Source organism: Stenotrophomonas sp. RG-453 (genome assembly GCF_033843685.1).
Taxonomy (GTDB): Bacteria; Pseudomonadota; Gammaproteobacteria; order Xanthomonadales; family Xanthomonadaceae; genus Stenotrophomonas; species Stenotrophomonas bentonitica_A.
On the sequence record NZ_JAMYED010000004.1, the window covers coordinates 1 to 55,527 of the forward strand.

Below are 55,527 nucleotides of genomic sequence, written 5' to 3' on the forward strand. Positions count from 1 at the left end.
AAATTCGGTTTAACGCGTCCCCATCGTCTAGAGGCCTAGGACATCACCCTTTCACGGTGGCGACCGGGGTTCGAATCCCCGTGGGGACGCCAGCTTCAAACAAACAGCCCTGACCTCGGTCGGGGCTTTTTGTTTGACGACCCTCTTCCCATTCGGCAAGACCGCCGCTATGATAGGCGGCTCGCAGCACAACTGTGGGGCCATAGCTCAGCTGGGAGAGCGCCTGCATGGCATGCAGGAGGTCGGCGGTTCGATCCCGCCTGGCTCCACCACTTCTCCGGACACAGGCCGTCCGATAGAAGCCAAAATTCGGTTTAACGCGTCCCCATCGTCTAGAGGCCTAGGACATCACCCTTTCACGGTGGCGACCGGGGTTCGAATCCCCGTGGGGACGCCAGCTTCAAACAAACAGCCCTGACCTCGGTCGGGGCTGTTTGTTTATGGGGCCTACGCCACCATCCTCGCCATGCCCACCGAGCGCGGCGCGGTCACGGTGAAACCGAACTGCGCATACAGCCGGTGCGCCTGGCCATCGGCGATCAGGCTCACATACGCACCTTGCGCATTCGCGTGCAGCCAGGCATCGAGCTCGGCCATCACCGCCTTGCCCAGGCCCTGCCCCTGGCGGTCCGGGACCACGGCGATATCCACCACCTGCAGGAAGCAGCCGCCGTCGCCGATGAGCCGGCCCATCGCCAGCAACCGGTCATCCTCGCGCAGGCTCACACCGAAGACCGTGTTGGGCAGGCCACGCGCCGCCGCCTCGGCCGTTTTCGGGCTCAGGCCGGCCAGCACCCGCAGCGCGCGGTATTCCTCCACGCTGGGCGCCAGGGGGATGCAATGAACACCAGCAGGCAGCGACATGAGACGGGTCCGGCAATGAATGGACGCTCAGCATGCCCGAACGTATTCGCAGCATGTGCGACCCACCGGCCTATCCTGTCCCCCTGCCCACCCTGTTCCGTCGCCATGTGCTATTCCGCCCAGATCCGCGCCGATTACACCAAGCTGGTCCGTGAGTACGGGGCCATGCTGTCCCTGGACGAGTTCGCCCAGCTGTATGCCCACGACGCCGGCAAGCAACGCCCGAAAACGCCCAAGGCGATGGACGATGGCTTCGCCGGCGCGCGCACCGCGCAGGGCCAGGAGATCGTGGCGCGAATACAGCAATGGCATGCCGAGGAGATGCAGGCGCTGGATGAGGAGGTGCGCCTGCAGAGCGCCCGGCGGAAGGCGGCCGAAGAACACCTGGCCGCACGTCCCACGCAGAAGGCGCGCAATGAACTACGCGTGGCGGGCAACCGGATTGAACGTGCGCAGACGCGCCTGTCCGATCTGCAGCGCGCCGGCCTGGTGCCGCGCGACAGCCGCATTTTCCCCGGCGTCTATGCGCCGGTGATCGTGTCCGAGCAGGGCCAGCGCGTGATCAAGCCGATGCGCTACCAATGCCGGCTGCCGGACAAGCCCGCGCGCAACGACGTGTTGTATCCCGGCACCTACAACGCGCGCCGCGACAGCCTGGAGGCGTACTGGAGATCCGCGTTCGGCCATCGGCATGGCGTGGTGGTGGTGCAGTCGTTCTACGAACACGTGCCGCGTCACGCACTGGAGCAGCGCCCGCTGTCGCCGGGCGAGAAAGCCGAGAACGTCGTGCTCCAATTCAGCCCGCAGCCGCCGCGCGATCTGCTGATCGCCTGCCTGTGGTCGGAATGGGAAGGCCCGGAAGGCCGGCTGTTGTCGTTCGCCGCGATCACCGACGAGCCGCCCACGGAGGTGGCGCGCACCGGCCATGACCGCTGTATCGTGCCGATCCGGCGCGAACATCTCGATGCCTGGTTGAACCCCGACCCGGCAGACCTGGCCGCGCTGTACCGGATCCTGGACGACCGCGAACCGGTATCACTGGCGCACGCCGAAGCGGCGTGACGCCCACTCAGCCGGTAACCGAGTCCCCTGCCCGTGCGCGCCCCAGCGCGGCGTTCAATTCGGCCGTCAGGTAGGGCTTGGTCAGAATGATGCCCGAGCGGAAGGCCTCGGGCAGATGCTCGGTGGCCATGCCGGTGGCCAGCACGAAGGGGATCTGGCGGACCGCCAGGGCCGCAGCCACCGCCTCACTGGTCTCGTTGTTGGCCAGGCGGTAATCCAGCAGCACCACCTGGGGCCGGGTCTCGCCGAGCAGGCGCAGTGCCTCCGGCACCGACGCGGCCAACCCCACCACCACGGCGCCGGACTGTGCCAGCTGCATCTGCAGCAGCGCCGCACTCATTTCGTCGTTCTCGACCACCAGCACCCGAAGATCCTGCAGCGCGCTCATGACGACTCCCTGTATGGTTCAGCGCGATGAGTATAGCGTCCTGTGTAGGTGAAACCCTGACGCCGACTTAAGCATTCAGGTCTGCACAAACCTCCACATCTTGTATACACTACGCGGCCAGCCAGCCGAAGTGGCGGAATCGGTAGACGCAGCGGACTCAAAATCCGCCGCCCTTAAAAGCGTGTGGGTTCGAGTCCCACCTTCGGCACCATGGAAAACCAGAACGCCCCGGATCGACGGATCCGGGGCGTTTTTCGTTGTGCGTCAGACCAGACGCAGTGCGGGCTGGCCAGCAGTGGGATTGAGGTGCGCCGCGCGAGGCGCACCTGCCCCCGCCACCCGGAACGCCGCCACCGTCTGCAGCAGCCGGGTGGACTGCTCTTCCATGCTGCGGGCAGCCGCCGACGCCTCCTCCACCAGCGCGGCGTTTTGCTGCGTGCTCTCGTCGATGTGCTCGACCACCTGGTTGATCTGCTCGATGCCCTCGCTCTGCTGCTGGGCGGCGGTACTGATATCGGCCATCAGATCGCTCACGCGCTTCACGCTGACCACGATCTCGTCCATGGTGCGCCCCGCGCTCTCGACCTGGCGCGTGCCCGCCCCGACCTTCTCGACCGAGTCGCCGATCAGTTGCTTGATCTCCTTGGCGGCCTCGGCCGAACGCTGCGACAGCGAGCGGATTTCCGAGGCGACCACCGCAAAGCCGCGCCCATGCTCGCCGGCACGGGCCGCTTCCACTGCGGCATTGAGGGCCAGGATATTCGTCTGGAACGCGATGCTGTCGATCACGCCGATGATATCGACGATGCGCCGCGAGGAGTCGTTGATCAGCGACATGGTGGAGACCACCTCATGCACCACATGGCCACCCTGCGCCGCCACCTCGACCGCACCACCGGCCAACTCATTGGCCTGGCGGGCGTTGTCCGCGGTGCGCCGCACGGTCGCGGTCAGCCCCTTCATCGAGACGGCGGTCTCCTCCAGCGAAGCGGCCTGCTGCTCGGTGCGCACGGACAGGTCGCTGTTGCCTTCGGCGATCTCGCTGGCACCCACGGCAATGGTGTCCGCCGCCAGCTTGATCTGGGTGATGATGCCGGCCATCGCTTCGACCAGCGCATTGATGCCCTCGCACAACTCGGCGATCGGGCCGGTCTTGTCCTGGGTGGCGATATGGCCGGTCAGATCGCCGGCCTGCGCTGCGGCCACCACTTCGCGTGTCTGCGCGACGGCCTGCTGCAGCGCCAGGGTGTCACGCACTTGCGCGGTGATATCGGTGGCGTACTTGACCACTTTGAACGGGCGTCCGTTCATGTCATAGATCGGGTTGTACGAGGCCTGGATCCAGACCTCGCGCCCGCCTTTGCCCAGGCGCTTGTACTGGCCGGCATCGTACTCGCCACGGCCCAGTTTCGCCCAGAACGCGCGGTACTCCGCGCTCTGGCGATGCTCGGGTTCGGCGAACATCGAATGATGCTGCCCGCGCACCTCCTCCAATGCGTAGCCCATGGCAGCGAGGAAGTTCTCGTTGGCGGCCAGGATGCGACCTTCAAGGTCGAACTCGATCACCGCCTGTGATTTGTTGATGGCCGCCAGTTGCCCGGCGAAGTCGGCCGCCTGGAATTTCTGCGCGGTGATGTCGGTCGCGAACTTGACCACCTTGTACGGCCGCCCGTTGCTGTCGAACACCGGGTTGTAGGACGCCTGGATCCAGATCTCGCGGCCACCCTTGCCGATCCGCCGGTACTGGCCCGCATCGAACTCGCCGCGACGCAGGTTGGCCCAGAAGTCGCGGTACTCCCGGCTCTGCGCGTACTCGGCATCGACGAACATCGCGTGATGCTTGCCCTGGATCTCCTCCAGGGTGTAGCCCAGCGTCTGCAGGAAGTTGTCGTTGGCATGGACGATGGTGCCATCGAGATGGAACTCGATCACCGCCTGGACCCGATGCAGGGCCTTGACCTGGTCCTCCAGCTCGGCCTGCCGTTGCAGGGCGGCCGATGCCGCGGCGCCATGGGCGGCGCGTCGGGAAACGAACAATGCCGTGAGCGAACGCCACAACGTGCCGGCGTCGGCGTCGTTGCCACGACCTGGCACATGCGTGTGCAAGCCTGAAGTAATCATCTCTAGACCTCGGTGTCCTGTTAGCGAATAGGTCAGCGCCGGGCGGTGGCCCGGTGGCGGTATTCCGTTGGCTGGGACTCACGAAGACCGCCAGTGGGGATGACGTTGCTTCGATGGACTTCAAACACCGGGCAAGCCGGTGAACATGAACCATGAAAAAGGTGTACGGCCAGATATCCACGTGAGCAGACAGGCAGCAACTGCGAGTCATATAACGGCGCGTGTTCTGAAAGCTTTAGGGCCAGCATCCCCGCCCTGTGATGCAGACTGGTCCGGCGCCTACTCGCCGCTTTCGCTGGCATCGAGGGCGTCCAGCGGGTCGACCGCGCCCAGCCCCAGGGCTTCGACCTGCACGTTGTCGCGCCCCATCGCCTTGGCCCGGTAGCACTGGGCGTCGGCGGCGGCCACGGCATCATCCACGCTCATGCCCCCGAACAGCGGGGCGATCCCGATGCTGGCCCCCACGCTCAACCGGCGCTGATCCCAGGGGATGGACAACCCGCGCATCGCCTCGAGCAGGTCGCTGGCGATGCGCCGGGCACGCTTGAGCGAACAGCCGGCCAGGATCACCGCGAACTCGTCGCCGCCCAGCCGCGCCACGATGTCCGAATCGCGCACGCCGTGCCGCAGCACGCTGGCCACCGCCCACAGCACGGCATCGCCGGCCAGATGGCCGTGGGTATCGTTGACCGGCTTGAAGTGGTCCAGGTCGATGTACATCAACGAGGCCGACTGCCCGGTCCGCGCGACCCGGGTGATGGCCTGTTGCAGGTGCGCCTCGAAACCGCGCCGGTTGCTCAGTTCGGTCAGCGGGTCGATCTCGGCCAGATGCCGGGCTTCGCGCTGGCGGGCGCGCTGCTGGGTGACATCACGGATCACCCAGACCGCGCCGCTGACCTGCCCCTGCTCATCGCGCAGCCAGGCACGGGTAAGGTCGACCGGCAGCAGGTGGGCACCGACCGACAGCAACAGGTCCGAATGCAGATCGACCGCGTTGCTGTCCGGGTCGAGCAGCACGGCCACATCCAGCGGTGAGCGCGGCGCGTACTCGGTGGTGAGTTCCATCACCTCCTGCAGCTGGCTGCCGGCCAGGGCCTCGGCGCCCTCCCCGGCCAGCGCGCGCGTGGCCGCGGAATTGGCGTACTGGATGCCCCCGTGCAGATCCAGGGTGAGTACCATGTCGGCCACCGCATCCAGGGTGACGCGGGTGCGCTGCTCGGATTCGCGCAGCTGCTGGCCGCTGAGCCGCTGCGCGGTCACGTCCTGGATCTGCGAAACGAAATGCAGCGGCTCGCCATTCTCGGTGCGGACCAGCGAGACCGACAGCCGCCCCCAGACCAGGTTGCCGGCCTTGCCCAGATAGCGCTTCTCCATGTGGTAGTGCTCGCGACGGCCGGCCAGCAGGTCACCGAGCAGGGCCAGGTCGGTGTGCAGGTCATCCGGATGCGTCAGTGTCTGGAAGTCGATCTGCAGCAGTTCGGCACGGGTGTAACCGAGGATGCCGCACAGCGAATCGTTGACGTCCAGCCAACGCCCTTCCAGCGAGACCAGGGCCATGCCCAGCGCCGCCGAAGAGAACGCCCCGGCAAACTTCTCGGCCGCGACGAAGGCCTGCTCGCGCACCTGCAGCAGCGGGGTGAGATCGACCGCCATGCCGACATAGCCGATCCGGCTGCCCCCCGCGCCGTCCAGTGGGCTGATCGACAACCGCACCTGGCGCCGCTCGCCGTCCTTGCGCAGGAAGGTCCATTGGTGCGACCACGTGCCTTGGGCAGCGTGCGCGGTCAGTGCCTCGAAAATGGTCGGCATCCGCCCCTCCGCATCCATCTGGGGCTGCAGGTAGGCACGCATCTCGTCCGGATCATGGAACAGACCGGGGTTGACCCGCCCGATCACCTCCTCGGGCCGGTAGCCCAGCAGCTTCTGGGCGCCGGTATTGAACAGGTTCACCACCCCATTGATGTCGGTGGCGATCACCGCAACCTCATCGGAGGCATCCACCACCGCCTGCAGGCGCTGGCGCATGTTGGCCGCGTCCTGCCGGGCCTGCTGCAGATCGGTGACGTCGGCATGGGCACCGGCCATCCACAGCGGGCGGCCCTGCGCATCGCGCTCGTAGACGCGGCCACGGTCCTGCACCCAGATCCAGTGGCCCTGCTTGTGGCGCATCCGGCACAGGCTGTCGTAGTGCGGCGAGCGTCCCTCCAGATGCGCGCTGAGCAGCGCGTTGGATTGGGCCAGATCGTCGGGATGCACCAGCCGGAAGAAGGTGTCGGGCGTGATCGGGGCGAGTTCCTCGCGGGTGTAGCCCACGATCTCTGCCCAGCGCTCGTTGACCCGCATCTGCCCGCCCGGGATGTTCCAGTCCCAGGTGCCGGCCGCGGTGCCTTCGATGATCATTTCCAGCCGATGGCGCTGCTCGGCCATCTCACGCAGCGCTTCGGCCGCTTCGGCAGCGTCGGAGGCGCCGGTCGGTGACTGGCTCATGGGCGCCCTCCGCGCCGGCAGGCCGCGCACAGCCCTGCCGCCGCGCGGTGATCGGCGCTGCGGCCCGCCCGGTTGCCCGGTCCTGCCTGGTCGTCTGTCATCTGGGCTCCCCGCCGTCCACCCACCCTACGGGCATTCAACGGGAAGTGTGCGTAAACATGCGTCAAACCAGAAGTGCCCACGGCCACCCAGACCCCCGAAAACGCCAAAGGCCGCCCGAAGGCGGCCCCTGGCAGGCAACGGCAGCAGGCTCAGCCGCCGCGCTTGGCCCGGGCGAAGGCATCGGCCAGCGCATTGTTGGCCGGCGGTGCCGCGCTGCCCGGACGGGGGCCGGACGGGCCGCCGCGGTTGCCGTTGCGCGGGCCATTGCCCGCCCCACCGTCACGGCGGCCGCCACCGGCCGGGCGCGCGTCGCGCTCGCCCGGGGCCTTGGCCGGGGCCGGGGTGTCATCCAGGCGGCGGGTCAGCGCGATGCGCTTGCGCGCCACGTCGACCTCCAGCACCTTCACCTTGACGATGTCACCGGCCTTGACCACGTCACGCGGGTCCTTGACGTAGGTGTCCGACAGCGCGGAGATGTGGATCAGCCCATCCTGGTGCACGCCGATGTCCACGAAGGCACCGAACGCAGCCACGTTGCTGACCACGCCTTCCAGGACCATGCCGACCTTGAGGTCCTTCAGTTCCTCGACACCGTCGGCGAAGCGGGCCGCCTTGAACTCCGGACGTGGATCGCGGCCGGGCTTCTCCAGCTCTTTCAGGATGTCGCGCACGGTCGGCACACCGAAGGTCTCGTCGGTGAACTGCTCGGCCTTGAGCCCGCGCAGGAAGCTGCCGTCGCCGATCAGGGCCTTGATCGGGCGTGCGGTGGCCGCCACGATGCGCTCCACCACCGGGTAGGCTTCCGGGTGCACCGAAGACGCATCCAGTGGCTGGTCGCCATCGGCGATGCGCAGGAAGCCGGCGCACTGCTCGAAGGTCTTCTCGCCCAGGCGCGGCACTTTCAGCAGGTCCTTGCGGCGCTTGAACGGACCGTTGTCGTCGCGATGCCGCACGATGTTCTCGGCCACGGTGGATGACAGCCCGGACACGCGCGACAGCAGCGCGGCCGAGGCGGTATTGACGTGCACGCCGACCGCGTTGACGCAGTCCTCCACGCGCGCATCCAGCGCGCGCGCCAGGCGGTACTGGTCCACGTCGTGCTGGTACTGGCCGACGCCGATCGCCTTGGGTTCGATCTTCACCAGCTCGGCCAGCGGATCCTGCAGGCGGCGGGCGATCGACACCGCACCGCGGATGGACACGTCCAGGTTCGGGAATTCCCTGGCCGCGAACTCCGAGGCCGAGTACACCGAGGCACCGGCCTCGCTGACCACGATCTTCTGCAGTTTGGTATCGCCCAGCGCCTTGATCACCTCACCGGCCAGCTTGTCGGTCTCACGGCTGGCCGTGCCGTTGCCGATCGCGATCAGTTCCACGTTGTGCTGCACGCACAGCTGCTTGATCGTGTGCAGCGACTGGTCCCACTGGCGGCGCGGCTCGTGCGGATAGATGGTGTCGGTGGCGACCAGCTTGCCGGTGGCATCGACCACGGCGATCTTGCAGCCAGTGCGGATGCCCGGGTCGAGGCCGAGCACGGCCTTCGGGCCGGCCGGGGCGGACAGCAGCAGGTCCTTGAGGTTGTCACCGAACACCGAGATCGCCTCGGCCTCGGCTTTTTCGCGGGCCTGGTTGAACAGGTCCAGCAGCAGGTGCATGTGCAGCTTGGCGCGCCAGGTCAGGCGGCAGGCGTCCAGCAGCCAACGGTCGCCCGGGCGGCCGGCATCGCGGATGCCCGCGTTGTGCGCGACGCGGCCCTCGGCGTACAGATTGCCGGCCTCGGCATCGCTGCCCGGGTCCAGCTCCAGGAACAGGATTTCCTCGCGGCGTGCGCGGAACAGCGCCAGCAGGCGGTGCGACGGGATCTTCGCCAGCGATTCGGAATGTTCGAAGTAGTCTCGGTACTTGGCGCCCTGCTCTTCCTTGCCCTCGGCGACACGCGCGCGGATCACGCCGTTCTCGCCCAGCCAGGTGCGCAGCTCGCCAACCAGCGCGGCATCCTCGCCCCAGCGCTCCATCAGGATCGCGCGGGCGCCTTCCAGCGCGGCCTTGACGTCGGCCACGCCCTTGTCGGTATCGACGAAGGTCGCGCCGAAGACCTGCGGATCCAGACCCGGATCCGCCAGCAGGCCGTCGGCCAGGGGCTCCAGGCCGGCCTCACGCGCGATCTGGGCACGGGTGCGGCGCTTGGGCTTGTACGGCAGGTAGAGATCTTCCAGGCGCGACTTGGTGTCCGCGCCGAGGATCTCGTTGCGCAGCTCATCGGTGAGCTTGCCCTGTTCGTTGATGCTGGACAGCACCGCGGCGCGGCGGTCTTCCAGTTCACGCAGGTAGGTCAGGCGCGTTTCGAGATTGCGCAGCTGCGTGTCGTCCAGGCCGCCAGTGACTTCCTTTCGGTAGCGGGCGATGAACGGAACGCTGGCGCCTTCGTCCAACAGGGCGATGGCGGCCAGGGCCTGGGCGGTCTGGGCACCGATCTCATCGGCGATGGTCTGGGCGATCTGCTGCGCGAGCTTGATGTCAGGCATTGCTTCCGGCCGGAGCCGCTTTGCGGAAAGAACCCATTCTGGCGATGCCGGGCGGCCGGGGAAAGCCGTTGACAGTCCGGTGCGAACCTGTCGCCCCGTGGCGGTGACCACACGAGGGGTCCCGCGTTCACGCCGGCATCCTTGCGTGGGGCCGGGATGCCGGCGCGGGCGCCCTTGATCAACGGGCGCCTTGGCGGTGCTGCGGGTTACCGGTAATGCACGGCAGCGCGTTGATGGACGATCTCATCGCGCATCGACTCCAGCGCCATCACCCGCACCTTGCCTACGCCCTGCAGTTCCATGAACCGCTCGGTGTAGATCTCAGGGCCCTGCTCGGTATCGGCCTGGGATTTGCTGAAGCCATGCGGCACCAGGCCCTTGTCGCCATCCTTGCTACCACCGACATAAAGAACGATTGCCATGTGATGTGTTCCTCCAGAAAAACGGTTGCTCATACAACGCTGCAAGCTTACCCCGGTAAACCTGACTGGTTCGTCATGCAGGCTAATAACGTTTTTTTGCATGCAGATGACGTCGCGTTGCCGACGTTTTTCTTACACGGATTTAACGCGGAAATAACGCCACCGTGGCCACCACCCGCGGCCCTGCAGCGCGTACACATCGGCCGCGCGCTCGAACGGGTTGCGTGCACTGACCCCGCCGCACAGCAGGTACACCGGCAGATACAGCGGCCCGAGCACCAGGTACTGGTAGACGTGTGCGCGCTCGTGGTCGTGCAGGCCGATCACCGGCTCGGTGGCGTGACCGGCCTGGTGCGCGTAGGTCCGGCACGGCACGTCGAGCACCGGGCCGGTATGCAGGATCACGTTGCCCAGCGTGATCGCCCCGCCCGGCCCCCAGGGGAATTCACGGAACACGACCGCGCAGTCGCGCCCGTTCCAGGACGGACGCGCGCCAGCCAGCATCGCCGTGGTGCCCGCGGCGAGACCGATCAGGGTATTGGGCGAGGTCCACACCGCGCCCAGCATCTGCAGTACCCGCAGCAGCACCGGCGACAGGCTCAATCGGCCTCGTTGGGGATCAGCAGCCACAGGATCAGATAGACCAGGATGCCCGGAAACGCGGCCGAACCGATCGAGATCAGCACGAACAGCACCCGGACCAGGGTGACGTTCCAGCCGAAACGATGTGCAATGCCGCCCATGACGCCGGCAATCATGCGGTCGTTGAGCGAGCGGGACAGCGGGCGCGGCGGTGTGTTCATGCACGGGGTCTCGAGCCGGTAGATGCCGACTCTAGCGCGAACCATGTCTACGGGGTGCGTTGGCGCAGGGCCGCCAACCGCGCCGTGAACCAGACCGCCGCGGTCTGCTCCGGCTGGCCCGGGCAGGCGATCCGGTACGGCTTGCCGCTCATGCTGCTCTGGCTGGCGGCGCGCTCGATGAACTGCTCGGCGGTGTCCACCTTGTCCTTCCTGAGCAGGTAGTCGTACTTGCGCTGCAGATGGGCGCGCGCCTCGGCGGCGTCGTGCCAGCTGCCGTTGCGCTGGAAGCGGCAGCTGGAGCCATCCAGTGCGCCGATCAGACCGGCGATCTCGCGGCGGGCGGCCTCGCCCGGCGCCGCCTGGGCCGCGCCGCCCAGCAGCAGGGCGACCAGCCCGATCAGGATGCCGGGGACCACGGACGTGCGTTTTCGCGATTGTTGCATGGTGCCTCCTGAGTGCAGGCCACTAATGTAGCGTCCTCGCCTTCGTGCACGGGAACCTTTCATGCCATACCCGGTCCTGCCCAGCCTGCTGCTCCTGTTTGCACAGGCGTCCACCGTGCCGGCCTGCCCGGGCGCCTCCGAGCAGGCGAGGCAGTTGGCCGAGCGCACCTGGATCACCACTGCCGTGTATGAAGGCGATGATCGCAGCCGCAACCAGGTCGCACGCTATCCCGGCGTGGTCGGCATCTCGCTCTGGGACGCGTGCAGTAATCGCTTCGAGTACTTCGATCCGGCCACCGGCCGCTCGCGCGCCGAACACGGCGGTGCAGGATGGTTTTTCTTCACCGGCGACCGTCGCCATCAGCACACCGTGCCCGATGCCGGCACGCCGTTACGCCGTCGTGTGGAGGTTCTGACCGCGTCGGAATTCACCTATTCCCGACAGTTGCCGCACGGCATGCGTGAGGGCGCGCCCTGGGTCACGGTACATGTCGTGCACACCCCTTACGCAGGCCCGTGGCAGGTCCGGGCCACTGCATCAGCCGCCTCACCGTGAGGTTCAGCTGCGCTGCTGCAACCAGTCTGTAATCGTGCCGGGCACCTCGCGCTGGGCGCGGCCGGACACGTAGATGCCGATATGGCCACCACGGAAACTGCTTTCGGTGTAGTCGGCGCTGCCGATCCGGCCGCGCAGCGCGCGTGATGCGTCCGGTGGCACCAGATGGTCCTGTTCGGCGTAGATGTTCAGTACCGGCAACGTCACCTGCTGGAGGTCGACATGTTCCTCGCCGATGCGTACGCCATCGTGCATGAGCCCGTTGCCCTGGTAGAACTGCTTGATGAAATCACGGAACGCTTCGCCCGCCAGATCCGGCGAATCGAAGATCCACTTTTCCATGCGCAGGAAATCCTCCAACGCATCCTTGTCATCGAGGATGTCGAGCAGGCCGACGTACTTCTGCACGTTGAGCCGGAACGGCTTGAGCATCAGGTAACTGGCGTTCATCAGATCGGCCGGGATGTTGCCCAGCGTGTCCACCAGCAGATCCACGTCCACCTGCCGTGCCCAGTGCGAGAGCATGTTGTCCGGGGTGTGGAAATCGACCGGGGTGACCATCGTGATCAGGTTGGCCAGCTTGGCCTGGCGCAGCGCGGCGTAGCACAGCGCGAACACGCCGCCCTGGCAGATGCCGAGCATGTTGATCGGCTCACCGCCATTGTGGGCCTGCAGGTGGTCCACCGCGCCATCGACGAACCGCAGCAGGTAATCCTCCAGCGTCTGGTAGCGCTCGGAGCGGTCCGGATAGCCCCAATCCAGTACATACACATCATGGCCGAGCGCCAGCAGTTTCTGCACCAGCGAGCGGTCTGTCTGCAGGTCGACCATGTACGGCCGGTTGACCAGCGCATAGACGATCAGCAGCGGCGTCCGCCGTACCGGCGCCTGGCCGCCGACAAACCGGTACAGGGCGACCTTGCCATCGCGCCACACCTCCTCGCGGGTGGTGACGCCGTACTCGACATCCTCCACCGAGGGCAGCAGCGTCAGGCCATCCATCAGCTTGCGCTGCATGGCCAGGGTTTCCTGCAGCAGGTCTTCGGCGTTGAAGCCCAGGGGACCTTTCATGCGCTGCGTTTCCGGGGTTTGGCGGCGGCCTTCACCGGTTGGGTGGCTGTAGCGGCTTTCGTGGTTTTCGCGGCTTTAGCCGCTTCCGCCGTCTTGGGTGCCTTGCTCTGTTCTGGTGCCGCCTTCTTCGGGGCTGCCTGCTTCGCGGCTGCCTGCGTCGGAGCGGACTTCTTCGGAGCGGACTTCTCCGGAGCTGCCTTATTCGGAGCTGCCTTATTCGGAGCTGCTTTCTCCGGAGCTGCCTTCGTCGGAGCTGCCTTCTTCGAGGCGGCCGGCCGGGTGGCGGGCCTGCCATCGCCTGCGCCGCCGGCCATGCGCCGCACCAGCCGCTCCAACTCGGCGATGCGGCGGTGTGCCGCATCCATTTCCGTGCGCGTCGGCAGCCCGAAGCTCTCGGTCAGCCGTTCGATCTCCTGCTGGGTGGCCGCGCGCAGCCGCATCTGGGCATTGCCCAGCGAGGCGTACACCGCCTGGAACGGCTCGGACAGCGCGACCTTCGCATACGCCTCCTCGGCCGCATCGATCCAGAGATCGAACATCGCCCGCGCGCTGGTCAGCTGGTTGCCCGGCTGTTCGTGCTCGGCCAGGCGCTGCTCGAACAGGGTGAATGCATCCTCCAGCGCCTGCTTGATCTGATCCACGTAATCGCGCGAGTGCGCCTGGTAGTCCTGCTGGGCCCGCAACAGCGCCTGCCAGCGGGCCTGGTGCTCACGGCCGGGACCAAATGCCGGGCTTTGCAGCCACGGACCGAGCTGGCGCTGCAGGGTTTCCAACAGCTGCAGCAGATCCGGCTCCTCGGCCTGGGTATGTCCGCGGGCGCCCTGCAGCATCCACTGCAGCAGCCCGTCGCCCTGCCCCAGCACCGCCGTGCGCCACGCCTGCGCGACGTCGGCGCTGGTGGTATCGCGGTCAGCAAACTGCGCGGCCACCTGCTGCATGGTGCCGTACCAGCCACCGGCCTGTTCACGGAAGCGGTGCACGGCCTCGTCGGCCGGGCTGCTGGCTGCGTTGGGCATCATCTGTGCCCACCAGTCGATCGCCTGCTGCCAGTTGCCTTGCGCCTCGGGGCCGGCGGTGTGGCCAGGCGGTGCCGCAGCGTGCCGCAGGGCATCGCCCCAGGCACTGAAATACTGCCGCGCCAGGGCTTCCACATCGCCTGCGCCGCTGCCGCTGCCCGCCGTGGTCATGACCGTCCTCCCGTCTCGGGAAACGATGATAGCAATGCCGCGCTGCCGTGCCTCACGGCTTGGGGATGCGCAGGGTCTTGCTGATCATCAGCGAGCCGGACAGCGCGAACAGCAGCACCAGCGGGTGCAGCTGCCACGGGCCCAACTGCCACTGGCCCAGCCACAGGTCCGCGCCGGTGGCCCCGACGCTCGCCGCCACGGCCAGCACCACCACCAGCGCCAGGCTGGTCGGGATCGGGGTGCCTTCGAAGTACGGCACCTTGTCGCCCTCGCCAGCCAGTGCTTCGGCGGTCACGTTGTAGCGGGCCAGGCGGCTGACGCCGCAGCAGACGAAGTAGCTCAGCACCAGCCAGTCCCAGCCGCCCTGCATGCCGCAGGCGTAGGCCAGTGCGGCCGGGGCGACACCGAAGGAAATGATGTCCGACAGCGAATCCAGCTCACGGCCCAGCGTGGAGCTGGACTTGCGCCAGCGCGCGATGCGCCCGTCCAGCGCATCAAAAATGAAGGCCAAGGGGATCAGGGCCATGCCGAACAGCAGATAGCTGCGTTCGCCATCCTGCAGATAGCGCATGGCGGCAAAGACCGCCCCGGTGCCACAGAACGCGTTGGCCAGGGTGAACCAGTCGGCCAGGTGGAACTCGCGCAACATCGAGAAGTGACGTTTCATGAAGGATCAGGTGGCGGCAATCGCAAGAGAGTACCGCGAGCGGCCCGCGCCGGGACAGCGTTCCCTACGCCACCGTACTCCAGCCTTGCCGCGCCGTTCACGCCAGCACGACCTGCGGTGAATTTTTGGCCACCCATCTTGACAGCGAGTACCGGCGGGGGCCGACGCGGCTTATCCACAAACTTGCCCACGAGTCATCCACACCCCCTGTGGACAACTCAATCTCAATAGACGCGACGATGGTGATTTCTTGATCACCGATCCTCATTGCTGCGGGGCGATCCCTTTTCACACGCGCGCCCATCGGTGCCACCAGTGGGCTAAGCTGGTGGATGGACTCCGCCGCCGCCAGGTCCTGCCGCCCACCGACAGGAGTCTTGCGCGTGCTTTCCCCCGACCATCTGGCCGCCCAGTTGCGCCACCCGCACGGTGAGCACGCGCTCGTCGTGGCCGAATCGATGAACCGCAGCAACGGCGACCTCAACCGGGCCGCCATCGCCCTGCTGTCAATCACCCCCGGCGAACAGGTCCTGGAGATCGGCCCGGGCAATGCAGCCTTCGCACCCGATCTGTTGCGTACACCGCACAGCCGCTATGTGGGCGTCGATGTTTCAGCGGCGATGGTCGAGGCGGGCACCGCGGTGCTGGCCATGCATGGACTTCAGGATCGTGCCGAGGTCCACCTAGGCGATGCCCACGCCCTGCCCCTGGATACGGCCTGCATCGATGCGGCGCTGGCAGTGAACACGCTGTACTTCTGGGACGAACTGAAATTTCCGTTCGCCGAGCTGGCGCGCGTGCTGCGCCCCGGCGGCCGGCTCTGCCTGGCGTTCGGCGATGCCGCTTTCATGCGCACGCTGCCGTTCACTGCGCATGGGTTCCACCTGCACGAGCTGGCCGAGGTCGAGCAGGCCCTGCGCAGCGCTGGATTGACCGTACAGGGCTGGCGCGCCCATCACGAAACCGGGCGCAGCAACGACGGGCGCGAGGTCAGCAAGCATTTCCACCTGCTGCTCGCCCGCAGGTAGTGCCGACTGCTGGCGGGCATTACGGGCGCATGCACCACCGTTCATGGGTTGCCGCCCAGCGGCCGGCACTACAGCCGGGTGTAGCTCCAGGATTCCATGGCGCCATCGCGGTACGGCATCACGCCATGGAAGGCGCGCGGCTCATCGTCGAAGACCAGCGGCAGGAAGCTGCGGTCGCCTTCCCACAGCGGCAGGCCGTCGATCTTGTCCACGTCCACCCACTCCAGTGTGCCCTCCGGGTTGGAGGTCAGCGGCGTGCCGGTGAAGTCATCGATGACGAACACGAAGCCGAACCAGTCCTCACCGTTCCTGCCGAAACCCGGCCAGCTGATCGTGCCGCGCAGGCGCATGGTCCCGCACTCGATGCCGGCCTCCTCGCGGATTTCGCGGCGCATGCAGGCCGCGGCGTCTTCATCGCGCTCCATCTTGCCGCCCAGCCCGTTGTACTTGCCCAGGTGCAGGTCACCGGGGCGGGCGTTGCGGTGGATCATCAGCACTTGCTTGCCGTCGGCGGACAGCACGTAGCCCAAGGTGGCCACGATGGGGGTATAGGGCATTTCGCACACGCTCGGGAACACAGACCCCGATTATGCGTGATCCGCCAGGCGGCGGCTCAGGGCACCAGGCTGGTGCGGCGCGCGTCGGCCGGTGCAGCCACCTCGCCATCGCGGCGCAGCGTGGCCACGCTGTGGCCGCGTTCGGCCAGGTATTCCAGCCATTTGCCGAGGAAGGTGTTCATCCGCATGCGGTGGCTGATCAGCTCGGCCGGCGGCGGGTACATCCCCACCACGTCCTGCCAGCGGCGGCCGACGTAGCAATGCGTGGTCTCGGCCTGGCGGGCGTCACGATACAGGCGCACATAGGCCGAAGGATCCGGCTGCCCGGTGACCGGGTCGGCGAAGTCGTAGGTCAGGCGCAGCTCCACCGTATAGCGGTGGCACTCGATGACGTCCAGGCGCACATCCAGCCCATCGCCGATCGAGGAGACGTAGCTGCCGGGGACGAGCTCGGCCGGTGCGAACAGGCGCACCAGGTGCTGGTAGTTCTCGGCGTACAGGCCCATCAGCCAGCTCAGGCGGCTGAGCCGGGGAATGCGTTCGATACGGGGCGATGCCTGGGCCATGGGTCGATCCTACACGTTGATCTCCCAACGTGGGGGCGGTACCACGCCGGCCAAAGGGGCGGCCCGCAACCGGTTCACGGACGCAGGGCAGCCCCGGCCCGGGACGAAGGAAGCGCCCCCTTGCTGTTCAAGGGGGCGCGCCGAATCAATACATCTCGCGCTGCAGCCCCAGGGTGCCCAGTACCTTGCTCGAGATCTCCTCGATCGAGGTATGGGTGGTGCTCAGGGTCGGGATCCGCTCCATCCGGAACATGGTCTCGGCGGCGGCGACCTCGCGGCGGCAGGTCTCCAGGTTGGCGTAGCGCGAGTTCGGGCGACGCTCCTGGCGGATCTGCTGCAGGCGGTCCGGGTCGATGGTCAGCCCAAACAGCTTTTTCCGGTACGGGCGCAGGCGTGGTGGCAGGCGATCCTGCTCCAGGTCCTCGTCGGTCAGCGGGTAATTGGCGGCGCGAACCCCGTAATGCAGGGCCAGGTAGATGCAGGTCGGGGTCTTGCCGGCCCGGGAGACGGCCACCAGGATCACGTCGGCATCGTCGTAGTTGATGGCGATGCCGTCGTCATGGGTCAGCGCGAAATTCATCGCGTTGATGCGGCGGTGGTAGGTCTCGAAGTCCACCATGCCGTGCGCCTGGCCGACCCGGGAATGCCGGTTGACGGCCAGTTCCCGCTCCAGCGGCTCGATGAAGGGCGCGAACACATCCAGCATCAATCCGCCGCTTTCGGCCAGGATGATGCTCAGCCCGCTGTCCACGCAGGAACTGACCACGATGGGCCGGACCTGGTACCGCTCGCCCGCTGCACGGATCCTTTCACAGGCTTCGCGCGCTTTTTCCGGATCATCGATGAACGACATCCGGTCGGTGATGAAGCTGAACCCGGAGAACTGGGTCAGGAGGCTATGCCCAATGGTTTCAGCGGTGATACCGGTTCCATCGGACACGTAGAACACCGGTCGGATCGTCGACATACGGCTTTTACCCCCTCCGAAGCTTAAAAAGGCTGTCGATACAAGCTTGTGCCGACAGCGGTCTGCCCGGCATCATATCGGCTTCTTCCTACGGACGTGGCCATCCAGCCCGCCTCGGGCGATGGCCAAACGGAGCATCGCGCTTGAACGAGAACATCCTGTGGTTGCACGAACTGCGCCTGGCCGACCTGGCCCGCGTAGGCGGCAAGAATTCGTCGCTTGGCGAAATGATCGGCAACCTGGCCGGTCTGGGGGTGTCTGTCCCCGGCGGTTATGCAACCACCTCTGAAGCCTTCAAGGACTTCATCGCCCATAACGATCTGTCCAAGCGCATCTTCGACAAGCTGGCCACGCTGGACGTGGAAGATGTCGGTGCCCTGACCCTGGCCGGCAAGGAAATCCGCGGTTGGGTGATCGATGCCCCGCTCCACCCGGAACTGGACCAGGACATCCGCAGCGCCTACGCCAAGCTGTGCAGTGAAAACGGCGGCGGCGATATCGCCGTCGCGGTGCGCTCCTCGGCCACCGCCGAAGATCTGCCCGATGCCTCCTTCGCCGGCCAGCAGGAGACCTTCCTCAACGTGACCGGCGCCGACGATGTCGTGCACAAGGTCAAGGAAGTGTTCGCCTCGCTGTACAACGACCGCGCGATCGCCTACCGCGTCCACCACGGCTTCAAGCACGAGGATGTGTTCCTGTCCGCCGGGGTGCAGCTGATGGTGCGCTCGGGCGTGGGTTCCTCCGGCGTGCTGTTCACCCTGGACACCGAGTCCGGCTTCCGCGACGTGGTGTTCGTCACCTCTTCGTTCGGCCTCGGCGAAATGGTCGTGCAGGGCGCGGTCAACCCCGACGAGTTCTACGTCTACAAGCCCACGCTGAGCGCCGGCAAGCCGGCGATCCTGCGCCGCTCGCTCGGCAGCAAGGCGATCCGCATGGTGTATTCGGATGTCCCCGGTGAGCGCGTGCGCATCGAAGACACCCCGGCCGAACTGCGCAGCACGTTCTCCATCAGCGACGAGGACGTGCAGGAACTGTCCAAGCAGGCGCTGGTCATCGAAAAGCATTACGGCCGCCCGATGGATATCGAGTGGGCCAAGGACGGTGTCAGCGGCAAGCTGTTCATCGTGCAGGCGCGCCCGGAGACGGTGAAGTCGCGTGGCCATGCTACCCAGATCGAACGCTTCGCGCTGAACCAGAAGGACGGCAAGGTGCTGGCCGAAGGCCGCGCCGTGGGTGCCAAGATCGGTGCCGGTACCGCCCGCGTGGTGCGCACCCTGGACGACATGGCCCGCGTCCAGCCGGGCGACGTGCTGATCGCCGACATGACCGATCCCGATTGGGAGCCGGTGATGAAGCGCGCCTCGGCCATCGTGACCAACCGTGGTGGCCGCACCTGCCACGCGGCGATCATCGCCCGTGAGCTGGGCGTGCCGGCCGTGGTCGGCTCGGGCAACGCCACCCAGGTGATCCAGGACGGCCAGGAAGTGACCGTCAGCTGCGCCGAGGGCGACACCGGCTTCATCTATGAGGGCAAGCTCGAGTTCGAGCGCACCACCACGGACCTGGGCAACATGCCGCCGGCGCCGCTGAAGATCATGATGAACGTGGCCAACCCGGAACGCGCCTTCGACTTCGGCCAGCTGCCGAACGCCGGCATCGGCCTGGCGCGTCTGGAAATGATCATCGCCAGCCACATCGGCATCCACCCCAACGCCCTGCTGGAGTACGACCGCCAGGACGCGGCGACCAAGAAGAAGATCGACGAGAAGATCGCCGGTTACGCGGATCCGGTCAGCTTCTACGTCGGCCGCCTGGCCGAAGGCATCGCCACCCTGACCGCTTCGGTGGCCCCGAACCCGGTGATCGTGCGCCTGTCGGACTTCAAGTCCAACGAGTACGCCAACCTGATCGGCGGCAGCAACTACGAGCCGCACGAAGAGAACCCGATGATCGGCTTCCGCGGCGCCAGCCGTTATGTCGACCCGAGCTTCTCGGCCGCCTTCGCACTGGAGTGCAAGGCCGTGCTGCGCGTGCGCAACGAGATGGGCCTGGACAACCTGTGGGTCATGATCCCGTTCGTGCGCACCCTGGAAGAAGGCCGCAAGGTCGTCGAGGTGCTGGAACAGAACGGCCTCAAGCAGGGCGAGAACGGCCTGAAGATCATCATGATGTGCGAAGTGCCGTCCAACGCACTGCTCGCCGATGAGTTCCTGGAGATCTTCGACGGCTTCTCGATCGGTTCCAACGACCTGACCCAGCTCACCCTGGGCCTGGATCGCGACTCCTCGATCGTGGCGCACCTGTTCGACGAGCGGAACCCGGCGGTGAAGAAGCTGCTGTCGATGGCGATCAAGTCGGCACGTGCCAAGGGCAAGTACGTCGGCATCTGCGGCCAGGGCCCGTCCGATCATCCGGACCTGGCCGAATGGCTGATGCAGGAAGGCATCGAGTCGGTGTCGCTGAACCCGGACACCGTGGTCGACACCTGGCTGCGCCTGGCCAAGCTCAAGGCCAAGGGCTGATCCTCCCCGCCTTGAGATGACGAACAAAACCCCGCGCAAGCGGGGTTTTGTTTTGTGCAACATCGGTAGAGCCGACCGTTGGTCGGCTGCCGCGCATCGCGCGGCAGATCACGTATGCGCGGCGTCGGATGGGAGGGCGGCCGACCAACGGTCGGCTCTACGCGTTGCGCGTTCAGGCCTCGGCGGTTTCCGCCACCGGGTAATCGGTGAACCCTTCCGCGCCGCCGCCGAAGAACGTGGCCTTGTCCGGGGGATTCAGCGGCAGGCCCTGCTGCAGACGCTCCGGCAGGTCCGGATTGGCGATGAACGGCCGGCCGAAGGCGATCAGGTCGGCCCACCCCTTGGCCAGCGCCTCCTCGGCGCGTGCCACGGTGTACTTGCCGGCGTAGATCAGCGTGCCGCGATAGATCATGCGCAGTGCCTCCTTGAAGGCTACCGGCATGACCGGGGCGTCTTCCCAGTCGGCTTCGGCGATGTGCAGGTAGCCCACGCCGATCTCGTCCAGCAGATGCGCCGCGGCCAGGTAGGTCGCCTGCGGGGTGTCGTCCACCGCGCCCTGCAGCGTGGTCAGCGGCGCCAGGCGCACACCGACGCGCTCGGCCCCGATCTCCGCGGCCACCGCCGCGGTCACCTCGCGCAGGAAGCGCAGGCGGTTCTGCAGCGAGCCGCCATAGCCGTCGGTACGCTGGTTGGCCTGGGAGTCGATGAACTGGTTGATCAGATAGCCGTTGGCACCGTGCAGTTCGATGCCATCGAAGCCGGCGGCGATCGCATTGCGCGCGGCCGTCGCGTAATCGCGCACGATGCCGGCGATCTCTTCGCTGGTCAGGGCCCGCGGCATCGAGTGCTGGACCATCTCGCCGACGCCGCTCTGCGGGCCCCGGCCCTCCGGATCGACGAACACCTTGACCCCTTCGGCCAACAGCGCCGACGAGGACACCGGCGCGGCGCCGCCCGGTTGCAGGGCCACGTGCGAGACGCGGCCAACGTGCCAGAGCTGGGCGACGATGCGGCCGCCGGCGGCATGTACCGCCTCCGCCACGCCGCGCCAGCCGGCAACCTGGGCCTCATCGTGGATGCCCGGGGTCCAGGCATAGCCCTGCCCCTGCTGGCTGATCTGGGTACCCTCGCTGACGATCAGGCCGGCCGAGGCACGCTGGGCGTAGTAAGTGGCCATCAGCGGCGTGGCGACATTGCCCTCACCGGCCCGCGAACGGGTCATCGGCGGCATCACGATACGGTTGGGCAGCGTCAGCGCGCCGCGGGTATAGGGAGAGAACAGCATGGCAATCCTTGATCGGGGGAGCCGCCGAAGCGGTGATGCCGACAAGGATGGGGACAGGGCTGCCGGCCCAACAGGCCCGCGGCGGCAAAACAGTTGTGCCGCCGATGCAACGATCGCTCAGTTGCGCTCGGCGGCCAGCAGGGAATAGGCGGCCCGCACGGTCTCGTAGCCGTAGCTGCGCTCCAGCCGGCGCACGATGAAATGCCCGCGCGCCACGTCCTGGTAGTAGTCGGTGAACATGGTATTGAGCGTGGCGCCGGCCACCGCCCCGACGATCGGGACCGCCTGCGCGGCAAACTTCTCGGTGACCACCACGCCGAAGCGCGCCGCCACTTTCTCCACGATCTTGGCCAGCCATTTGCCGGCTTCTTTCGGGGTCAGGCCGATCATCACCGGGCTGCCGCCGACCGCACGCCCGGCCAGCTCGGCCGACAAGTGGCGCATCACCTCGGCAGTGAAGCCACGCGTGATGTAGTAGCCCGTCTCGCTGGCATCATCCTTGCCGGAGTTGCCGCCCAGCGCGAACACCTCCAGGCAGGCATGCCGCGTGCTCATCTCGCGCAGGTCGAAGCCCTCGCTGCGGGCGACATCGGCCACCGAGCGCATCATGATCGTGGTGGACACGGGCAGTTCGATGAACAGCGTGGTGAAGCCGAACGCACCGCCTACCGCGCCCGACGTTGCCGCCGCCAGCTTGTGCCAACGTGTGGAGGCCGCCTTGCCGGGCGTGTTGTCCATGCTCCACAACGCGGCCTGGGCGGATTTGAACAGGGCCGCCTCGACCGCGCCGTGGATGCGGCGCGATACCGAATCAGGCAACCGCTTGACCGCGAACTCCAGTGGCGAGCCGATCAGGTTGGCCATCTTGGCCGTCAGCGTGGGCGATTCCAGCAGCTCCACCGCACGTTGCAGGTCACGCCAATCCTGCGAGGTCGGCAGGATCGAGGACGGCAGCGGCGGCGGTTGCGGCGAGGTGATGGCATTCATGGCCGCGATCATAGCGCCGCCGATGTTCATCGCTCGTCGCCTCGCCTGCCGTCAGCTGAACGATCCGGCACAGACCGGCGTGCCGTGCCGATCCTGCCCGCTGGATCAGGCCGGCAGGCCCGAAAGCGCTCCCATGAACTGGCGGTAATGGCGCAGTTCTTCGATGGAATCGTGGACGTCGCTCAGCGCGGTATGGCTGGCGGTCTTGCCGACGCCCGCCGCGACGCTCGGGGCCCAGCGCTTGGCCAGTTCCTTGATCGTGGACACGTCCAGATTGCGGTAGTGGAAGTACTTCTCCAGGCGCGGCATTTCACGGTGCAGGAAGCGACGGTCCTGGCAGATCGAGTTGCCGCACATCGGCGAGGCACCGGCCTTGATCCACTGCTGCAGGAACGCGATGGTCTGCGCTTCGGCCTGGCCCAGGGTCACCGTGCTGTCGACCACGCGCTGCCACAGGCCCGAGCGGCGGTGCTGGTTGCGGTTCCATTCGTCCATCGCCTCCAGCCGCTCCACCCGATGATGGATGGCGAACTCCGGACCTTCGGCCAGCACCTTCAACTGCGCATCGGTCACCACCGTGGCGATCTCGATGATCGCATCGTTATCGGTGTCCAGACCGGTCATTTCCAGATCGATCCAGATCAGTCGCTCGCCTTCTGCGCCGTTGTCGGCCATGTGTTCGCCTTGTGCTGGGCCGCCGCTTGCGCCGCGACCGGGATGGAGGAGGCGCCCATGATACCGCCAACGCGTCACGGCCCTGTCGCTGCAGCGGCGTTATTCCAGCAGCAACGGCGGCTTGCCGCGCTTGGCGCGGAAGTAGTTGGTCAACCGGGTGCTGGCATCCTTGGCCAGCACGCCCCCGTGGATTTCCACGCGATGGTTGTGGCGCGGGTCGCCGATCAGGTCGAACACGCTGCCGCAGGCGCCAGTCTTGGGATCGGTGGCCGCGTACACCAGCCGCGCCACGCGTGCGTGCACGATCGCCATCGCACACATCGCGCATGGCTCCAGCGTGACGTAGAGCGTACTGCCGATCAGCCGGTGGTTGGTGATCGCCCTGCCCGCTTGCCGCATCGCGACGATCTCCGCATGTGCGCTGGGGTCGTGGTCGGCGATGTTGAGGTTCCAGCCTTCTCCGAGCACGCTGCCATCGGCACCGACCAGCACCGCGCCGACCGGGATCTCGTTGAACTCACGCTCGGCCCGCTCGGCCAGCCCCAGCGCGTGGCGCATCCAGTATTCGTCGTGGTCGTGCACCGGCACGCCCAGCGGCGGCGGCGGCGCGAGGCGCTCAACCATGGCCGTTGGCCTTGCGTACGAACGCGTCGAACGCGGCCAGGGTGGCCTCGCTCACGTGATGTTCGATCCCTTCGGCATCGCGGCGCGCCGAATCGGCATCCACGCCCAGCGCCAGCAGGAACTGCTCCACGGTCTGGTGGCGGGCGCGCATCTCCACCGCCAGCTGCTCGCCGGCCGGGGTCAGGAACACGCCGCGGTACGGGCGCTGGATCGCCCAGCCCTCCTTGACCAGGCGCTTGAGCGCCTTGGCCACCGTCGGCTGCGCAACCCCCAGCCGCGTCGCGATATCCACCTGCCGGGCCTCACGGCCATCGGCGATCAGGTCCGCGATCAGCTCCACGTAATCCTCGACCAACTCGGACCGGCGCGCTTCACGCACCTGCACGAAGCCCTCGACATGCACCTGGGCGTCGATCAGGGGCGAGACGGCTTTACGGGTCGAGGACGGCATGGTGGCTCCAGCAATGGCCGCTGGCGAAGGGCTTCGGCGCCCGGACAGTTTACCTCACGGGGGTTTGCGACTGATCCGGGCGGCCCGGCGGGCGCCGCGCGCGCCGATCTTTCGATAGGCAACGACCAGAATGAAACCCATGTCTCATTCACAGGATCTTGTGTTTGACAAATGATTTTTGTTACCGGATACATACACCACCTACTCAGCCATGGACCCGGCCGAAGGCCAAGGAGCAGCATGGACGCATCCGCATTCCGGAAGTACGGCAGTCTCGCTCTCATCGTTGCCCTGGCCGTGCTGATGACCGCGCTGGCGGTGCAGAACCGGCAGCTCCGCCAAGAGCAGGCGCTGCTGGTGAGCAAGGTCGAACAGATCTCCAAGGCCGCCCACGGCCTTCCCGAGGGCGCCCAGCCCGAGGCCCTCACCACCACGGCACTCGACGGCCAGGCCGTTACCCTCGCCGGCCCGGCCAGCGGTCGCCAGGTCCTGTACTTCTTCTCCCCTGCCTGCAGGTTCTGCCTGGCCTCGGTGCCGCAGATCCAGGCGCTGGACGCGGCCGGTCGCAACAACGGCAACCGCGCCTTCGAGATGGTCGGCATCAGCCTGCCGCCCCACGAAACCGCTGCCGACTACGCGCGCCAGCATGGTTTCGCGTTTCCGGTGGTGAACGATACCGATGACCGGCTCCGGCAGCGCTACACCGCGACCATGGTGCCGATGGTGGTCGTCATCCAGGACGGCAAGGTGATCTACCGCCATGTCGGCCAGCTCAAGGAGCGCTCGGTGGATGCGATCACCGGCGCATTCGTGATCAACGCCGCCCGTAACCAGGCGCCCGCGCCGGCAGGCTGAAGCCATCCCACGTCGCTGCCAAGGCGACGTAACCAGGTCCCTCCGCGCCCGCTCGCCGGGGGCGGATCGACAGTTCCGTCCGTGTTCCCGTTGCATCCGCGTCACCACAACAGGAGAAGCACCATGAAGTCCAGGAAGTTCCTTTCGGTCTTTGGCGGTATCGCTGTTGTCTGCGCCCTGGCGTTCGCATCGAGCCAGGCAGTGGCGACCTCCAGCCAGCCCAAGCAGCTGGATGGCTGTCCCTACAAGCCCGGCTGCACCTATGGCGGGCACAGCGAGATCCGGTGCTGCCAGCCGGTGTAACGCGTGACTGCGTGGCAACACGCGCCCCGTCCGCCTCATCCACAGAAGGAAAGACAGACCATGAAGTCGAAAACGCGGTTGTTGTCAGCCCTGAGCGGCGTCACCCTGATCTGCGCGTTGGCCTTCGCATCCAGCCAGGCGCTGGCTACCTCCAGCCAGCCCAAGCCGCTGGCCGGCTGTGAAGACCAGCCGGGCTGCACCTACGGTGGGCACGGGCTGTATCTGTGCTGCGAGCCGCTGTAAGCACGTCCACCATCCCGGCTCTGCGCCGGGATGGTTCTTTCCGGCCTCAGCGCGGCCGGCGCTGCAGCGCGGTCTCGAAGATCACCGCGCCCTCGATGTTGTGGGCCACCAGTGTGCCGCCATGCGCACGGGCGAACTCGCTGGCGATGAACAGCCCCAGCCCCAGCCCGCGACTGTCGTGGAAACTGGCCTTGAACGGCTCGAACAACCGCGGCAGCAATGCCTCCGGAATCTGACCGGCATTGCGCACCTGCAGCCGCAGTGGCGCGCTGCGCTCGCCTTCCACCCGCACCACCACCGGCGCATCACCGCCATGCAGCACGGCGTTGCCGATCAGGTTGGACAGCAACTGCGCGAGACGATCGGGATCGCCCTGCAGCTGGGCATCGCCCTGTACCTGCAGCTCGATGGTCGCCCGCGGATGCGCGCGGCTGATCTCGGCCACCACCGCCGAGGCCAGTTCAGCCAGGTCGCACTCGGTGGTATGCAGGCGCAGGCCGCCGGTACGGATCCTGGAGAAATCCAGCAGCTGCTCGACCATCCGCACCATGCGCTGTGCGCTGTTTTCCAGATGGACCAGGGTCCGCTGGACCTGGCTGTCATCGGGCAGATCCAGCGACAGCTTGTCGGCACACAGCAGGATCGCCGCCAACGGCGTACGCAGGTCGTGCGTCAATACCGCCATCATCGTTTCATTGAGCTTGAGCGCGTGCTCCAGCGCCTCGTTGCGCGCCTTGAGCAGCTGCTTCTGCTGGTAAAGCTCGATGAACACATTGACCTTGCTCATGATCACCTGCGGCTCGATCGGCTTGTGCAGGAAATCCACGGCGCCGGATTCGTAGCCCTTGAAGGCCCGCACCGGATCATTCGGCGAAGCGGTGAGGAAGATGATCGGCACGTCGCGGCTGCGTTGCGAGCCGCGCATCAGCTCGGCCAGCGAGAAGCCGTCGATCTCGGGCATGTGCACATCCAGCAGGGCCAGCGCGACTTCATGCTCCAGCAGCAGCTCGAGTGCTTCAGCACCGGACAGCGCACACAGGATCTCCAGACCCGGGCGACGCAACAGCGCTTCCATCGCGACCAGGTTCTGCGGGATGTCATCGACAATCAGCAGCTTCACGCAATCGGTGGTGGCAGTCGACCCGGCGGGCTCGATCAGGTTCATCGGGTAAGGCCTTTCATACGCGTGCAGATGGAGGTGAGCGGGAGCACCGCGTCGGCGCCGGCGTGTGCCAGGGCCGATGCGGGCATCATCGAGGAATAGGCCTCCTCAGGGCATTGGATCCAGGCTTCGCCACCGGCCTGGCGGACCGCGGCGACACCGTCGCTGCCGTCACTGCTGGCGCCGGTCAGCAGGATCGCCAACACGCCGCCGCCGAACACATCGGCGGCGCTTTCAAACAGGGGATCGATCGCCGGGCGCGAGAACAGCACCGGTGGATCGACCGACAGTGCCAGCGTGTCACGGTCCTCCACCAGCAGGTGGTAATCCGGCGGCGCGAACGTCACCGTACCGGCCTGCAGCGGTTGTTTGTCCTCCGCCTCGCGCACCGGCAGCGGGCAACCGGCATCGAGCAGGTCGGCAATGCGGCTGGGGCGGTCGCGCGGCAGGTGCAGCACCACCAGCACCGGCAGCGCCAGCGTGGCCGGCAGCGCCGACAGCAGTGCCTGCAGCGCACTGACGCCACCGGCCGAGGCGCCGATGACCACCAGGTCGAACCGGCTGCGCTGGGAGGCCGTGCTCATCAGGCCAGCTTCCGGTACAGGCGCTGGTCGCGCGCGCAGGCTTCGAACAGATCCGCGTGCGCGCCGAACTGCAGCGATTCCTTGCTGCCCAGGCCCAGGAAGCCGCGGTGGACCAGGGCCTCATGGAACAGGCCGATGGCGCGGTCCTGCAGCGGCCGCTGGAAATAGATCAGCACGTTGCGGCAGGACACCAGGTGGACTTCGGAGAACACCGTATCGGTGGCCAGGCTGTGGTCGGCGAACACGATGTTGCGCTTGAGGCGGCGATCGAACACCACGCTGCCGTAGCCGCTGCTGTAGTAATCCGAGAGCGAGCCGGTGCCACCGGCCGCCAGGTAATTGCGGCTGAACTGCGCCAGCCGGTCCAGCGCGAAGGCCCCGGATTCGGCCGCCTGCAACGCTTCGGGATTGATGTCCGTGGCGTAGATGATCGCCCGGTCCAGCAGGCCTTCCTCGTGCAGCAGGATCGCCAGCGACCACACTTCTTCGCCGGTGCTGCACCCGGCGATCCACAGTTTGATCGAGGGATAGGTGCGCAGCACCGGCACGGCATGCTCGCGCAGCACCCGGAAGTACGGCGGGTCACGGAACATCTCCGACACCTGCACGGTGAAGTACTGCATCGCCTGGGCGAAGGTGTCCGGCTCGTGCAGCAGGCGGTGCTGCAGCGCGCCCATGGTCGGGCAGTCGAAGCGCGCCATGGCATGCCGCATGCGCCGCCGCAGCGATGCCAGCGCATAGTCACGGAAGTCGTAGTGGTAGCGCTGGTAGACCGCCTCCAGCAACAGCTTCAACTCCAGGTCGAACAGCTCCGTTTCATTCATCGGCGCGAGCACCACACGCGGCACAGCGACACCAGCTTGTCCACGTCGATCGGCTTGGCGATGTAATCGTTGGCACCGGCCTGCAGGCAATGCTCGCGGTCATCGGGCATCGCCTTGGCGGTCAACGCGATGATCGGCAGGTCGCGCCAGCGGTTGTCGGCGCGGATCTCGCGCATGGCGGTCAGCCCGTCCATCTCCGGCATCATGATGTCCATCAGCACCAGGTCGATTTCCGGGCGCAGCTTCTCCAGCGCCTCGCGGCCGTTGCGGGCGATATCCAGGGTGACGCCGAGCGGCTCCAGCACGCTGGACAGCGCGAAGATGTTGCGCACGTCGTCCTCGGCCAGCAGCACGGTACGGCCATCGAGCACCGCATCGCGGCGACGCGCTTCGCGCAGCAGGCGCTGCTGGTCGGTCGGCAGCGAGGCCTCCACGCTGTGCAGGAACAGGGTCACCTCATCGAGCAGGCGCTCGGGCGAGCGCGCGCCCTTGATGATGATGCTCTTGGAATAGCGGCGCAGGCGCTGTTCTTCATCGCGGGTCAGTGCGCGGCCGGTGTAGACGATCACCGGCGGGAACGCGACCGCATCATTGCCGGCCATGCGCTCGAGCAGGTCGTACCCGGTGCCGTCCGGCAGCGCCAGGTCGGTGACCATGCAATCAAAGGTGGACCCGGCCAGTTCGGCCATCGCCTCGGTGATGGTGCCCACCGCGGTGATTTCCAGCTGGTCGCGGCCAAGCAGCAGCTGCAGGTTCGAACGCAGCTCGCTGTCGTCCTCCACGATCAGCAGGCGGCGCATGTCGCGCTGGCTGGTGGCTTCCAGCTGCTGGATCGCCCCGACCAGGCGCTCGCGCGTGGCCGGCTTGATCACATACCCGATCGCGCCCAGCTCCATCGCCACCTGCGAGCGCTCCAGCCCGGAGACCACGTGGACCGGGATATGGCGCGTGGCCGGGTCGCGCTTGAGGCGCTCGAGCACGCTCAGGCCGGAGACGTCGGGCAGGCCGATATCCAGCAGGATGCCGTTCGGGCGCAGCTCGGCAGCCAGGCTCAACGCCTCTTCGGCGGTGCCGGCCACTACGCAGTCGAAGTCCAGTTCGTGCGCCATCGAGACCAGGGCGCTGGCAAATGCAGTGTCATCCTCGACCACCAGGATCATCCGGCCGGCGCGGCTGCGGCGGCCGCGGTCATCGACCACCTTGTCCTGGGCCGGCGCCGGCGCGGGGGTGGGTTCGCCATGCGCCCGCCCCAGCGGTGCGGAAGCCGGCCGGGATGGCGCTGCTACGGCAGCCGGGCGCACGTCATGCACCACGTGCTGGGCGTTGCCCGTGCCGCCACCGGCCAACAGCGGCAGTTCAAGCGTGAAGCAGCTGCCGCGGCCCGGCTCGCTGGAGACGGTGATGCTGCCGCCCATGCGTGCGGCCAGATCGCGCGAGATCGACAGCCCCAGCCCGGTGCCACCGTAACGGCGGCGGGTGCTGCCGTCGGCCTGGCGGAACGCCTCGAAGATGACCGCGGTCTGCTCTTCGGGAATGCCGATGCCGGTATCGGAGACGGCGAACTGGATCCGCCCTGCCCCCGCACTGCGCACCTTCAGCGAGACGCTGCCGTGCTCGGTGAACTTGACCGCATTGGCCAGCAGGTTCTTCAGGATCTGCTGCAGGCGCTGGCTGTCGGCCAGCAGCTGGGTCGGCGCCTCCGGGGCAGCGCTGATCTCCAGGGCCAGGCCCTTCTGCACGGCCATCGGCTCGAAGGTTTCCTTCAGGCGCTGCAGCACGCTGGACACGGCCAGGTTCTCTTCAACCAGCTCCACGTGGCCGGCCTCGATCCGCGACAGGTCGAGGATGTCGTTGATCAACGCCAGCAGATCGTTGTTGGACGAGTGGATCGCCTGGGCGTACTTGACCTGCTCGGCGGTCAGCGTGCCGTCCTTGTTGTCGGCCAGCAGCTTGGCCAGGATCAGCGCGCTGTTGAGCGGCGTGCGCAGCTCGTGGGACATGTTGGCCAGGAACTCGGATTTGTAGCGTGAACTGGCTTCCAGCTCGTTGCTGTTCTGGACCAGTTGCGCCTGGGCCAGCAGCAGCGCCTGCTGGCGCGACTCCAGCTCGTGGGTGCGCTTTTCGAGCTGCACGTTGGTCTGCTCCAGCTCGGCCTGCTGCTGCTCCAGGTTGGCCTGGGAATGCAGCAGGCTGCGGCTCTGCTCTTCCAGCTCTTCGTTGGCCACCCGCAGCTCTTCCTGCTGGGTCTGCAGCTCCTCGCTCTGGCGCTGGGTCTCTTCCAGCAGCTCCACCAGCTGCGCATTGAGCAGCGACGCCCGCAGGGCGATGCCGATCGGCTCGGCGCACTGCAGCAGCAGCGCCATTTCCAGGCTGCGCGCAGGCGACACACCGGCACGGCCCAGCTCGATCACGCCGATCACCACGCCATCGGCCGTGATCGGCCCCAACAGGCGCTGGTGAACGGTGGTGCGGCCCAGTGGGGTATCGATATCCAGCGGGCTGTCACTGTCCTCCAGGCGACGCGTGCGGCCTTCGCGGATGATCTCGCCCCATTGCCCGGCATGTGCCGGCAGGGTCTCGGGCAGCTGCGACGGCAGCGCGGAGCCGCCGACCAGCACCAACCGCTCGCCCTGCAGGCGGTACATCGCGCCGACATCGGCATTGAGCTGCGCGCACAGGGCGCGCATGGCCTGGTCCGCCAGCTCGCGCGGGGTGGGATCGCCCTGCAGACTGGTGCCGACCACGTTCTCGCCGGCCTGCAGCCACAGCGCATCGGCCGCTTCACGGCGCGCACCGATGGCCTTCATCACGGTCAGCGCCATCATCAGGAACGCGACGCCACCGATGCTGCGATTGACGAAGGAAAACGCCGAATTGCTGCTCGCCGGCGCCACGTTGTAGCCCACCGCAAGCAGGATGCACGAGCCGATCGCCACCAGCAGCGGCACTTCCATGCGACGCTGGAACAGCGTGATCCCGACTGCCATGAAGTAGGTCAGCCAGACCGCATAGCCCAGCGGCACCACCATCTCCGTGCCCAGCGTGGCGGCCATCAAGGCGGCCGACGCAAGCCAGATCCAACGGTCACGGGAGGTGGGCGCAGAATTCATGCCGTGTTCCAGCTCAAAAGGGGCCTGATGGTACCCGAAGCGGTAAACGGGTGTTAAGCGCCAGAAGTCAGCGTGATTGCGGCACGTTCTTGACATTTTCTTCACATCATGGCCCCTACGGTTCGGTCCCTTATCGGGGAGTCGATAACCGTCGTGGTCCAGGCCGTATCCAGCGTTGCACCGCTTGCCGACGAAAGCCGGCAGCTGAAGCTGTTGATCGACAACGTGAGCGATCACGCGATATATCTGCTCGATACGCAGGGCAACATCTGCAGCTGGAACCGTGGCTGCGAGCGGGTCAAGGGATATACCGCCGAAGCCGTGATCGGCAAGCATGTCGGCCTGTTCTATACCCCCGAGGATCAACAGCTGGGCGTGCCCCAGCAGGCGCTGGCGTATGCGCGTGACCATGGCCGCTTCGTCGGCGAGGGCTGGCGGGTGCGCTGCACTGGCGAGCGGTTCCGTGCCGGCGAAGTGATCGAGCCGGTCCGCGAAGACGGCTGCCTGCTCGGGTTCGTCAAGGTCACCCAGGATGTCACCGAGCGCTACCAGGCCCAGCGCCTGCTGCAGGATGCGCAGCGCGCGCATGTCCAGCAACGGCAGCTGGACAACGTGGGCCGGCTGACCCGCGGCCTGGCCCATGAATTCAACAACCTGCTGACCACCATCGGCAACGCACTGGACCTGATCGCCCTGCGCCCCGGCGCCGACGACCGCACCCAGGAGCTGGTGGACCTGGCCCAGGCCGCCGCCGACCGGGGATCGCTGCTGACCCGCCAGCTGCTGGCGTTCTCGGCCGATCAGACCCTGGTGCGCGAGCCGGTGGTCGTGCAGGAGTTCCTGCGCGATGCCCTGCCCGTCCTGCGCCGCGCCTGCCCGGCCGGCATCGCGGTGCAGCTGGAATTGACGGCGGACCTGCCACCGATCGTCACCGATGGCGTACAGTTGCACAGCGCCGTGTTGAATCTGGTGCTCAATAGTGCCGAAGCGATGCCCCAGGGCGGCACGGTCACGATCACGGCCGAGGTCGAACAGCGACTGGCACCGGATCTGTCCCAGCCCATGCGCCGCCACTATGTCGCCATCGCGGTGACCGATGAGGGCGATGGTATGCCCCCGGACATCGCCGAGCGCGCCAGCGAGCCGTTTTTCACCACCAAGGAAGTCGGCAAGGGCAGCGGTCTGGGCCTGAGCCAGGTGTTTGGCTTCGTCTCGCAGTGCGACGGCTTCGTCGACGTACAAACCGCCCCCGGAAGGGGCACCACCGTCCGCCTGTTGTTACCTGTCATTGAGGAAGTCGAGCATGTCTGAGCCCCTACGCGTATTGATGGTCGAAGACCAGCAGGACCTGCGTGAACTGATCGGCCAGGCCTTGCAGGACTTCGGTATCGAAATCCACACGGCCGACGATGGTCCGACCGCCCTGCGCCTGATGCAGGACCCGGGCGGGTTCGATGTGGTGTTCAGCGATATCAGCATGCCCAACGGCATGAGCGGCGTGGAGCTCAGCGAGCACGTGGCCGACGTGCTGCCCAATGCGCGCATGATCCTGGCCTCTGGCTATGCGCGTTCGCAGCTGCCGCCACTGCCGGACCATGTCGAATTCCTGCCCAAGCCCTATCGCCTGCGCCAGCTGGTCACCTTGCTGCAGTCGCCGGACGCACCGCTCTGAGCGAGGGTTCCGCGCAGCCTGCGTGAACGCTTCATCCGCCTCGCCCCTGCTTCACACCGGTTCTGCATTGCCATCGTGATAGTAGCGATGAAGTCGGAACAGGGCGCGGTACATGCTGGACAGACGCAATGATGTTGACCGGATCGCGTTGATTGAAGCACTCAACGTGATGGACCCTGCGCTGGGCACGGCGCTGGACCCGATCACCGAACTGGCGGCTTTCACCTTCGGCGTGCCGATCGCGCTGGTGTCGATCTTCGATGCCGACCACCAGCACCTCATCTCACGCGTGGGGCTGGCGCTGACCCGCAACGAACGGCATGCCTCGATCTGCGCGCACGCGCTCGGTTCCAGCCAGGTGCTGCAGATAGAGGATCTTCGCCAGGACCCGCGCTTTGCCGGCAATGCGCTGGTCGCCGGCCCCGAGCAGCTGCGCTTCCATGCCGGTACGCCGCTGATCACCAAGGGCGGCGTCGCGCTGGGTACCCTGTGCATCATGGGGCGTGAGCCGCGGCGGCTCTCTGCCGAAGAGCAGGTGCAGTTGCAGACGCTCGCGCGCGTGGTGGTCGCGCAGATGGAACTGAAGATGTCGCTGGGCCGCCGTGATCAGGTCAGCGGCCTGCCCAACCGGCAGCAGTTCCAGGCCGACCTCACCGCCTTGTCCCGCCGCGGTGAAGGCCGGAGGTTCACGGCGGTGCTGCTGGATGTGTTCGACCTGCAGAGCGCCAATGACGCCGGCCAGGCCCTGGGCATGAAACCCGTGGAAACCCTGCTGCGCCAGGCGGCGCTGCGCGTGCAGGACGTGCTGCGCGATGTCACGCAGGTCTACCACGTGGGAGTGACCCGTTTCGCCTTCCTGCTGGCGGACCACTCGCATCATCAGACCGAGGGCCTGCTCGACCGCCTGCGCGTGCGCATGCGTCGGCCGCTGATGGCCGGCAGCATCCCGATGTCACCGCAGTTCCATGCCGGCGTCTGCGACTTCCGCGCGGTACGCGAGGAGACCGCGGATCTGGTCCGCAAATGCCTGGTCGCCATGCATCATGCCCTGCAGACCGATGCCTGCCTGTGCTGGTATTCGCAGGAACGCGACGATGCCCTGCGCCGCCGTTACCGGTTGGCCTCCGATGCCGGGCGCGGCCTGGCCCAGCACCAGTTCAGCCTGGTGTACCAGCCGCGCTTCGATCTGATCGATGGGCAGCCGGTGTCGGCCGAAGCCCTGCTGCGCTGGACCCATCCGATGCTGGGCCCGATCAGCCCGGGCGAATTCATCCCGGTGCTGGAGCGCACGGCGCTGATGCCCGCGCTCAGCCGCTGGGTCATCGACCACGCGCTGGCCCAGGCCGCGCACTGGCAGAAGACCGTGCCCGGCTTCAGCCTGTCCATCAATCTCTCTCAGCGCGACTTCGATGACCAGTGCGTGTGGAGCGTGCTGTCCGAGCGGCTGCATGCCTACGGCCTCGCCCCGGGCCTGATCGAAATCGAAATCACGGAAGGCCAGTGGCTCAACCACCATCCGGCGGCGCTGCCGCAGTTGCGTGAGATGGCGGCGGCCGGCGTGCGTATCGCGATCGACGACTTCGGCAGCGGCTACAGCAACTTCGGTTATCTCAGCGAGCTGCCGATCAGCCATATCAAGATCGACCAGACGCTGGTGACCGGGCTGGCGCGCTCACGCACCGCCCGGCTGAAGGTGGAAGCCATCATCAAGCTGGCCCGGCAGCTGGGCTACCGCACCGTGGCCGAAGGCGTGGAAAACGACGCCGAGCTTTCGCTGCTGCGGCTGTGGGGCTGCGATGAAGCGCAGGGCTACCAGCTGGCCCGGCCGATGCACCCCGACGCGGTGCTGCACCTGGTCAACGCCTGCCGCGCCGGCCCGTTGCCGGATGCCGGCTGACCCGACGGAACATCACCGCCAACCGGTGCGCGGGGCGATAATGGGCCGCCCGTCTTTGCTACCGCCGCCATGTCCGATCTTTCCCCGCTGCCCACCCTGCCGCTCGGCCACTACCGCCATTTCAAGGGCGGCAACTACGAGGTGATCGGGGTTGTACGCCACAGTGAAACGCTGGCGCCGATGGTGCTGTACCGGCCGCTGGATTCGGAGGTCGGCCTGTGGGTGCGTCCGTACGAGATGTTCGTCGCACGGGTGGAGGTGGAGGGGCAATGGCGGGCGCGCTTTGCGCCGGTGGAGGCGGGCGGCTGAGACGCCCCACGCCCTCCCTGAAGGGCCTTCAGCCCGCCACAGCCCGCGCCCCGTCCACCAGCGCACGCAACTGCGTGGTCACCGCGCGGAACTGCTCCGGCAGCGCGGCCGCGTCGAGCGCGTCAAACGCGTCCACCTGACGCGAGAGCACCGACAGCGCCTCGGCCATGCTGACCACCGGCTGCCCTGCCCCGGCCGGAGGATCCTGCACATCCAGCTGCGCGCCGATCAGCCCCGCCAGCACCTCGAAGCCTTTCACCGTCGCGGCGTCGAGTCTGGAAGGATTGGGATCCAACGCGCACAGTGTGCCGTGGAAGCCACCATCGCGGCGGAACATCGGGACCGAGATGTAGCTCTCGAACCCATACAGCGCGGGCGTGGGATGGCTGGAGAACACCGGATGGGTGCTGGCCTGGTCGAACTGGACCAGATGGCGATGCTCGCGTATCTCATCGCAGATGGTGGTCTCCAGCACCAGGTCATCGCCCGGGCGCAGACCGAAATCCAGACGATCATGCACGGCGCAGGCGGTCCACCGATCGGCGGTGACACGGGCCACCGCAACGAACCGCATGCCGGTCATCGCACTCGCCAACTCCAGCATGCCCGGCACGGCCGGCATCGCAAGCAGTGCGGCCACGTCGTCCAGGCGCGGATCCGTGGCATGGGCCAACGACGCCGCAGGCGCGCTGCCCGGACCGTCGTCATCCAGCGGGTTCTCCATCGCGGCGAGGCGGCGGTCCAGCGCTTTCGCGTTGACCTCGTTGAACAGGCCACGCACCGAGGCCGACAACGCCCTGGCATCGGTGATCGCACCCACGAAATGGAGGCCGTGCCCGACCAGGCGGATCTGCTCGACGCCGTGATCCAGCCGCAATGATGGCCACGCCAGGCGGTGCAGGATGCGCAGCCAGTCAGCGCGCGGGGTGTCATCCAGCAACGCGGTGACAATCACCCGCTGCGAACGGGTCCCCGCCTGTGGGCCGGGCAGATCGAAACCGATAAGGGCAGGAAAGCCTGGACTGGAAGACATCGCAACCTCTCTGGCGGCATCGCGCAGCCATCGACGGGTGGCCTTGAAGCCAAATTGTCGCATGAATGGGCGAGACTGGCCGTGATCGACTAGTGATATTTCGTCGCCGCCCACCGGCCAATGCCGCTGGGCGCCCAATGCGGCCCGGGTCCAAAAGGCTACGGCTATCATTGAGGTGATCTAACACCTCTCAACGACAAGGAAGTAAGACATGGGTCCTGCGGGTTCAGGGTTTTCGCTGCTGGTCGCGCTCATCGGCGCGCTGCTCGGGTTGTTGTGGCTGTTCGTTCCGTTTGCCATCTTCGGCATCAAGGGGCTGCTGCAACAGATCGTGGCAGAACAACGACGCACCAATGAGATCCTCAGCCGCGTGCACGGCGAGCGCCTTCCGCCGGCGGCGCCCGAGCCGCAGCCGTTCAGGGCGCGGCCGTATCCGTGAAAAGGCGGCGATAGCCAAGCGCGGCGGGCCTGTCCGGACGCTGCGGTAGGCCGCTCACGGGGCAGCGCGCACCAGGCAGATCCAGCGTTCCATGGGCCCGGCTGATTAATGCTGCGTCGCAGCAGTACAATGCCGCGCTTCCCCCGTTCGACGCCGCCGCCTGCATGAGCTCCTCCTCCGTCCCTCTGGCCGCCCGGCTCTCGCCGCGCGAGCGCACCCTGATCCTGCTGGCCTTGTCGCTGGGCGGCTTTGCCATCGGCACCAGTGAGTTCGCCAGCATGGGCCTGATGCTGGAGATCAGCCGCGGGCTGTCGATCAGCGAAACCCAGGTCGGCCACCTGATCAGCGCCTATGCCATCGGCGTGGTGGTCGGCGCCCCGGTCCTGGCCTTTGCCGGCGCCGGCTTCGCGCGCCGCAACCTGCTGCTGGCGCTGATGGGCTTCTACGCGATCGGCAATCTGGCCAGTGCGCTGGCGCCCAACTACGGCACGATGCTGCTGGCCCGCTTCGTCGCCGGGCTGCCGCATGGCGCCTACTTCGGCGTGGCGATGCTGGTGGCGGCGGCGATCAGCCCGCCGGCGCAGCGTGGCGCGGCGGTGTCCAAAGTGCTGCTCGGCCTCTCCGTGGCGATCCTGGTCGGCAATCCGCTCACCACCTGGCTCGGCCAGCAGGTCAGCTGGCGCACCGCGTTCGCCCTGGTGAGCGTGCTGGCGATCGCCACCGTGGCGATGATTGCGCGCTTCCTGCTGCCCGATCCGGATGAGGTGCGTACCTCGCCGATGCGCGAACTGCGTGCCTTCAATCGTCCCCAGGTGTGGCTGGCACTGGCGATCGGTTCGGTCGGCTTCGCCGGCATGTTCTGCGTGTTCACCTATCTCGCCCCGACGCTGGTGCAGGTCACCGGCCTGGCCGAATCGTGGATGCCGCTGGCCGTGGGCATCTTCGGCATCGGCGCGATCATCGGCAACGTCGCCGGTGGCTGGCTGGTGGACCGCTTCCAGTTCCGCGCCGCCGCCGTCGTGCTGGTCTGGTCGATCCTGGTGCTGCTTGCCTTCCCGCTGGCCGCGCAATCGGTGTGGAGCGTGTTCCCGATGATCATTGCGGTCGGCACCATGGGCGCCCTGGCGGCCGTGCTGCAGACCCGCCTGATGGACGTGGCCGGCGAAGCGCAGACGCTCGCCGCCGCCTCCAACCATGCCGCGTTCAATACCGCCAACGCACTGGGCCCGTGGTTCGGTGGCATGGCGATCGGCGCCGGCTTCAGCCCTGCGGTGACCGGGTACGTTGGCGCTGCCACCGCGCTGGGCGGGCTGCTGCTGTGGTGCGTGGCGATGCTGGTGGACCGCCGCGCGCGCAGCGTGCCGGTGCTGCAGCAGTAACGGTACGCCGCGAACGACCGCTCGATCCGAATCCCCGCCCAGGCGGGGATTTTTTTGATTTCCCCTATCATGGGCATCCGATCAAACCGCGCCACCCATGCTGTTCCGGCCACGGCCGCAACGAGGGCCGCACCTGGAACACCGATGACGTACGAATGGGCCCCGAGCGACTGGGGTCAACGCCTCACGCGATCGCCGCACTGGCGCCTGCGCCTGGAAGACGACCAGCTGCTACTGACCATTGACGGTCATCGGTATCACGCGCCGCTGGATGCACTGCAGGTGTACCCGCGCCTGCCCTGGGCACGGCTGAGCCTCCATCGTGAAGGGCACCCACCGTTGATCCTCGGCGGCCTGCCCGCCGCGTCCGCGCGCTTGCTGGTGTCGGCACTGGAGGAGCGAAGCGGCAAGCAGCGCCAGCGCGACCATGTCGCCTTGTTCCAGCAGTCCCACACCGCCATCCAGCACTGGCTCGCCCAGGTGCAGGCGGCTACCGATCTGGCCGACGAGGAATCGCTGTGGCTGACCTGCGAGCAGCAGCAGGCACTGCTGGAGGCACGCCCCACCCTGCCCCTGGGTGAGGACGCGCTGTGGACGGTGTTCGATGATGCCGACCTGCGCAGCCAGCTCGATGGCGACCCGGCCGCGATCGAAGAAGCGCTGATGCTGTGGCTGGCCGACTGGCCAACGATGTGGGCGCGCCGCAATGAGGTCCATCAGGCGCGCGAACGGGTCGCCAGCCGTGCGTTGCTGGACCGCGTCGAAAGCCGGCCACTCACCGATGAGCAGGCCCGCGCGGTGATCTGCTTCGACAACCGCGTCCAGGTGGTGGCCGCAGCAGGTTCGGGCAAAACCTCCACGATGGTCGCCAAGGCGGCGTACGCCATCGAACGCGGGCTGGTCGCGCCCGAGCGCATCGTCATGCTCGCCTTCAACAAGGAAGCCGCCACCGAGCTGCAGGCGCGTGCGGACCGCGCGTTCCAGCGCCTCGGCCTGGATCAGGTGCAGGTGGAAACGCGCACCTTCCATGCGCTGGGCCGGCACATCATCGCCCAGGCCACCGGCCGGATGCCGCAGGTGCCGGACTGGGCGGTCGATGCCACCCAGGGTTTCCATCGGCTGGCCGAGATCATCGACCAGCTCAAGGACCGCTCGCTCGCCTTCCGTACCCAGTGGGACATGTTCCGGCTGGTGTTCGGCCGTGACCTGCCGGTCACCGGCGGGTCGCTGGACGCCGAGGAGTGGGACAAGGATGGCCAGGGGTATGTGCGCACCCTGCAGGGCGAGCGCGTGCATAGCATCGAAGCGTGCGTGATCGCCGACTGGCTGTTCTACAACGGCGTGGCGTACACCTATGCACGCCGCGATGCATTCGATGCCGGGACCGATGCGTACCGCCCGTACCGCCCGGATTTCCATTACCCCGGCATTGCGCTGTATCACGACCACCTCGCCCCGGCGGGACACGACCGCGCGCCCGCGCCTCGCGCTGGCGAGCCGGGCGCCCGCGATGGCATCGAGCGGATCCAGACCACCCCGCAGCAGTTGCGCACCGGCGAACTGTTCGTGCAGTTGGGCGAGGCCTTGTCGCAGCGCGGTATCGAACTGGACCCGAATCCCGACCGCGACCTGCCCGAGGGCGGCGCGACGCCGATGCCGGACAGCGACCTGATCGGCCTGGTCCGTACCTTCATCAGCCACGCCAAGAGCAACGCGCTGCAGGTGGAGGACATGGTCGAACGCCTGCGCCGCCTGCCCGACGATCACTTCAAGCACCGCTACCGCCTCTTCCTCGCGCTGATCGTCCCGATCCTGGAAGGCTGGGACGATGCGCTGGTGGCCGAGGGCGGGATCGATTTCGAAGACATGCTCAACCAGGCCGCCGAGCACCTCGAACAGGGGCGCTACGTCGCTCCCTTCGACCTGGTGATGGCCGATGAATTCCAGGATGCCTCGCGCGCCCGTGCGCGGCTGTGCCGGGCACTGGTGCAGGCACCGGGAAAACACCTGTTCGCGGTCGGTGACGACTGGCAGTCGATCAATCGCTTTGCCGGCGCGGACGTGTCGGTGATGACCGGCTTCGTGGACTGGTTCGGTCAGGGCCAGGTGCTCAAGCTGCAACAGACGTTCCGCTGCCCGCAGGCGCTGTGCGATGTGTCCAGTGCCTTCGTATCCCGTAACCCTGCGCAGATCCCGAAGGACGTCCAGTCGGTCACGCCGGCGTACGGCGCGGTGCTGCAGGCCTACCAGGTCGCCTCGCGCGACCGGCTGGCCGGAGCGGTCGAGCAGTATCTGGAGCGATTGCACCAGCAGCTGTTGTCCGGCCAGGTGCCGCCCGGCCGCGATGGCAAGGTCACGGTGTTCGTACTCGGCCGCTACAACGCAGACCGCGCGATGCTGCCGGCCACGTGGCGGGCACGGCATGGCCAACACATGGAGGTCAGCTTCCTCACCGCGCACCGCTCCAAAGGCACGGAGGCGGACTATGTGATCCTGCCCGGCATGCTGGACCGGCGCTTTCCCAACACCCGCGCCGATGATCCCGTGCTCGCGCTGGCGATGCCCGACAGCGATGCGTATCCGCTGGGCGAAGAACGCCGCCTGTTCTACGTAGCGCTGACGCGCGCGCGCCGCTCGGTGGCGATGTTCACCGTGCAGGGTCGGCGCTCGGCCTTCCTGACCGAGCTGGTCAATGACGGTGCGGTGCGCGTCACCTCGATGGCCGGTGAGACCATCCACGAGCAGGCCTGCCCGGCCTGCAGGGTGGGCGTGATCGTGCCGCGCACCGGGCCGTATGGCGCCTTCCAGTCGTGCTCGGGGTATCCGCGATGCGAGTACAAGCCGCCGAAGGCACGCGCAGTGACGGGCTTCCAGGAATAGAAAACAACGATTGCAGACGCGGTAATCACCTACGAGAAAATCGTAGTTTGTGTATGGCGACAGGGCGCGATCCAGCTTCTTATTCATTTGCACGGCAGCCGCCGGCGATTTGGACAGGAACAGGTAACCCGCATGAGCAATGCCATCAGCGCAGTACGCATCGCCGTCTTGCAGTTCGACCCTCAGGTCGGGGTGCATAACGGTCAGGTCAATCTGGGCAAGAGCCTGTCGCTGGCGCGGGAGGCGGTCGAAAACGGTGCCACGCTTATCGTGCTGCCCGAGCTGGCCAATACAGGCTATCTGTTCGCAGATCGTCAGGATGCCTATGCACATGCCGAGGTCATTCCCGACGGGCCCAGCACCCGCGCCTGGACCGATTTCGCAAGGGAACACCAGATCCACCTCGCCGCCGGCCTGGCCGAGCGTGATGGGGTGCATCTGTATGACACGGCTGTCCTGATGGGGCCGGATGGCCTCATCGGCAAGTATCGAAAGGCGCATCTCTGGAACAAGGAAAAGCTGTGGTTCTCGCCAGGAAATCTCGGTTTCCCGGTGTTCGAAACCAGCATCGGCCGGATCGGATTGATGATCTGCTGGGATGTCTGGTTCCCGGAGGTGCCACGCCTGCTGAGCCAGCAGGGCGCCGACATCATCTGCAGCTTGAACAACTGGGTATGGACACCCCCGCCGCTGTTCGACGACGCGGGAAAGTGCATGGCGTCGTACCTGACAATGACCGCAGCGCACGTCAACAACGTCTTCATCGCTGCCGCCAACCGCGTTGGCAGCGAGTGCGGTGAACGCTTCCTTGGATGCTCACTCATTGCGGGTACCAACGGCTGGCCAATCGCGCCGGTGGCCCCGGCGGAGCACCAGGCCATCGTCTATGCCGACATCGACCTGTCGACCGCCCGCAGCGCTCCCATCTGGAATGCTTTGAACGATCTGCATCGTGATCGACGCACTGATCTCTACGACCCGATGCTGGGCTATCGCCAACATCCCTCTCTGCCGCGGTGAGGCCGGACGAGATGCCGACGCCCTCCACTCTCGACCGGCGTGGCATCTCGGCCTCGCCGTGGGTCTTGATGATCGCCGCCACAGCGATCACGGTAGTGCTGCTCGGCGCGACGGCGCTCGCCCATCGCTCCAGTCGTGCGGGCGACTGGCCGGGCTACGACGACATGATGGCCGGCCTCAGCGCTTCGCCATGGGCAAGGTGGCGCTGGATTGCCGGTGACCTCAGTGAGGTCACCTTCTACAAGCACGAGTGGGCCTCGGCAGGCCTTCTTCTGGGTGCGGCGGTCGGGCATCTCGCCAGTCGCGGCGGACATCGCTGGCAGGGCTTCAGCATCTGCTACGGCAGTGGTTTGTGGCCCTGGGTAGTGTCCAGCTCGCTGCTGGGTATGCTGCTGAGCCATGCACTATGGGGATGGTCACTCGGTACGGGGACTTGGCAGCCCACCTTTGTCGCCGCTGTTTCCTTGCCTGCCGCCATGGTTCTACTGTTCGGGCGAGGGTGGAAGATCGCTGTCAACGGGGCAGTGCTGGGCGCCGTGCTGGTGACTCCGTCCTGCCTGCTGCTGGTCAACTACGTATGCACCCCGCTCCAACTCCCGGCCGTTGTGGGCAATGTACTCGGCATGGCGCTGGGCAGCGCGGCCGCCTTCTTCCTGTGTCGGCGCATCCCGTGGCTGGTCAGCCCGCCTGCTCCGCAGCGAAAGCTTCCGGTGCCGTCAGCGCCGGTGGTCACGCAACGATATGGCATCACCTGGACCGTTCGTCGTGTACTGGCAGATTTCTCAGAAGCCCCCTTCTTCGGTAACGAATGGGCCAGCATTGGCCTGCTCGCGGGGGTATTGCTCGCGTACGCGCTGAATCCGCTCGCGCCAGCCTATGGCTCGGGCCTGCTGCTGCCTCTGATTGCCGGCCAGGCGCTTGCATCCCTCGTCGGTGTCATCCTCTGGCGCCGGCAATGGATGTCGCACGGCTGGCACCCCACCTATGTCCCACTGGTCTCCGTTGTCCCCGCCGCGGTTCTGACCCACGGCGGCGGAATGGCGGTGGTGATCAGCAGCGCGGTGCTGGGCGCCCTGATCGCCCCGCCACTGGCGAGAGCTCTTTCATCCCGGTTGCCCAACCATGTACATCCGTACCTCGGCAATGTCCTGTCGATGGCTGTCAGCACCCTGCTCGTCGTGCCGTCACTGGGCCTGGTTTTCCGCGGTTGAGTTCCCGGAACGTCACGAATCCTCCCTGTTCCCTGAGGTCTGCCTTGCCCACACCCCGAATCTCCATCGCCACGCTTGGCGGCACGCTGAGCATGCAGCACCAACAGGGAGGCGAAGGAATCACACCCGCCCTGGCTGGCGACGCCTTGCTTGCCACCGTGCCTGCCATTTCCGATATCGCGCAGATCGGCGTGCAAAGCCTGAGTCTGGTCCCCAGCGCATCGCTGGACTTCAACCTGCTGCTGCAGGTGCTGGCGTGGGCGGACCGTCAGATCGAAGAAGGTGCTGACGGCGTGGTTGTCACCCAGGGCACGGACACCTTGGAGGAGACCGCCGCATTCCTCGATTACCTCTGGACTCACGATGCCCCCCTGGTCGTTACAGGGGCGATGCGCCCGGCGGGACAGGCCGGGGCGGACGGCCCCGGCAACATACTGGACGCCACCCTGGTTGCCTGCACTGCCGACAGTCGCGCACGCGGTGTCCTGGTCGTCATGAACGCCGAGGTCCACGAGGCCAGGCATGTACGGAAGTCGAGCACGCTGGCCCTTCATGCCTTCACTTCGCCCGTGGTGGGTCCCGTCGGCCTGATGATCGAAGGCCGCGCCTGCTTTCTTCGCCCGGCGCGCGCCCGCATGCTGGTGCCCTTGCCAACGCGTACGCACCAGAAGATTGCGCTCCTGGAAGCAACACTTGCTGCCGATACCCTGCTGTTGGAGCAGTTGCTGCCGCTGGGCTACGAAGGCCTCGTCATCGCGGGTTTCGGCGCAGGTCACGTCAGTGCATCCTGGTCCAACGTCCTGGCGCGCATTGCCACGAAGATTCCGGTCCTCGTGGGCACGCGTACGGGGTCGGGACCGACCGCACAGTGCACCTATGGCTTTGAAGGTGGCGAGATCGGTCTGATCCGCAATGGTCTCCGGATGTGTGGGCTGCTGTGTCCGCGCAAAGCCCGGCTGCTTCTCTGGCTGTTGGCAGGTAGCGGCCGACAGGACGACCTCGTCGACTACCTCCGCGAGTACACCTTGCCCACGCCAGGCCGACCCAGTTGAGCAGCAGATCGATACGGCGGCTCAGCTCAGCCCAGCGCAGCCACCCTCTCCGCATCCATCTGCGCAAGCAGTGCACGGCGGCCCTCCACACCCGGCATCACCCGCACCAGGTTGCGCAGCATCCGTAGGTCCTGCTGCCAGCCCAGCTGATCGCCCAGCGTGTGCAGTGCCCGCGCCTGTCGGCCCGGGCGGCTGCGCTTGATCGAGGCAGCCAGCGCGCTGTCCAGCGTTGGCAGTGCTTCCAGCTGCATGCGCAGGCGGCGTACCCGCCGGCGCCAGCGGTGCAGATCCTCGGTATCGCGGCTGCGTGCGGCGCGCTTTTCCGCCTTGGCGGTACGCCGCTCACTGCGCGCCAGTCCCTTGCGCAGGTCACGCCTTCCAAGGGACTCCCATGGCTGGGCCTGGAGATCCCGCACGATACGTCCCAGTGCCGCGTGGCGGCGTGCAAACGCCGGGTCGCGTGCGAGCGCCTGGGCCAGGCGTGCGTCGCGGCGCACCGTCAGCCGTCTGCCGACCTCCGCCCATGGCAGGGCGGGCTGCTGCGCGGCCAGGCGCTGGCAGGTGTCCACCACCACGTGGGCATCGCGCAATGCCGACAGCCCTTGCCCGAGGCGCCGCAGGGCCGCATCGGCCTGGTCTGTCTCAAAATGGCTGTTCTCCAGCAGTGCGAGCAGCGCGCGCAGGCGGCGGATGGTCTTGCGCGCGCGATGCACGGCATCGTGGACATCGGGTTGGGGCGAAAGCGCCTCGGCGATGGCCGTGCACTCACGCGCCGCCAGTGCGCGGGCGGCCGGGCCGATTGCGGGTGGCGACATGGTGGTTTCCCCCGGAGGCGTCAGGGGATTGTACCCAGGCTGCGTGCGAAGCCTGTCAGCCCGGGTTGAACATCTGCCGCACGCCCCGCAGCAGTTCGTTGACACTGAACGGCTTGGGCAGCAGGGACATCCCCTGCCCGAGGAATTCATTGCGGACAGCAGCGCTTTCCGTATAGCCGGTGACGAACAGAACCGGCAGGTGCGGCCGCAGGGCCCGGGCCGCATCGGCAAGCTCGCGACCGTTCATGCCGGGCAGGCCGACGTCGGACAGCAGCAGGTCCAGCTCACGGTCCGAATGCAGTTCCAGCAGCGCCTGCTGCGCGTTGATGGCTTCGACCACCTGGTATCCGGCTTCGACCAGCATCTCCCGGACCATCATCCGCACCGAATCGGTATCGTCCACCAGCAGGATGCGTTCGGCGCTGCCACGGGGCAGCTGTGCCGGTACCGATGCCTGGGCGACCGGCTGGAGCTGGCCCTCCGGCAGCAGCAGCTCGATTTCCGTCCCCTCGCCACGCTCGCTGGCGATGCGTGCGCTGCCACCGGACTGACGCGCGAACCCGTAGGTCATCGACAACCCCAACCCGGTGCCCTCGCCCTGCGGCTTGGTCGTGAAGAACGGCTCGAACACCTTGGTCAGCAGCTCGGTGGGAATGCCCACGCCGTTGTCCAGGACGGTGACCGTGATGTAGTGGCCCGGGGCCAGCTCATGGTCACGTTCGATCTGCGCACGCCCGGCGCGGATGCGGATCAGGCCTTGGCCGGCCAGCGCATCGCGGGCGTTGATGACCAGGTTGAGGATCACGTTCTCGAACTGGTTCGGGTCGGCCACCGCGATCAACGGCTCCGGGCCCAGCTCCAGTTCAAGCTCGATGTTCTCCCCGATCGAGCGCTGCAGCATGTCTTCCAGCGAGCGCACCCGCGCAACGACGTCGAAGGTCTGCGGGTCCAGCGGTTGTTTGCGCGCGAAGGCCAGCATGCGCTGGGTCAGCGCTGCGGCACGGTGTGCCGAGCCGTTGGCGATCTCGACGTAGCGCGAGGCCTTGTCCCATTTACCGCTGGAGGCGGCGATCTCGATCATGTCCAACCCGGAGATGATCGTGGTCAGCAGGTTGTTGAAATCATGCGCGATGCCGCCGGTGAGCTGGCCGAGCGCATCCATCTTCTGCGCCTGCATCAGCTCGATCTCGGTGCGCTCGCGCTCGGCGATCTGGAAGGCCAGTTCGGACGTGGCGCTTTCCAGCTCCTGGCGCTGCTCGTTGGCACGCGCATGGTGCTCGGTCGTATCTTCGATCAGCACCAGCCCCTGGCCGGCGGCCTGATAGGGGGTCACCCGCCACTCGGTCATGCGGATCGCACCACCGACGCGAAGGCTGAAGGTTCCCTGCCAGCGCTCGCCCTCGGCGAGGGCGACCTTCAACGCACTCAGCGGCGCGGCCTGATCCTGAAGCAGCTGATCGAGTTGGCCCGGACCGATCTGCTGGCCCAGCAGACGGGTGAACGCGTCGTTGGCGTCGTGCGCGTTGAGGTTGGCATCGAGCACCGCGATGGGCGCATTGATATGGCGGAAGATTTCGCGGAAGCGCGCTTCAGTCTCGCGCAGCGCTTCCTCCGCGCGGCGGGCGCGCAGCAGGCTGCGCAGCGTGGCCAGCAGTACATCCGGGTCCACTGGATGGATCAGATAGGCATCAGCGCCTGCGTTGAGGCCGGTGATCATGTCGCCGGTCGCGATCGAGGCCGCCGAGACGTGCACCACCGGCAGCAGCTGCAGCCGCGCGTTCTCGCGCAGCTGGCGGACCACATCGAAGCCACTCATGTCCGGCAGGTTCACATCCAGCACCAGCGCATCGAAATCATGCTCGGCAAGGCGCTCCAGCCCCTCCCCGCCGGTACCGGCTTCCTCGACATGGAACCCGTGATGCTCGAGCACCCGGCGCACCGCATAGCGGGTCGCCACGTTGTCGTCCACCACCAGGATGCGATCAGGGTTCGCCATTCGCGGCCTCCGTGGCCAAGGTCAGCGGCAACACCACATAGAAGTCCGAACCTGCGCCGATTTCACTTTCGACCCCGACGTGCCCACCCAGCAGCTCGGCAAAGCGCTTGCACAGTGACAACCCCAGCCCGGTGCCGCGCAGGCGTTTCTGCAGCGGTGTATCCACCTGCACGAAATCCTCGAACAGGGTGGACTGCAGTTCGGCGGGGATGCCGATGCCGGTATCGCGCACACTGAAGCGCACGGCGCTCTCCCCTTCCAACCGGGTCGACACCACCACCTGCCCATTGGGCGTGAACTTCAGTGCGTTGGAAATGAAGTTGCGCAGGATCTGCGCCAGCTTCTTGTCGTCGGTGTACAGCAACGGCATCACCGGCGGATCTTCGAACACCAGGTCCACCTGGTTGCCTTCCACCAGCGGGCGGAACATGCCGCGCAGGGCCGAGAACAGGTCCATCAGGTCGAACCAGGCCGGTGAAATGGTGATCCGCCCGGCCTCGATCTTGGCCAGGTCCAACAGGTCGTCCACCATCTCGCGCAGCTCGCTGGTGGAGGCGCTGATGAAGCGCACCTGGCGGCGCTGCTCGTCGGTCAGCGGGCCGTCCATGCCGTCTTCCAGCAGCCGCGTCATGCTCAGGATCGAGCCCAGCGGCGTGCGGAACTCATGACTCATGTATGACAGGAACCGGCTCTTCAGCTCGGAGACCTCGCGCAGCTGCTCGGCCTGCTGGTCCAGCTCGGCATACAGCGCGAGCACGCCCTGATTGGTTTCATCCAACTCGGCACGCAGCGCATCGGCTTCCAGTCGCAGCCGCTGCAGTTCCTCATCATTGGGGGTGACGCTCAATGCAGATCTCCAAGACGCAGGGCAACAATGCCGGCGTCATCCCGGCCGCGATCAAAATCACGCTGCAGCACCGCCACGATCACTGCTGGATGACGGTGGAACAGGCCGGGGTAATCACGCAGGCTCCAACGCGCCTGTAGTCCATCGCTGTGCATGACCAGCAGCGTGCCTGTGGCCGCGTGAAAATGGAATGGTTGTGCCTTGCGGTACTGCACGCCGACGATCCCCGGGTGCGAGGCCAGCCCACGCGAACTGGTGGGCTCGCACAGGCTTGCGGCGATATTGCCGATGCCGGCGAACTCCACCTGGCCCGTCGCCACATCCACGCAGGCCACCGCTGCCGCGCCACCCCGGGTACCGGACATACCGGCATGCAGCACGCCGATCAACGCCGGTGCGCCGCCCGCGGCAGAATGCGCGACCGCATCCACACCGGCCCACGCAGCATCGGCCGCAGGAAGCCCGTGGCCGAGGCCATCGATCACCGTGAGCGACACGGTCCGTGCGTCTGCGCGGATATGCCATGCATCGCCGCAGGCCAGCTCGCGGCGCATCGGCAGGCGCAGGGCGCCGTAAGCCACGTCGATGTCGCGCGGGGTGCGGCTGGCGTAGATCCGCGCCACGACCACCGCCCCCTTGGCATCGGACCAGGCATCGAGCACGCTGGCCTGGCGCTGGATCGCCCCCAGCCCGAGGCCCTGGGTGCCGCAGGTCGAATACCCGTCCGGAAGGCACTCGGCCAGGGAAAAGCCCGGGCCGGCGTCCACGGTGCACAGCTCCACCCCGTTGCCGCCGCGGCCACAGACCACGGACAGGTACATGCGGCCACCGCGCCCATGTTTGAGCACGTTGGTCGCCATTTCCGTGGCCACCAGCGCCGCGCGGCCGGCGTCCATTTCATCCAGGCCGACATGATCGGCCAGTGCCAGCGCTTCGCGTCGCGCCTGTCCGACCTGTGAGGTTTCTTCGACCACCACGACCCGCGTTACCTGGCCTGCGAAGTTCAGCTCCATTTGGTGATCGTGATGCGGGTGCCCTGCCCCGGCGCACTCTCCAGCTCGAATTCATCCACCAGCCGGCGCGAGCCGGACAGCCCCAGGCCCATGCCCGAGCCGGACGACCAGCCATCGGTCAGCGCCTGCGCGACATCCGGAATGCCCGGCCCGTTGTCGGCGAAGACCAGCCGCACGCCCTTGCGCAGCCCCTTCTCGACCACGTCCCAGTCCATCGTCCCGCCGCCACCGTAGATCACGGCGTTGCGGGCCAGCTCACTGGCGGCAGTGACCAGCTTGGTCTGGTCGATCAGGCGCAGCTTGCAGGCCACGCACACCTGGCGCGCGGCCTGGCGGGCCAGCACCACATCCTGCTCGATGCGGATCGGCAGCGAACCACTGTTGGCACTCATAAGGCCGCTTCGTCTTCGTCGGTGCGCTGCAGCAGCTTCATGCCGCGCTCCACGTTGAGTGCGGTGCGCACGCCGCTGAGGGTGAGGCCGAGCTCCACCAGCGTGATCGCCACAGCCGGCTGCATGCCCACCACCACCGTGGTGGCATCCATGATCCGGGCCAGCGACGAAATGGTCGCGATCATGCGGCCGATGAATGAATCGACGATATCCAGCGCGGAAATATCGATCAGCACGCCGCGCGCGGAGGTGCTGCGGATCTTCTCGGTGAGGTCATCCTGCAGGGTCAGCGCGAGCTGATCGTGCATGTCCACCTGGATGGTCACCAGCAGCAGATCGCCCATCTGCAGGATCGGGATGCGTTCCATCTCAGCGGGCAGTCCGGGTCACGGTCTGGCCGGTGCGCTTGAGCGCCAGTGCCAGTGCGTCGGCGAGGTTGGCCTTGGTCACGATGCCCTGCAGGTCCAGCCCCAGGTGCACGATGGTCTGGGCGATCTGCGGCCGCACGCCACTGATGATCGCATCGGCGCCCATCAGGCGGATGGCGGTCACGGTCTTCAGCAGATGCTGTGCGACCAGCGTGTCCACGGTGGGCACGCCGGTGATATCGATGATCGCGATTTCCGAACCGGTATCCACGATGCGCTGCAGCAGCGATTCCATCACCACCTGGGTGCGCTGCGAATCCAGCGTGCCGATCATCGGCAGCGCGAGGACGCCTTCCCACAGCTTCACCACCGGCGTGGACAGCTCCAGCATCTCTTCCTGCTGGCGCTGGATCACGTCTTCGCGCGTCTTCTGGAACACGCTGACCGTGTGCAGTCCCAACTGGTCGATCAGCTCGGAGACCGCCCACAACTGGTCGCCCAGCTGCGCCGGATCATTCGCGTAGCCCTGCTGGATCACCTCGAACAGCGGTCGCTTCAGCGAGAAGATGAAGCTGGCGGTCTCCGACGAGTTGAAGCCCTTCAGCACGCGCTCGCGGGAAAGTTCCTCCAGGAAGCGGCGGATGTCCTGCCACTCGACCCGTGCGATGGAGCTGACCTCCGTAGCCGACAGCGCCTCCAGGAACAGACGCCAGAACTCGCGGACCTGCTGGTCCAGCTCGCGGGAGGACAGGCGGCCGTCCTGGGCCTGGCTGGAACCGGCCAGATTGCCGGCCCATGCGGCCAGCAGGGGCTCTTGATGGCTGCGAATGAGATCGATCGTGCGCTGCTGCAAAGCCGCCATGGAAAAGGTCCTGAAAGAAGGGAAACACCGGGTGGACAGACGCCCCATCACGGATATGAATGGGGGTCGCAATCGTCCAAGCTTAAATGAATTCAGGAAGATTGGGCATGACGGCAGATGCTGATGGCGTGAAGGTTGTTTGCACTTCCCTGACTCATTCAGAAAGACCGGACCTGGGCTGTTCACCTCGCCAGTTTCCCGGCCGGGCCGCCACAACGCATCAGGCCGCCCGAAGGCGGCCTGATGGTGGAACGGTCAGCGCAGCAGCGCGAACAGGAGCAGCAGCGGAATCGGAATGCCGAGCATCCACAGCAGAATGTACTTCATGGTGTTTCCTCCCTTGGGATGGTCAGGTTCACAGGTCGCGGCGACGGCCGCCCCAGGTGGCACTCAGGCTGGCGATGAAGGCACCGATCAGCAGCGTGATGAACAGCCACAGCGCGGCATAGGCGGTCGCCTTGCGGGCATCGTCGGCCGCCTGCTTGGCCTGCTGCTTGGCGTTGTCCAGCGCAGCGCGCAGGCGGGTCTGGACATCGGTCACGCGGGCCTGTGCTTCGGCCTGGCTCATGCCGGTCTGTGCCGCCACCAGCTGGCCCAGGTACTGGGTATCGGCCGGGTCCATGGTGTCGGACTTGAGGCTGTTGACGATGATGCGATTGACCTCGGTACGCACCTCACGGCTGTCCGCACGACGGTCGGCACCCGGCATCGGGCGCGGCGGCGGCGGTGCGCCGTTGACCGGCGGTGCCGGGGGTGCCGCTGCATCGGCCGGACCCACCGGCGGCGCGGGCTGCGCTGCGGTAGGGTTGGCACGGAACAGCGAATCCACCCAGTACTGCACGTCACCCTCTTCGTTGCCCATCGCGGCCGAGCCTGCGCCCGCTGCGGCAATACCGCCGGCAGTGGACGCCGCCGCACCTGCGGTGGCACCGGCCACCTTGGCGCCAGCGCCGAGAATGCCGCCGATCGCGGAGGTCAGCAGTGCAGCGGTCAGCAGAGTGGCCACCGCCCACGACACGAAACCATGTGCGGTATCGCGGAAGTAGGTCTCATCGCCGTGCAGGTTGCTCCACTTCGTGCGCAGGCGACCGGCCAGATAGCCACCCAGACCGGAGGCTGCGATGGCGGTGAAGGTCAACCAGGCAATGCTGGACCAGCCGAAGGTCTCGGCAGTCACGCCTTCAAACGACCACGGCGAGACCGACGACAGGCCCAGGCCCACGCCGAGAATCACCAGGATCAACGAAAGCGCGGCTGCGGCGATGGCACCGGCCAGGATCGCGCCCCATGACACGGCACTCTCGCGCGGGAGATCCACCACCGGCGGTGGGGTGACCACGGCCACGGTCGCGGCAGCGACGGGCTCGGGGTGGGCGTAATCGCCTCGGGTATTCATAGCGGATGGCACTCCTTTTCATGCGCTGCGGATGCAGCTCGCATCGGCAGGCTGCGCTTCAGGTCGTGAAATACGCGAGACGCTGAAAACAAGACCGTGTGGACGGCCGCGCCAGACTCACACCCGCCGGCCAAGCAGCATGATCACGCCGACCAGCCCACCCAGCGCGCCGACAACCGCCAGCTCGATGGACGGCTCACGCAACCGCAATGCCATGACGATGCACAGCGCGCCCAGCCCGATGATCACCGCGCCGATGGCCGCCGCACGCGCCGAGCCATAGAAGTGAGTACGCCGGATCGGCTCGCTGAGCGCAGGCTGCCTGCGTTGCCAAGCCTCCAGTGCGTGTTCGAATTCGCGCAGCAGGCGGTCACGGCTCTGCAGATCGGCTGCACTCACCATCAGTGTCGCCCGGCCCGGCCGCACCAGTTTCAGATAGTCATCGGTGCCCCAGCTGGACAACTGATCGAAGGGCACTGCGTCACGTCGCGAAAACATCAGGCCATCGGCCATGACCATCACTTCATTGCGCGTCGGGAAGCCCTGGAAGGCCAGCATCGGCGGGAGCACCAGGCACAGCAGTGCCACCACGATGGCGATACCCACCGGACCGCGATTGAGCACGATGAACATGAAACTGCCCGCAGCCAACAGAAATGCGAGCGGGACGGCCAGCTGGTGCCAGCGGGTATAAACCGAGACCTGGATACCTTCCCTTGGCTTCACGATGGATTACCTCCTTAGTATCGGCGCGGGGCCGGGCGCCTCGGGCCACCATGGTCTTCGATGCCGGCCACGGCGGCAAATGCGCTGATGTCAAAACGGTTATCAGCCTGCCATCGTCGCGCCGGTGAATATGCTGATGAACATGCGTTCCAAGCCACGATGAACTTTTACGACATCCACGTGGCAATAATCCAGTCACGCCATGGATGGCACGTGACCGGCCAGGGATGGCCTTTCAGCGGATGCAGTGGAACGGGGGCTGCATCGCCGGCGACTTGGCGCGTCCAAGGGGATTATCTGGAAGCACTCTCATGACACTGGCATTATCCGGTCGCGTCGTCGCGGCCCTGTTCCTCGCCTCAAGCCTGTCCTTGGCCCTGCCTGCAGCGGCCGCAGCCACCGCCCCATTTCCTGCCGAAGGCGTGTGGCGCGGCGAATTCAATATCGATGGCGATCCCATTCCGTTCAACTTCGAAGTAAAGGGAAAGCGTGCGCAGGACGCGACCTTTACCCTGCTCAACGGCAGCCGCACCGACAGATTCAAGGTCACCCCGCGCGATGACGGGACCTTCTCGGTGCGGATGAACACCTACGATGCGGTGCTCGAAGGCAAGGTCTCCGAGGATGGCAAGCACCTGGTCGGCCAGTACAAGGACCTGGTGCCCAGCCGCAACGGGGCGCGCAACCTTGCCTTCACCGCCGAACAGGGCGCGGCATGGCGCTTCGTCAAGCCCGGCCAGGACGAGGCACCGGCGGCGGACCTCAGCGGCAAGTGGGCCGTGCAGACCATCGACAAGGCCGCCCGCCAGGACAAGCGCAACCAGGTCGCCCTGCTCAAACAGGAAGGGAATCGCCTCTCCGGCGTGTTCATGACCGTGGTGGGTGATACCCGCGAGCTGGAAGGCACCGTGCAGGGCAACCGTTTCTACCTGTCCGGCTTCAGTGGGCCCAGCCCGCTGCTGATCCGCGGCACGATCGATGAAGACGGCAACATCCAGGGCGCGTTCGGCAGCGGCATCTACAACGTGGTGAAGTTCGAGGCCGAGAAAAGCGACAAGGTGGAGCTGCCGGATCCGTACAAGCTCACCTTCCTCAAGGATGGCCAGGAACGCATCGATTTCAGCTTCCCCGATCTGCAGGGCAAGCAGGTCTCGCTGCGCGACGACAAATACCGCGGCAAGGTGGTCATCGTTGAAGTGATTGGTACCTGGTGCCCGAACTGCACCGACCAGACCTATTTCCTGGCCCCGTGGTTCAAGCAGAACCAGCACCGTGGCGTGGAGGCGGTGGCGGTCGCCTTCGAGCAGGAAGACAACTTCGATTACTTCAAGAAGACCCTGACCACCTTCAAGGACTACTTCGATATCCGCTACGACATCGTGTTCGGCGGCATCGCCGACAAGAAAGTCGCTACCGAGAAACTCAAGGGCCTCAATTACATGGCCGCCTTCCCGACCACGATCATCATCGGCCGTGACGGCAAGGTCCGCGAGATCTACACCGGCTACACCGGCACCGTGACCGGGGAGTATCACCAGGATTATGTGGCCCGCTTCAACAGCCTGCTCGACGGGCTGATTGCCGAGCCCGATCCGTATGCGGCAAGCGCCGCGACCGCAACCACGACGCCGGCACTGGCCGTCGCCCCGTAACCCTCCGCGGCGGCCGGCCTGCCCGCCCGCCGCGGCCCTCCCTCCTGCGCTGCGCGCCCGCCCGGCCTCCCCGCGATGCCGCGGGCGGCTGCGCGCCACCACGAAGAGACCTGCCCCATGCGCACCACCGTGCTGTTGACCCTGCTCACCGCTGCCACCGCACCTGCCGTGGCGATCGCCGCGCCGGTGACCTACCAGCTCGACCCGACCCATACCGATGTGCTGTTCACCTGGAACCACAACGGCTTTTCATTCCCGACCGGCCGCGCCGCGATCAGCAGCGGCACGTTGGTCTACGACGCCGCCAGGCCCGCCGCCTCGCAGGTACAGGTCGAGCTGCCGCTGGCCGAGCTGGCCACCCACGTGCCGAAACTCGACGAGATCGTGAAGAGCGACAAACTCTTCGATGTCGCCAGGTTCCCGCAGGCTGCCTTCCGCAGCACCTCGGTCGTGTCCCAGGGCGCCGGCCGCCTGAAGATCACCGGCGAGCTGACCCTGCATGGCGTCACCCGCCCGGTCGTGCTCGACGCCACCCTCAACAAGGTGGGCGAGCATCCCAGCCGCAAGGTGCCGACCATCGGCTTCAACGCCACGGGCGTGATCCGCCGCAGCGAGTTCGGGCTGGATGCGTTCCTGCCCAACATCGCCGACGAGGTGCAGCTGCGCATCACCACCGAGGCGCAAGGGGGCAAGGAGTGAGGTACGGCATCCTTCCCCTGGGCGTTGCGTTGCTGCTGAGCGGTGGCAACGCGATCGCCGCCGATACGCCAAAGGTCGCCCTCCAGCCGCGGCTGGAGGCCGCGCCCGACGGGTCCCGCGAGCTGGTCATCGATGCCCGCATCGAACCGGGCTGGATCCTGTACGCCTCGGACTTCGAGCAACCGCAGATCGGCCCCAGCGAAAACACCGCCACCCACGCCGATGAAGAAGGCTCCCCGCTCCCCCTGTCCACAGAATCAGGCGTGTTCGCGACATCAACTACGTTATTGCTCATCACAGATCCCAGTGCATTCGTGCAGCCGAGAGTCTAGGGAGCCCAGCCAGGATGATCTATGATTGCCCGACCTATATTTTTGATCGAAACCCCGGACCGTCTCAATGAGCCACATGCCAATCCGGCCCACCGA

Annotated in this window: 55 protein-coding genes and 4 tRNA genes (1 of these 59 only partly in view); 25 read left to right on the plus strand and 34 right to left on the minus strand. The window is 66.7% G+C overall.

Going from position 1 to position 55,527, the window contains the following annotated elements:
• The first annotated feature begins 16 nt into the window (after positions 1-16).
• The 3 genes from NJD74_RS08225 (at position 17) to NJD74_RS08235 (ending at position 397) form a co-directional block, all read left to right on the plus strand.
• A tRNA-Glu gene (locus NJD74_RS08225) sits at positions 17-92 on the plus strand.
• 104 nt (positions 93-196) lie between these two features.
• Positions 197-272: transfer RNA gene (locus NJD74_RS08230), tRNA-Ala, on the plus strand.
• 49 nt (positions 273-321) lie between these two features.
• Positions 322-397, plus strand: a tRNA-Glu gene (locus NJD74_RS08235).
• A gap of 50 nt (positions 398-447) precedes the next feature.
• Here the strand turns inward: NJD74_RS08235 and NJD74_RS08240 are convergent.
• The gene (locus tag NJD74_RS08240; RefSeq protein WP_319623957.1) at positions 448-864 is read right to left on the minus strand and encodes a GNAT family N-acetyltransferase; all 417 of its coding nucleotides are present in this window, start codon (positions 862-864) and stop codon (positions 448-450) included.
• Positions 865-969: 105 nt separating this feature from the next.
• On the opposite strand from NJD74_RS08240, the gene NJD74_RS08245 reads away from it, so the two are divergent.
• Complete coding sequence (locus NJD74_RS08245) at positions 970-1,926, plus strand: SOS response-associated peptidase family protein (protein ID WP_319623958.1); 957 nt, start codon at positions 970-972, stop codon at positions 1,924-1,926.
• A gap of 7 nt (positions 1,927-1,933) precedes the next feature.
• Here the strand turns inward: NJD74_RS08245 and NJD74_RS08250 are convergent, their stop codons facing one another.
• Positions 1,934-2,314, minus strand: coding sequence for a response regulator (locus tag NJD74_RS08250; RefSeq protein WP_019185019.1), 381 nt, complete (start codon positions 2,312-2,314; stop codon positions 1,934-1,936).
• Positions 2,315-2,438: 124 nt separating this feature from the next.
• Here NJD74_RS08250 and NJD74_RS08255 point away from each other — a divergent pair.
• Positions 2,439-2,525 (plus strand) — tRNA-Leu (locus NJD74_RS08255).
• A gap of 53 nt (positions 2,526-2,578) precedes the next feature.
• Here NJD74_RS08255 and NJD74_RS08260 read toward each other — a convergent pair.
• From NJD74_RS08260 to NJD74_RS08290, 7 genes are all read right to left on the minus strand, one after another.
• Positions 2,579-4,435, minus strand: a complete 1,857-nt coding sequence (locus NJD74_RS08260) for a methyl-accepting chemotaxis protein (protein ID WP_319623959.1) — start codon at positions 4,433-4,435, stop codon at positions 2,579-2,581.
• A gap of 279 nt (positions 4,436-4,714) precedes the next feature.
• The gene (locus NJD74_RS08265; RefSeq protein ID WP_319623960.1) at positions 4,715-6,922 is read right to left on the minus strand and encodes a PAS domain S-box protein; all 2,208 of its coding nucleotides are present in this window, start codon (positions 6,920-6,922) and stop codon (positions 4,715-4,717) included.
• Positions 6,923-7,173: 251 nt separating this feature from the next.
• A complete protein-coding gene (locus tag NJD74_RS08270) occupies positions 7,174-9,549 on the minus strand; it encodes a Tex family protein (protein WP_319623961.1) in 2,376 nt (791 codons plus the stop codon).
• 206 nt (positions 9,550-9,755) lie between these two features.
• A complete protein-coding gene (locus NJD74_RS08275) occupies positions 9,756-9,971 on the minus strand; it encodes a hypothetical protein (RefSeq protein ID WP_019184137.1) in 216 nt (71 codons plus the stop codon).
• 132 nt (positions 9,972-10,103) lie between these two features.
• The gene (locus tag NJD74_RS08280) at positions 10,104-10,538 is read right to left on the minus strand and encodes a hypothetical protein (RefSeq protein ID WP_051010514.1); all 435 of its coding nucleotides are present in this window, start codon (positions 10,536-10,538) and stop codon (positions 10,104-10,106) included.
• A gap of 32 nt (positions 10,539-10,570) precedes the next feature.
• On the minus strand, positions 10,571-10,774 hold the full coding sequence (locus NJD74_RS08285; RefSeq protein WP_019184139.1) for a PspC domain-containing protein: 204 nt from the start codon (positions 10,772-10,774) through the stop codon (positions 10,571-10,573).
• Between the two features lie 47 nt (positions 10,775-10,821).
• A complete protein-coding gene (locus NJD74_RS08290) occupies positions 10,822-11,217 on the minus strand; it encodes a YfeK family protein (protein WP_070474661.1) in 396 nt (131 codons plus the stop codon).
• A 61-nt stretch (positions 11,218-11,278) separates the two neighbouring features.
• Between NJD74_RS08290 and NJD74_RS08295 the strand changes: the two genes are divergently transcribed.
• Positions 11,279-11,773 (plus strand): DUF4822 domain-containing protein, encoded by a 495-nt coding sequence (locus NJD74_RS08295; protein WP_070474657.1) that lies wholly within the window; start codon positions 11,279-11,281, stop codon positions 11,771-11,773.
• A 3-nt stretch (positions 11,774-11,776) separates the two neighbouring features.
• Here the strand turns inward: NJD74_RS08295 and phaC are convergent, their stop codons facing one another.
• Genes phaC through NJD74_RS08310 form a run of 3 tightly spaced genes read right to left on the minus strand, consistent with a single transcriptional unit; the run spans position 11,777 to position 14,698 of the window.
• Positions 11,777-12,844 carry a class III poly(R)-hydroxyalkanoic acid synthase subunit PhaC gene (gene phaC, locus NJD74_RS08300; RefSeq protein WP_019184142.1) on the minus strand — a complete coding sequence of 356 codons (1,068 nt, stop codon included), beginning with the start codon at positions 12,842-12,844 and terminating at the stop codon, positions 11,777-11,779.
• The gene (gene phaE / locus NJD74_RS08305; protein ID WP_070474654.1) at positions 12,841-14,031 is read right to left on the minus strand and encodes a class III poly(R)-hydroxyalkanoic acid synthase subunit PhaE; all 1,191 of its coding nucleotides are present in this window, start codon (positions 14,029-14,031) and stop codon (positions 12,841-12,843) included. The genes phaC and phaE overlap by 4 nt, the downstream gene beginning before the upstream one ends.
• A gap of 52 nt (positions 14,032-14,083) precedes the next feature.
• Complete coding sequence (locus NJD74_RS08310) at positions 14,084-14,698, minus strand: CDP-alcohol phosphatidyltransferase family protein (RefSeq protein ID WP_070474651.1); 615 nt, start codon at positions 14,696-14,698, stop codon at positions 14,084-14,086.
• Between the two features lie 377 nt (positions 14,699-15,075).
• Here NJD74_RS08310 and NJD74_RS08315 point away from each other — a divergent pair, with 377 nt between their 5' ends.
• Positions 15,076-15,726 carry a methyltransferase domain-containing protein gene (locus NJD74_RS08315; RefSeq protein ID WP_319623962.1) on the plus strand — a complete coding sequence of 217 codons (651 nt, stop codon included), beginning with the start codon at positions 15,076-15,078 and terminating at the stop codon, positions 15,724-15,726.
• A 68-nt stretch (positions 15,727-15,794) separates the two neighbouring features.
• On the opposite strand, the gene NJD74_RS08320 is transcribed toward NJD74_RS08315, so the two are convergent.
• The 3 genes from NJD74_RS08320 to NJD74_RS08330 form a co-directional block, all read right to left on the minus strand.
• Entirely contained in the window at positions 15,795-16,283 is a 489-nt protein-coding gene (locus NJD74_RS08320) for an 8-oxo-dGTP diphosphatase (RefSeq protein ID WP_070474646.1), read from the minus strand.
• A 56-nt stretch (positions 16,284-16,339) separates the two neighbouring features.
• Positions 16,340-16,849: a DUF1249 domain-containing protein gene (locus NJD74_RS08325; RefSeq protein WP_319623963.1), complete on the minus strand. Its 510-nt coding sequence runs from the start codon at positions 16,847-16,849 to the stop codon at positions 16,340-16,342.
• Between the two features lie 145 nt (positions 16,850-16,994).
• The gene (locus tag NJD74_RS08330) at positions 16,995-17,816 is read right to left on the minus strand and encodes a pyruvate, water dikinase regulatory protein (protein WP_019184148.1); all 822 of its coding nucleotides are present in this window, start codon (positions 17,814-17,816) and stop codon (positions 16,995-16,997) included.
• 143 nt (positions 17,817-17,959) lie between these two features.
• Here NJD74_RS08330 and ppsA point away from each other — a divergent pair, with 143 nt between their 5' ends.
• A complete protein-coding gene (ppsA, locus tag NJD74_RS08335; RefSeq protein WP_319623964.1) occupies positions 17,960-20,338 on the plus strand; it encodes a phosphoenolpyruvate synthase in 2,379 nt (792 codons plus the stop codon).
• Between the two features lie 172 nt (positions 20,339-20,510).
• Here ppsA and NJD74_RS08340 read toward each other — a convergent pair whose 3' ends face one another.
• The 5 genes from NJD74_RS08340 to mntR all read right to left on the minus strand — a co-directional run bounded on the left by NJD74_RS08340 (position 20,511) and on the right by mntR (position 24,360).
• Positions 20,511-21,623, minus strand: coding sequence for an alkene reductase (locus NJD74_RS08340; protein WP_319623965.1), 1,113 nt, complete (start codon positions 21,621-21,623; stop codon positions 20,511-20,513).
• 117 nt (positions 21,624-21,740) lie between these two features.
• Positions 21,741-22,610, minus strand: coding sequence for an EcsC family protein (locus NJD74_RS08345; protein WP_046273417.1), 870 nt, complete (start codon positions 22,608-22,610; stop codon positions 21,741-21,743).
• Positions 22,611-22,715: 105 nt separating this feature from the next.
• Positions 22,716-23,285, minus strand: coding sequence for an oligoribonuclease (gene orn, locus NJD74_RS08350; RefSeq protein WP_319623966.1), 570 nt, complete (start codon positions 23,283-23,285; stop codon positions 22,716-22,718).
• A gap of 99 nt (positions 23,286-23,384) precedes the next feature.
• Entirely contained in the window at positions 23,385-23,909 is a 525-nt protein-coding gene (gene tadA, locus NJD74_RS08355; RefSeq protein WP_070474638.1) for a tRNA adenosine(34) deaminase TadA, read from the minus strand.
• On the minus strand, positions 23,902-24,360 hold the full coding sequence (mntR, locus tag NJD74_RS08360; protein ID WP_019184155.1) for a manganese-binding transcriptional regulator MntR: 459 nt from the start codon (positions 24,358-24,360) through the stop codon (positions 23,902-23,904). The genes tadA and mntR overlap by 8 nt, the downstream gene beginning before the upstream one ends.
• Positions 24,361-24,600: 240 nt before the next feature.
• Between mntR and NJD74_RS08365 the strand changes: the two genes are divergently transcribed.
• The 3 genes from NJD74_RS08365 (at position 24,601) to NJD74_RS08375 (ending at position 25,761) form a co-directional block, all read left to right on the plus strand.
• Positions 24,601-25,215: a TlpA disulfide reductase family protein gene (locus NJD74_RS08365; RefSeq protein ID WP_070474635.1), complete on the plus strand. Its 615-nt coding sequence runs from the start codon at positions 24,601-24,603 to the stop codon at positions 25,213-25,215.
• A 123-nt stretch (positions 25,216-25,338) separates the two neighbouring features.
• Positions 25,339-25,518 carry a hypothetical protein gene (locus NJD74_RS08370; protein ID WP_019184157.1) on the plus strand — a complete coding sequence of 60 codons (180 nt, stop codon included), beginning with the start codon at positions 25,339-25,341 and terminating at the stop codon, positions 25,516-25,518.
• 60 nt (positions 25,519-25,578) lie between these two features.
• Complete coding sequence (locus NJD74_RS08375) at positions 25,579-25,761, plus strand: hypothetical protein (protein ID WP_019184158.1); 183 nt, start codon at positions 25,579-25,581, stop codon at positions 25,759-25,761.
• Positions 25,762-25,807: 46 nt separating this feature from the next.
• Here the strand turns inward: NJD74_RS08375 and NJD74_RS08380 are convergent, their stop codons facing one another.
• From NJD74_RS08380 to NJD74_RS08395, 4 genes are read right to left on the minus strand one after another with little or no spacing between them, the layout of a single operon-like run.
• Positions 25,808-26,926, minus strand: coding sequence for a hybrid sensor histidine kinase/response regulator (locus NJD74_RS08380; protein ID WP_070474632.1), 1,119 nt, complete (start codon positions 26,924-26,926; stop codon positions 25,808-25,810).
• Positions 26,923-27,507, minus strand: coding sequence for a chemotaxis protein CheB (locus NJD74_RS08385; protein ID WP_019184160.1), 585 nt, complete (start codon positions 27,505-27,507; stop codon positions 26,923-26,925). Before NJD74_RS08385 ends, NJD74_RS08380 begins: the two co-directional genes overlap by 4 nt.
• Positions 27,507-28,355, minus strand: coding sequence for a CheR family methyltransferase (locus NJD74_RS08390; protein WP_174704365.1), 849 nt, complete (start codon positions 28,353-28,355; stop codon positions 27,507-27,509). Before NJD74_RS08390 ends, NJD74_RS08385 begins: the two co-directional genes overlap by 1 nt.
• Positions 28,328-31,441: a response regulator gene (locus NJD74_RS08395; RefSeq protein ID WP_319623967.1), complete on the minus strand. Its 3,114-nt coding sequence runs from the start codon at positions 31,439-31,441 to the stop codon at positions 28,328-28,330. Before NJD74_RS08395 ends, NJD74_RS08390 begins: the two co-directional genes overlap by 28 nt.
• A gap of 153 nt (positions 31,442-31,594) precedes the next feature.
• On the opposite strand from NJD74_RS08395, the gene NJD74_RS08400 reads away from it, so the two are divergent.
• The 4 genes from NJD74_RS08400 to NJD74_RS08415 all read left to right on the plus strand — a co-directional run bounded on the left by NJD74_RS08400 (position 31,595) and on the right by NJD74_RS08415 (position 35,319).
• Positions 31,595-32,752 carry an ATP-binding protein gene (locus NJD74_RS08400; protein ID WP_019184163.1) on the plus strand — a complete coding sequence of 386 codons (1,158 nt, stop codon included), beginning with the start codon at positions 31,595-31,597 and terminating at the stop codon, positions 32,750-32,752.
• The gene (locus tag NJD74_RS08405; RefSeq protein ID WP_019184164.1) at positions 32,745-33,113 is read left to right on the plus strand and encodes a response regulator; all 369 of its coding nucleotides are present in this window, start codon (positions 32,745-32,747) and stop codon (positions 33,111-33,113) included. The genes NJD74_RS08400 and NJD74_RS08405 overlap by 8 nt, the downstream gene beginning before the upstream one ends.
• Before the next feature lie 112 nt (positions 33,114-33,225).
• Positions 33,226-35,010, plus strand: coding sequence for a sensor domain-containing phosphodiesterase (locus tag NJD74_RS08410; RefSeq protein ID WP_319623968.1), 1,785 nt, complete (start codon positions 33,226-33,228; stop codon positions 35,008-35,010).
• A gap of 69 nt (positions 35,011-35,079) precedes the next feature.
• Positions 35,080-35,319: a DUF1653 domain-containing protein gene (locus NJD74_RS08415; protein WP_070474623.1), complete on the plus strand. Its 240-nt coding sequence runs from the start codon at positions 35,080-35,082 to the stop codon at positions 35,317-35,319.
• A gap of 28 nt (positions 35,320-35,347) precedes the next feature.
• Here NJD74_RS08415 and NJD74_RS08420 read toward each other — a convergent pair whose 3' ends face one another.
• The gene (locus NJD74_RS08420; protein WP_319623969.1) at positions 35,348-36,352 is read right to left on the minus strand and encodes a GAF domain-containing protein; all 1,005 of its coding nucleotides are present in this window, start codon (positions 36,350-36,352) and stop codon (positions 35,348-35,350) included.
• A 211-nt stretch (positions 36,353-36,563) separates the two neighbouring features.
• Here NJD74_RS08420 and NJD74_RS08425 point away from each other — a divergent pair, with 211 nt between their 5' ends.
• The 6 genes from NJD74_RS08425 (at position 36,564) to NJD74_RS08450 (ending at position 44,333) form a co-directional block, all read left to right on the plus strand.
• A complete protein-coding gene (locus tag NJD74_RS08425; protein WP_046273396.1) occupies positions 36,564-36,791 on the plus strand; it encodes a hypothetical protein in 228 nt (75 codons plus the stop codon).
• A gap of 164 nt (positions 36,792-36,955) precedes the next feature.
• Positions 36,956-38,170: an MFS transporter gene (locus NJD74_RS08430; RefSeq protein ID WP_019184168.1), complete on the plus strand. Its 1,215-nt coding sequence runs from the start codon at positions 36,956-36,958 to the stop codon at positions 38,168-38,170.
• A 144-nt stretch (positions 38,171-38,314) separates the two neighbouring features.
• Positions 38,315-41,050 (plus strand): UvrD-helicase domain-containing protein, encoded by a 2,736-nt coding sequence (locus tag NJD74_RS08435; RefSeq protein WP_319623970.1) that lies wholly within the window; start codon positions 38,315-38,317, stop codon positions 41,048-41,050.
• Positions 41,051-41,182: 132 nt separating this feature from the next.
• On the plus strand, positions 41,183-42,070 hold the full coding sequence (locus NJD74_RS08440) for a nitrilase family protein (protein WP_319623971.1): 888 nt from the start codon (positions 41,183-41,185) through the stop codon (positions 42,068-42,070).
• 11 nt (positions 42,071-42,081) lie between these two features.
• A complete protein-coding gene (locus tag NJD74_RS08445; RefSeq protein WP_319623972.1) occupies positions 42,082-43,281 on the plus strand; it encodes a hypothetical protein in 1,200 nt (399 codons plus the stop codon).
• Between the two features lie 44 nt (positions 43,282-43,325).
• A complete protein-coding gene (locus NJD74_RS08450) occupies positions 43,326-44,333 on the plus strand; it encodes an asparaginase (RefSeq protein ID WP_284129158.1) in 1,008 nt (335 codons plus the stop codon).
• A gap of 26 nt (positions 44,334-44,359) precedes the next feature.
• On the opposite strand, the gene NJD74_RS08455 is transcribed toward NJD74_RS08450, so the two are convergent.
• The 9 genes from NJD74_RS08455 to NJD74_RS08495 all read right to left on the minus strand — a co-directional run bounded on the left by NJD74_RS08455 (position 44,360) and on the right by NJD74_RS08495 (position 52,748).
• Entirely contained in the window at positions 44,360-45,148 is a 789-nt protein-coding gene (locus tag NJD74_RS08455) for a CHAD domain-containing protein (RefSeq protein ID WP_319623973.1), read from the minus strand.
• 55 nt (positions 45,149-45,203) lie between these two features.
• Positions 45,204-47,144, minus strand: a complete 1,941-nt coding sequence (locus NJD74_RS08460) for a response regulator (protein WP_319623974.1) — start codon at positions 47,142-47,144, stop codon at positions 45,204-45,206.
• Positions 47,131-47,991, minus strand: a complete 861-nt coding sequence (locus NJD74_RS08465) for an ATP-binding protein (RefSeq protein ID WP_019184172.1) — start codon at positions 47,989-47,991, stop codon at positions 47,131-47,133. Before NJD74_RS08465 ends, NJD74_RS08460 begins: the two co-directional genes overlap by 14 nt.
• Positions 47,988-49,004, minus strand: coding sequence for an ATP-binding protein (locus tag NJD74_RS08470; protein ID WP_319623975.1), 1,017 nt, complete (start codon positions 49,002-49,004; stop codon positions 47,988-47,990). The genes NJD74_RS08465 and NJD74_RS08470 overlap by 4 nt, the downstream gene beginning before the upstream one ends.
• On the minus strand, positions 48,995-49,396 hold the full coding sequence (locus NJD74_RS08475) for an anti-sigma regulatory factor (RefSeq protein ID WP_019184174.1): 402 nt from the start codon (positions 49,394-49,396) through the stop codon (positions 48,995-48,997). Before NJD74_RS08475 ends, NJD74_RS08470 begins: the two co-directional genes overlap by 10 nt.
• Complete coding sequence (locus NJD74_RS08480) at positions 49,393-49,764, minus strand: STAS domain-containing protein (RefSeq protein ID WP_319623976.1); 372 nt, start codon at positions 49,762-49,764, stop codon at positions 49,393-49,395. The genes NJD74_RS08475 and NJD74_RS08480 overlap by 4 nt, the downstream gene beginning before the upstream one ends.
• Position 49,765: 1 nt before the next feature.
• Positions 49,766-50,626 (minus strand): STAS domain-containing protein, encoded by an 861-nt coding sequence (locus tag NJD74_RS08485; protein WP_070425365.1) that lies wholly within the window; start codon positions 50,624-50,626, stop codon positions 49,766-49,768.
• A gap of 355 nt (positions 50,627-50,981) precedes the next feature.
• Complete coding sequence (locus NJD74_RS08490; RefSeq protein ID WP_019184177.1) at positions 50,982-52,022, minus strand: hypothetical protein; 1,041 nt, start codon at positions 52,020-52,022, stop codon at positions 50,982-50,984.
• Positions 52,023-52,139: 117 nt separating this feature from the next.
• Positions 52,140-52,748 (minus strand): hypothetical protein, encoded by a 609-nt coding sequence (locus tag NJD74_RS08495; RefSeq protein ID WP_102789454.1) that lies wholly within the window; start codon positions 52,746-52,748, stop codon positions 52,140-52,142.
• Between the two features lie 311 nt (positions 52,749-53,059).
• Here NJD74_RS08495 and NJD74_RS08500 point away from each other — a divergent pair, with 311 nt between their 5' ends.
• The 4 genes from NJD74_RS08500 to NJD74_RS08515 all read left to right on the plus strand — a co-directional run.
• A complete protein-coding gene (locus NJD74_RS08500; protein ID WP_046273387.1) occupies positions 53,060-54,400 on the plus strand; it encodes a TlpA disulfide reductase family protein in 1,341 nt (446 codons plus the stop codon).
• 117 nt (positions 54,401-54,517) lie between these two features.
• Entirely contained in the window at positions 54,518-55,099 is a 582-nt protein-coding gene (locus tag NJD74_RS08505; protein ID WP_019184180.1) for a YceI family protein, read from the plus strand.
• Complete coding sequence (locus NJD74_RS08510; protein WP_319623977.1) at positions 55,096-55,431, plus strand: hypothetical protein; 336 nt, start codon at positions 55,096-55,098, stop codon at positions 55,429-55,431. Before NJD74_RS08505 ends, NJD74_RS08510 begins: the two co-directional genes overlap by 4 nt.
• Before the next feature lie 67 nt (positions 55,432-55,498).
• Positions 55,499-55,527 carry the start of an AraC family transcriptional regulator gene (locus tag NJD74_RS08515; protein WP_319623978.1) on the plus strand. Its footprint extends 937 nt past the window's final position, so the window shows 29 of its 966 coding nt (coding positions 1-29); it begins with the start codon at positions 55,499-55,501; its stop codon lies beyond the right edge, outside the window.

Excerpts from the sequence above, each read along its gene's own strand:
- NJD74_RS08500 (WP_046273387.1), top strand. The coding sequence starts at position 53,060 with ATGACACTGGCATTATCCGGTCGCGTCGTCGCGGCCCTGTTCCTCGCC.
- tadA (WP_070474638.1), bottom strand. The coding sequence starts at position 23,909 with ATGGTTGAGCGCCTCGCGCCGCCGCCGCCGCTGGGCGTGCCGGTGCAC.
- NJD74_RS08430 (WP_019184168.1), top strand. The coding sequence starts at position 36,956 with ATGAGCTCCTCCTCCGTCCCTCTGGCCGCCCGGCTCTCGCCGCGCGAG.
- NJD74_RS08405 (WP_019184164.1), top strand. The coding sequence starts at position 32,745 with ATGTCTGAGCCCCTACGCGTATTGATGGTCGAAGACCAGCAGGACCTG.
- NJD74_RS08310 (WP_070474651.1), bottom strand. The coding sequence starts at position 14,698 with ATGAAACGTCACTTCTCGATGTTGCGCGAGTTCCACCTGGCCGACTGG.
- NJD74_RS08470 (WP_319623975.1), bottom strand. The coding sequence starts at position 49,004 with ATGGAGCTGAACTTCGCAGGCCAGGTAACGCGGGTCGTGGTGGTCGAA.
- NJD74_RS08265 (WP_319623960.1), bottom strand. The coding sequence starts at position 6,922 with ATGAGCCAGTCACCGACCGGCGCCTCCGACGCTGCCGAAGCGGCCGAA.
- NJD74_RS08435 (WP_319623970.1), top strand. The coding sequence starts at position 38,315 with ATGACGTACGAATGGGCCCCGAGCGACTGGGGTCAACGCCTCACGCGA.
- NJD74_RS08420 (WP_319623969.1), bottom strand. The coding sequence starts at position 36,352 with ATGTCTTCCAGTCCAGGCTTTCCTGCCCTTATCGGTTTCGATCTGCCC.
- NJD74_RS08380 (WP_070474632.1), bottom strand. The coding sequence starts at position 26,926 with ATGAACCTGATCGAGCCCGCCGGGTCGACTGCCACCACCGATTGCGTG.
- NJD74_RS08480 (WP_319623976.1), bottom strand. The coding sequence starts at position 49,764 with ATGGAACGCATCCCGATCCTGCAGATGGGCGATCTGCTGCTGGTGACC.
- NJD74_RS08410 (WP_319623968.1), top strand. The coding sequence starts at position 33,226 with ATGCTGGACAGACGCAATGATGTTGACCGGATCGCGTTGATTGAAGCA.
- NJD74_RS08440 (WP_319623971.1), top strand. The coding sequence starts at position 41,183 with ATGAGCAATGCCATCAGCGCAGTACGCATCGCCGTCTTGCAGTTCGAC.
- NJD74_RS08325 (WP_319623963.1), bottom strand. The coding sequence starts at position 16,849 with ATGGCCCAGGCATCGCCCCGTATCGAACGCATTCCCCGGCTCAGCCGC.
- NJD74_RS08375 (WP_019184158.1), top strand. The coding sequence starts at position 25,579 with ATGAAGTCGAAAACGCGGTTGTTGTCAGCCCTGAGCGGCGTCACCCTG.
- NJD74_RS08365 (WP_070474635.1), top strand. The coding sequence starts at position 24,601 with ATGGACGCATCCGCATTCCGGAAGTACGGCAGTCTCGCTCTCATCGTT.
- NJD74_RS08485 (WP_070425365.1), bottom strand. The coding sequence starts at position 50,626 with ATGGCGGCTTTGCAGCAGCGCACGATCGATCTCATTCGCAGCCATCAA.
- NJD74_RS08415 (WP_070474623.1), top strand. The coding sequence starts at position 35,080 with ATGTCCGATCTTTCCCCGCTGCCCACCCTGCCGCTCGGCCACTACCGC.
- phaC (WP_019184142.1), bottom strand. The coding sequence starts at position 12,844 with ATGAAAGGTCCCCTGGGCTTCAACGCCGAAGACCTGCTGCAGGAAACC.
- NJD74_RS08270 (WP_319623961.1), bottom strand. The coding sequence starts at position 9,549 with ATGCCTGACATCAAGCTCGCGCAGCAGATCGCCCAGACCATCGCCGAT.
- NJD74_RS08370 (WP_019184157.1), top strand. The coding sequence starts at position 25,339 with ATGAAGTCCAGGAAGTTCCTTTCGGTCTTTGGCGGTATCGCTGTTGTC.
- NJD74_RS08245 (WP_319623958.1), top strand. The coding sequence starts at position 970 with ATGTGCTATTCCGCCCAGATCCGCGCCGATTACACCAAGCTGGTCCGT.
- phaE (WP_070474654.1), bottom strand. The coding sequence starts at position 14,031 with ATGACCACGGCGGGCAGCGGCAGCGGCGCAGGCGATGTGGAAGCCCTG.
- NJD74_RS08385 (WP_019184160.1), bottom strand. The coding sequence starts at position 27,507 with ATGAGCACGGCCTCCCAGCGCAGCCGGTTCGACCTGGTGGTCATCGGC.
- NJD74_RS08490 (WP_019184177.1), bottom strand. The coding sequence starts at position 52,022 with ATGAATACCCGAGGCGATTACGCCCACCCCGAGCCCGTCGCTGCCGCG.
- NJD74_RS08250 (WP_019185019.1), bottom strand. The coding sequence starts at position 2,314 with ATGAGCGCGCTGCAGGATCTTCGGGTGCTGGTGGTCGAGAACGACGAA.
- NJD74_RS08445 (WP_319623972.1), top strand. The coding sequence starts at position 42,082 with ATGCCGACGCCCTCCACTCTCGACCGGCGTGGCATCTCGGCCTCGCCG.
- NJD74_RS08455 (WP_319623973.1), bottom strand. The coding sequence starts at position 45,148 with ATGTCGCCACCCGCAATCGGCCCGGCCGCCCGCGCACTGGCGGCGCGT.
- NJD74_RS08395 (WP_319623967.1), bottom strand. The coding sequence starts at position 31,441 with ATGAATTCTGCGCCCACCTCCCGTGACCGTTGGATCTGGCTTGCGTCG.
- NJD74_RS08285 (WP_019184139.1), bottom strand. The coding sequence starts at position 10,774 with ATGAACACACCGCCGCGCCCGCTGTCCCGCTCGCTCAACGACCGCATG.
- orn (WP_319623966.1), bottom strand. The coding sequence starts at position 23,285 with ATGGCCGACAACGGCGCAGAAGGCGAGCGACTGATCTGGATCGATCTG.
- NJD74_RS08280 (WP_051010514.1), bottom strand. The coding sequence starts at position 10,538 with ATGCTGGGCGCGGTGTGGACCTCGCCCAATACCCTGATCGGTCTCGCC.
- NJD74_RS08295 (WP_070474657.1), top strand. The coding sequence starts at position 11,279 with ATGCCATACCCGGTCCTGCCCAGCCTGCTGCTCCTGTTTGCACAGGCG.
- NJD74_RS08240 (WP_319623957.1), bottom strand. The coding sequence starts at position 864 with ATGTCGCTGCCTGCTGGTGTTCATTGCATCCCCCTGGCGCCCAGCGTG.
- NJD74_RS08260 (WP_319623959.1), bottom strand. The coding sequence starts at position 4,435 with ATGATTACTTCAGGCTTGCACACGCATGTGCCAGGTCGTGGCAACGAC.
- NJD74_RS08475 (WP_019184174.1), bottom strand. The coding sequence starts at position 49,396 with ATGAGTGCCAACAGTGGTTCGCTGCCGATCCGCATCGAGCAGGATGTG.
- NJD74_RS08320 (WP_070474646.1), bottom strand. The coding sequence starts at position 16,283 with ATGCCCTATACCCCCATCGTGGCCACCTTGGGCTACGTGCTGTCCGCC.
- NJD74_RS08425 (WP_046273396.1), top strand. The coding sequence starts at position 36,564 with ATGGGTCCTGCGGGTTCAGGGTTTTCGCTGCTGGTCGCGCTCATCGGC.
- NJD74_RS08290 (WP_070474661.1), bottom strand. The coding sequence starts at position 11,217 with ATGCAACAATCGCGAAAACGCACGTCCGTGGTCCCCGGCATCCTGATC.
- NJD74_RS08275 (WP_019184137.1), bottom strand. The coding sequence starts at position 9,971 with ATGGCAATCGTTCTTTATGTCGGTGGTAGCAAGGATGGCGACAAGGGC.
- NJD74_RS08345 (WP_046273417.1), bottom strand. The coding sequence starts at position 22,610 with ATGAATGCCATCACCTCGCCGCAACCGCCGCCGCTGCCGTCCTCGATC.
- NJD74_RS08330 (WP_019184148.1), bottom strand. The coding sequence starts at position 17,816 with ATGTCGACGATCCGACCGGTGTTCTACGTGTCCGATGGAACCGGTATC.
- NJD74_RS08460 (WP_319623974.1), bottom strand. The coding sequence starts at position 47,144 with ATGGCGAACCCTGATCGCATCCTGGTGGTGGACGACAACGTGGCGACC.
- mntR (WP_019184155.1), bottom strand. The coding sequence starts at position 24,360 with ATGCCGTCCTCGACCCGTAAAGCCGTCTCGCCCCTGATCGACGCCCAG.
- NJD74_RS08340 (WP_319623965.1), bottom strand. The coding sequence starts at position 21,623 with ATGCTGTTCTCTCCCTATACCCGCGGCGCGCTGACGCTGCCCAACCGT.
- NJD74_RS08505 (WP_019184180.1), top strand. The coding sequence starts at position 54,518 with ATGCGCACCACCGTGCTGTTGACCCTGCTCACCGCTGCCACCGCACCT.